This window comes from Streptomyces albospinus, from assembly GCF_014648695.1.
In the GTDB taxonomy this organism is placed as follows: domain Bacteria; phylum Actinomycetota; class Actinomycetes; order Streptomycetales; family Streptomycetaceae; genus Streptomyces; species Streptomyces albospinus.
On the sequence record NZ_BMRP01000002.1, the window covers coordinates 43,297 to 100,764 of the forward strand.

Annotated in this window: 47 protein-coding genes and 2 pseudogenes (1 of these 49 only partly in view); 17 read left to right on the forward strand and 32 right to left on the reverse strand. The window is 73.5% G+C overall.

All coding sequences use genetic code 11. The features are described from left to right. Window positions 1–797: pseudogene (locus IEZ17_RS41960) on the reverse strand (hypothetical protein); the annotation flags it as partial. A 563-nt stretch (window positions 798–1,360) separates the two neighbouring features. On the opposite strand from IEZ17_RS41960, the gene IEZ17_RS03590 reads away from it, so the two are divergent. Beyond that, entirely contained in the window at window positions 1,361–1,843 is a 483-nt protein-coding gene (locus IEZ17_RS03590) for a DUF456 domain-containing protein (RefSeq protein WP_189296315.1), read from the forward strand. Window positions 1,844–1,877: 34 nt separating this feature from the next. Here IEZ17_RS03590 and IEZ17_RS03595 read toward each other — a convergent pair whose 3' ends face one another. The 4 genes from IEZ17_RS03595 to IEZ17_RS03610 form a co-directional block, all read right to left on the reverse strand. Beyond that, complete coding sequence (locus tag IEZ17_RS03595; RefSeq protein WP_189296317.1) at window positions 1,878–3,554, reverse strand: AlkA N-terminal domain-containing protein; 1,677 nt, start codon at window positions 3,552–3,554, stop codon at window positions 1,878–1,880. A gap of 108 nt (window positions 3,555–3,662) precedes the next feature. Next, window positions 3,663–4,850 carry a ribosome small subunit-dependent GTPase A gene (gene rsgA, locus IEZ17_RS03600; protein WP_189296319.1) on the reverse strand — a complete coding sequence of 396 codons (1,188 nt, stop codon included), beginning with the start codon at window positions 4,848–4,850 and terminating at the stop codon, window positions 3,663–3,665. Between the two features lie 1,053 nt (window positions 4,851–5,903). Continuing rightward, the gene (locus IEZ17_RS03605; protein ID WP_189296938.1) at window positions 5,904–6,296 is read right to left on the reverse strand and encodes a MerR family transcriptional regulator; all 393 of its coding nucleotides are present in this window, start codon (window positions 6,294–6,296) and stop codon (window positions 5,904–5,906) included. Window positions 6,297–6,603: 307 nt separating this feature from the next. Further along, entirely contained in the window at window positions 6,604–7,032 is a 429-nt protein-coding gene (locus tag IEZ17_RS03610; RefSeq protein WP_373299719.1) for an ArsR/SmtB family transcription factor, read from the reverse strand. A 73-nt stretch (window positions 7,033–7,105) separates the two neighbouring features. Between IEZ17_RS03610 and IEZ17_RS03615 the strand changes: the two genes are divergently transcribed. Then, window positions 7,106–8,353 (forward strand): cation diffusion facilitator family transporter, encoded by a 1,248-nt coding sequence (locus IEZ17_RS03615; RefSeq protein ID WP_229851791.1) that lies wholly within the window; start codon window positions 7,106–7,108, stop codon window positions 8,351–8,353. Window positions 8,354–8,421: 68 nt separating this feature from the next. Here IEZ17_RS03615 and IEZ17_RS03620 read toward each other — a convergent pair whose 3' ends face one another. Together IEZ17_RS03620 and IEZ17_RS03625 are read right to left on the reverse strand one after the other, a co-directional pair. Next, on the reverse strand, window positions 8,422–9,726 hold the full coding sequence (locus IEZ17_RS03620) for a cysteine desulfurase (RefSeq protein ID WP_189296321.1): 1,305 nt from the start codon (window positions 9,724–9,726) through the stop codon (window positions 8,422–8,424). Continuing rightward, window positions 9,713–11,095 (reverse strand): family 2B encapsulin nanocompartment shell protein, encoded by a 1,383-nt coding sequence (locus tag IEZ17_RS03625; RefSeq protein ID WP_189296323.1) that lies wholly within the window; start codon window positions 11,093–11,095, stop codon window positions 9,713–9,715. The genes IEZ17_RS03620 and IEZ17_RS03625 overlap by 14 nt, the downstream gene beginning before the upstream one ends. 428 nt (window positions 11,096–11,523) lie before the next feature. Between IEZ17_RS03625 and IEZ17_RS03630 the strand changes: the two genes are divergently transcribed. Continuing rightward, window positions 11,524–14,343, forward strand: coding sequence for a SpoIIE family protein phosphatase (locus IEZ17_RS03630; protein WP_189296324.1), 2,820 nt, complete (start codon window positions 11,524–11,526; stop codon window positions 14,341–14,343). Window positions 14,344–14,371: 28 nt separating this feature from the next. Here the strand turns inward: IEZ17_RS03630 and IEZ17_RS03635 are convergent, their stop codons facing one another. Next, window positions 14,372–14,920 (reverse strand): PadR family transcriptional regulator, encoded by a 549-nt coding sequence (locus tag IEZ17_RS03635; protein WP_189296326.1) that lies wholly within the window; start codon window positions 14,918–14,920, stop codon window positions 14,372–14,374. A 53-nt stretch (window positions 14,921–14,973) separates the two neighbouring features. Here IEZ17_RS03635 and IEZ17_RS03640 point away from each other — a divergent pair, with 53 nt between their 5' ends. Further along, entirely contained in the window at window positions 14,974–15,714 is a 741-nt protein-coding gene (locus IEZ17_RS03640) for an alpha/beta fold hydrolase (protein WP_308427581.1), read from the forward strand. 188 nt (window positions 15,715–15,902) lie between these two features. Beyond that, the gene (locus IEZ17_RS03645) at window positions 15,903–16,409 is read left to right on the forward strand and encodes a hypothetical protein (protein WP_229851899.1); all 507 of its coding nucleotides are present in this window, start codon (window positions 15,903–15,905) and stop codon (window positions 16,407–16,409) included. Window positions 16,410–16,443: 34 nt separating this feature from the next. On the opposite strand, the gene IEZ17_RS03650 is transcribed toward IEZ17_RS03645, so the two are convergent. Beyond that, window positions 16,444–16,935, reverse strand: a complete 492-nt coding sequence (locus IEZ17_RS03650) for a hypothetical protein (RefSeq protein WP_229851793.1) — start codon at window positions 16,933–16,935, stop codon at window positions 16,444–16,446. 274 nt (window positions 16,936–17,209) lie between these two features. Between IEZ17_RS03650 and IEZ17_RS03655 the strand changes: the two genes are divergently transcribed. Then, window positions 17,210–19,204 carry an APC family permease gene (locus tag IEZ17_RS03655; RefSeq protein ID WP_229851795.1) on the forward strand — a complete coding sequence of 665 codons (1,995 nt, stop codon included), beginning with the start codon at window positions 17,210–17,212 and terminating at the stop codon, window positions 19,202–19,204. A gap of 79 nt (window positions 19,205–19,283) precedes the next feature. Here IEZ17_RS03655 and IEZ17_RS03660 read toward each other — a convergent pair whose 3' ends face one another. Beyond that, complete coding sequence (locus IEZ17_RS03660) at window positions 19,284–19,505, reverse strand: hypothetical protein (RefSeq protein WP_189296328.1); 222 nt, start codon at window positions 19,503–19,505, stop codon at window positions 19,284–19,286. Window positions 19,506–19,750: 245 nt separating this feature from the next. On the opposite strand from IEZ17_RS03660, the gene IEZ17_RS03665 reads away from it, so the two are divergent. Next, the gene (locus tag IEZ17_RS03665; RefSeq protein ID WP_229851798.1) at window positions 19,751–20,632 is read left to right on the forward strand and encodes a TetR/AcrR family transcriptional regulator; all 882 of its coding nucleotides are present in this window, start codon (window positions 19,751–19,753) and stop codon (window positions 20,630–20,632) included. A gap of 24 nt (window positions 20,633–20,656) precedes the next feature. On the opposite strand, the gene IEZ17_RS03670 is transcribed toward IEZ17_RS03665, so the two are convergent. Further along, entirely contained in the window at window positions 20,657–21,874 is a 1,218-nt protein-coding gene (locus tag IEZ17_RS03670; RefSeq protein ID WP_229851801.1) for an acyltransferase family protein, read from the reverse strand. After that, the gene (locus IEZ17_RS03675) at window positions 21,871–24,240 is read right to left on the reverse strand and encodes a glycosyltransferase (RefSeq protein ID WP_189296333.1); all 2,370 of its coding nucleotides are present in this window, start codon (window positions 24,238–24,240) and stop codon (window positions 21,871–21,873) included. Before IEZ17_RS03675 ends, IEZ17_RS03670 begins: the two co-directional genes overlap by 4 nt. Window positions 24,241–25,046: 806 nt before the next feature. Here IEZ17_RS03675 and IEZ17_RS03680 point away from each other — a divergent pair. After that, window positions 25,047–25,682, forward strand: a complete 636-nt coding sequence (locus IEZ17_RS03680; protein WP_189296950.1) for a transcriptional regulator — start codon at window positions 25,047–25,049, stop codon at window positions 25,680–25,682. Window positions 25,683–25,755: 73 nt separating this feature from the next. Here IEZ17_RS03680 and IEZ17_RS03685 read toward each other — a convergent pair whose 3' ends face one another. Continuing rightward, window positions 25,756–27,198, reverse strand: coding sequence for a nucleobase:cation symporter-2 family protein (locus tag IEZ17_RS03685; protein WP_189296335.1), 1,443 nt, complete (start codon window positions 27,196–27,198; stop codon window positions 25,756–25,758). Window positions 27,199–27,439: 241 nt separating this feature from the next. Here IEZ17_RS03685 and IEZ17_RS03690 point away from each other — a divergent pair, with 241 nt between their 5' ends. From IEZ17_RS03690 to IEZ17_RS03700, 3 genes are read left to right on the forward strand one after another with little or no spacing between them, the layout of a single operon-like run. Beyond that, window positions 27,440–29,800, forward strand: a complete 2,361-nt coding sequence (locus IEZ17_RS03690; protein WP_189296337.1) for an FHA domain-containing protein — start codon at window positions 27,440–27,442, stop codon at window positions 29,798–29,800. A 39-nt stretch (window positions 29,801–29,839) separates the two neighbouring features. After that, the gene (locus IEZ17_RS03695) at window positions 29,840–30,571 is read left to right on the forward strand and encodes a hypothetical protein (RefSeq protein ID WP_229851803.1); all 732 of its coding nucleotides are present in this window, start codon (window positions 29,840–29,842) and stop codon (window positions 30,569–30,571) included. After that, entirely contained in the window at window positions 30,568–31,593 is a 1,026-nt protein-coding gene (locus tag IEZ17_RS03700) for a serine/threonine-protein kinase (protein WP_189296339.1), read from the forward strand. The genes IEZ17_RS03695 and IEZ17_RS03700 overlap by 4 nt, the downstream gene beginning before the upstream one ends. Before the next feature lie 37 nt (window positions 31,594–31,630). On the opposite strand, the gene IEZ17_RS03705 is transcribed toward IEZ17_RS03700, so the two are convergent. Continuing rightward, complete coding sequence (locus IEZ17_RS03705) at window positions 31,631–32,977, reverse strand: streptophobe family protein (protein ID WP_189296341.1); 1,347 nt, start codon at window positions 32,975–32,977, stop codon at window positions 31,631–31,633. Between the two features lie 211 nt (window positions 32,978–33,188). Here IEZ17_RS03705 and IEZ17_RS03710 point away from each other — a divergent pair, with 211 nt between their 5' ends. Further along, the gene (locus IEZ17_RS03710) at window positions 33,189–34,415 is read left to right on the forward strand and encodes a DUF6777 domain-containing protein (protein WP_189296343.1); all 1,227 of its coding nucleotides are present in this window, start codon (window positions 33,189–33,191) and stop codon (window positions 34,413–34,415) included. Window positions 34,416–34,596: 181 nt separating this feature from the next. Beyond that, window positions 34,597–35,772, forward strand: coding sequence for a L,D-transpeptidase family protein (locus tag IEZ17_RS03715; RefSeq protein ID WP_229851806.1), 1,176 nt, complete (start codon window positions 34,597–34,599; stop codon window positions 35,770–35,772). A 7-nt stretch (window positions 35,773–35,779) separates the two neighbouring features. On the opposite strand, the gene IEZ17_RS03720 is transcribed toward IEZ17_RS03715, so the two are convergent. The 13 genes from IEZ17_RS03720 to IEZ17_RS03780 all read right to left on the reverse strand — a co-directional run bounded on the left by IEZ17_RS03720 (window position 35,780) and on the right by IEZ17_RS03780 (window position 48,938). After that, window positions 35,780–36,169, reverse strand: coding sequence for a cupredoxin domain-containing protein (locus IEZ17_RS03720; RefSeq protein WP_189296345.1), 390 nt, complete (start codon window positions 36,167–36,169; stop codon window positions 35,780–35,782). A gap of 2 nt (window positions 36,170–36,171) precedes the next feature. Further along, window positions 36,172–36,756 (reverse strand): COG4315 family predicted lipoprotein, encoded by a 585-nt coding sequence (locus IEZ17_RS03725; protein ID WP_189296347.1) that lies wholly within the window; start codon window positions 36,754–36,756, stop codon window positions 36,172–36,174. 119 nt (window positions 36,757–36,875) lie between these two features. Further along, window positions 36,876–37,943, reverse strand: a complete 1,068-nt coding sequence (locus tag IEZ17_RS03730; protein ID WP_189296349.1) for an aldo/keto reductase — start codon at window positions 37,941–37,943, stop codon at window positions 36,876–36,878. 160 nt (window positions 37,944–38,103) lie between these two features. Then, on the reverse strand, window positions 38,104–40,161 hold the full coding sequence (locus IEZ17_RS03735) for a phosphocholine-specific phospholipase C (protein ID WP_189296350.1): 2,058 nt from the start codon (window positions 40,159–40,161) through the stop codon (window positions 38,104–38,106). A gap of 243 nt (window positions 40,162–40,404) precedes the next feature. Further along, window positions 40,405–41,700 (reverse strand): MFS transporter, encoded by a 1,296-nt coding sequence (locus IEZ17_RS03740; protein WP_189296352.1) that lies wholly within the window; start codon window positions 41,698–41,700, stop codon window positions 40,405–40,407. Beyond that, on the reverse strand, window positions 41,697–42,848 hold the full coding sequence (locus tag IEZ17_RS03745) for a PLP-dependent cysteine synthase family protein (RefSeq protein WP_189296354.1): 1,152 nt from the start codon (window positions 42,846–42,848) through the stop codon (window positions 41,697–41,699). The genes IEZ17_RS03740 and IEZ17_RS03745 overlap by 4 nt, the downstream gene beginning before the upstream one ends. Window positions 42,849–42,935: 87 nt before the next feature. After that, on the reverse strand, window positions 42,936–43,370 hold the full coding sequence (locus IEZ17_RS03750) for a hypothetical protein (protein WP_189296356.1): 435 nt from the start codon (window positions 43,368–43,370) through the stop codon (window positions 42,936–42,938). Window positions 43,371–43,448: 78 nt separating this feature from the next. Continuing rightward, entirely contained in the window at window positions 43,449–43,946 is a 498-nt protein-coding gene (locus IEZ17_RS03755) for a hypothetical protein (protein WP_189296357.1), read from the reverse strand. Between the two features lie 106 nt (window positions 43,947–44,052). Then, complete coding sequence (locus tag IEZ17_RS03760; RefSeq protein WP_189296359.1) at window positions 44,053–44,598, reverse strand: ATP-binding protein; 546 nt, start codon at window positions 44,596–44,598, stop codon at window positions 44,053–44,055. Between the two features lie 160 nt (window positions 44,599–44,758). Then, window positions 44,759–46,861, reverse strand: a complete 2,103-nt coding sequence (locus tag IEZ17_RS03765; protein WP_189296954.1) for a xanthine dehydrogenase family protein molybdopterin-binding subunit — start codon at window positions 46,859–46,861, stop codon at window positions 44,759–44,761. A gap of 87 nt (window positions 46,862–46,948) precedes the next feature. Continuing rightward, on the reverse strand, window positions 46,949–47,935 hold the full coding sequence (locus IEZ17_RS03770; protein ID WP_189296361.1) for an FAD binding domain-containing protein: 987 nt from the start codon (window positions 47,933–47,935) through the stop codon (window positions 46,949–46,951). After that, a complete protein-coding gene (locus IEZ17_RS03775) occupies window positions 47,932–48,480 on the reverse strand; it encodes a 2Fe-2S iron-sulfur cluster-binding protein (RefSeq protein WP_229851807.1) in 549 nt (182 codons plus the stop codon). Before IEZ17_RS03775 ends, IEZ17_RS03770 begins: the two co-directional genes overlap by 4 nt. 44 nt (window positions 48,481–48,524) lie before the next feature. After that, complete coding sequence (locus IEZ17_RS03780) at window positions 48,525–48,938, reverse strand: hypothetical protein (RefSeq protein WP_189296365.1); 414 nt, start codon at window positions 48,936–48,938, stop codon at window positions 48,525–48,527. Window positions 48,939–49,135: 197 nt separating this feature from the next. Between IEZ17_RS03780 and IEZ17_RS03785 the strand changes: the two genes are divergently transcribed. Beyond that, window positions 49,136–49,954, forward strand: coding sequence for a lipase family protein (locus IEZ17_RS03785; protein ID WP_229851810.1), 819 nt, complete (start codon window positions 49,136–49,138; stop codon window positions 49,952–49,954). A gap of 177 nt (window positions 49,955–50,131) precedes the next feature. On the opposite strand, the gene IEZ17_RS03790 is transcribed toward IEZ17_RS03785, so the two are convergent. After that, on the reverse strand, window positions 50,132–50,818 hold the full coding sequence (locus IEZ17_RS03790) for an isochorismatase family protein (RefSeq protein WP_189296368.1): 687 nt from the start codon (window positions 50,816–50,818) through the stop codon (window positions 50,132–50,134). A 256-nt stretch (window positions 50,819–51,074) separates the two neighbouring features. On the opposite strand from IEZ17_RS03790, the gene IEZ17_RS03795 reads away from it, so the two are divergent. Then, window positions 51,075–52,271 (forward strand): serine hydrolase domain-containing protein, encoded by a 1,197-nt coding sequence (locus IEZ17_RS03795; protein WP_189296370.1) that lies wholly within the window; start codon window positions 51,075–51,077, stop codon window positions 52,269–52,271. 125 nt (window positions 52,272–52,396) lie between these two features. Continuing rightward, window positions 52,397–52,648, forward strand: a complete 252-nt coding sequence (locus IEZ17_RS03800) for a hypothetical protein (protein ID WP_229851902.1) — start codon at window positions 52,397–52,399, stop codon at window positions 52,646–52,648. 36 nt (window positions 52,649–52,684) lie between these two features. On the opposite strand, the gene IEZ17_RS03805 is transcribed toward IEZ17_RS03800, so the two are convergent. After that, on the reverse strand, window positions 52,685–54,121 hold the full coding sequence (locus tag IEZ17_RS03805; protein ID WP_373299720.1) for a hypothetical protein: 1,437 nt from the start codon (window positions 54,119–54,121) through the stop codon (window positions 52,685–52,687). A 161-nt stretch (window positions 54,122–54,282) separates the two neighbouring features. Between IEZ17_RS03805 and IEZ17_RS03810 the strand changes: the two are divergent. Continuing rightward, window positions 54,283–55,568 (forward strand): annotated as a pseudogene (locus IEZ17_RS03810) (molybdopterin-dependent oxidoreductase). Window positions 55,569–56,081: 513 nt separating this feature from the next. Here IEZ17_RS03810 and IEZ17_RS03815 read toward each other — a convergent pair. The 3 genes in view from IEZ17_RS03815 to IEZ17_RS03825 are tightly spaced (each overlapping or abutting the next) and all read right to left on the reverse strand, a layout consistent with a single transcriptional unit that may run on beyond the window. Beyond that, window positions 56,082–56,810: a class I SAM-dependent methyltransferase gene (locus IEZ17_RS03815; protein WP_189296374.1), complete on the reverse strand. Its 729-nt coding sequence runs from the start codon at window positions 56,808–56,810 to the stop codon at window positions 56,082–56,084. Then, window positions 56,807–57,463, reverse strand: a complete 657-nt coding sequence (locus IEZ17_RS03820; RefSeq protein WP_189296376.1) for a TIGR04282 family arsenosugar biosynthesis glycosyltransferase — start codon at window positions 57,461–57,463, stop codon at window positions 56,807–56,809. The genes IEZ17_RS03815 and IEZ17_RS03820 overlap by 4 nt, the downstream gene beginning before the upstream one ends. After that, window positions 57,460–57,468, reverse strand: partial view of a glycosyltransferase family 2 protein gene (locus tag IEZ17_RS03825; protein ID WP_189296378.1) — the final stretch only. The gene runs 696 nt beyond the window's last position; the window shows 9 of its 705 coding nt (coding positions 697–705); the start codon falls outside the window, past its right edge; the stop codon is at window positions 57,460–57,462. Before IEZ17_RS03825 ends, IEZ17_RS03820 begins: the two co-directional genes overlap by 4 nt.

Consider the following 57,468-nt stretch of genomic DNA (forward strand, 5'->3'; position numbering starts at 1 on the left):
GCGGGAATGTCGTCAGGGGCAGGGGCGCCGGGGCGGCCGATGGGTGCGTACGGGGAGGGGCGCGGACCCGGGCCGGTGGCCCGGAGCGGGAGGGGCGGCGACGGCGGTGGTAGGGGCGCCACCCGTCGCGTGGGCAGCTCCCACGGCTTCGGCTCCCAGGGCGTCGGCTCCCACTGCCGCGGTTCGAAGGGCTTGGGATCGAACCGCCGGGCGTCAAAGCGCCGCGCATCAGGCGGCTTTGGCGGTATGTGGGGCGATGAGGGAGCCGCCCCGGCCGGAGGCGGCGACACCACGCGCGGGTCCGGCACACCCGGCGAGCCCTGCGCGTCCGGGGCGTTCGGCACGTCGGGCGGTGCGCCGGGCGGTACGTCGGGCGGTACGTCGGGCGGGTTCGGTACGCCGGGCGCGTGGGGCGGGTCCGGCGTGCTCGGTACGTCCGGAGCGCTCGACAGGTGGGGGGTGGTGGGTACGCCGGACGCGGTGGGTGTGCCGGGCGCCTGCGGCATGTCCGGCGCCTGCGGCACGCGGGGCGCTTTCGGTACGCGGGGAGCTTTCGGTACGTCAGGTGCGGTGGGTACGTCCGGGGCAGCCGGAGGCCGCGCCCGTTCCCGCCCCGCGAGTGCACGCAGCGCCGAGGCGACCCGTTCGTCCAGCGTGTCCGGGGCGTCGGACGGGCCCGCGTCCCGCGCGGCACCGCCGTCCTTGCCGCCGTCGGCCCCCTCCGCGGCGCCGGCGCCGTACAACTCGCGCCACCACCAGTCGTCCTCCCTGCCGCGTCCTGCCCCCTGCCGGTTCATGGACCGCATTGTCCATGGATGTACGCGCTTGAGACAGGGCGCGAAATGGGCATCCTGCGGCGCGTTCCCACCACGTCGCCGACCGCCCGGCGGCGCCGTCGGACCCACCGCGTCGGCACCGGCAGACCACCCGTGTCGCGGCATCTCGGGGCGTGTCCGCGGGTGCCCCTTGAGCATCCGGGGCAGGCGGCCGACAGACGCTCACCGACCGTGGAGGTGGCAGCCAAGTAGCCCGGAAATACGGCCGGTTGGGACTGGCCGGATGTTCCCTGACCGTACCGGTGGCGCCCCCCGTACCGTCGCCCGCCCGGCGTACCGTCCCCCGTCCCCCTGTGCCAGGGAGCGCGTCCCGCCGGTGTCCGGCAGGCTTGGGCCATGTGGGCCGTCAGGAAGGCCGTGACAGGGCGCAGCGTACGAGCGGTCGCTGGGCGTGCACCGCTCCGGGCGCGGCCGGCCACCGACGGCGACGGCAACGGCAACGGCAACGGCAACGGCCCTACGTATGCGCAGCCCCCCGCCCACCACCGGCACCCCCCGGCCCGCCCCGCCCCCAGGGCCGTCGTATGAGTGTGTGGCAGTTGGTCGCCGTCGGTCTCGTCATGCTGCTCGGGGTGTTCGGGGTGCTGGTTCCCGGCATTCCGGGGCCGCTCATCGTGTGGGCCGGTCTGCTGTGGTGGGCGACGACCGAGCGGGCCTCGTCGGCGTGGGCGGTGCTGATGGCCGCCACCGCCGTCCTGCTCCTCAATCAGGTGCTCAAACGGCTGCTCCCGGCCCGCAGTCTGCGCGACGCGGGATCGCCCTACCGCACGCTGTTCCTCGCGGGAGTGGCCGGAATCGCGGGTTTCTTCCTGATCCCGGTCGTCGGCGTCCTGCTGGGCTCGGTCGGCGGGCTGTACGTCCTCCAACGCGTCCGCCTCGGCAGCCACGGCGACGCCCGCGCCGCCACCCGTACGGCGATGCGCGCCATCGGGTTGAGCGTGCTGGTCGAACTGTCCGCCTGCCTGGTGGTCATGGGTGCGTGGGTGGGAGCGCTGATCGCCGGCTGAGCGGTCCTCTCTCTTTCGGCGCCTCCCGCATCCCTCAGGCCGCCTCCCCCGCCTCGTTCGCCACCGCGCCGCCGTCCATGTCCCCCTCCGGCAGCACCCCCGCCCGCCACAGATGGTGCAGGGCATACGCGCCCCACGGCCGCCACGCCCCCGGCGCCCGTACCGCCCCCTCGGCCCCCGCTCCGGCCGCCACGTCCGGATCGCCCATCCCCCGCATCCGGATGTACGCCGCGGCGCCCGGGCCCACGCCGGGCAGTTCGGCCAGCGCCCGCTCAGCGGCACGGCGGTCCGCCCCCGCGTCCAGCCGGAGCGCGCCGCCGGCGAGCGCGGCACACAGTGCGCGCACCGGCCCCGGCACCTCCGGCCCGGTCGGATCCGGCCCGGCCAGATCCGCGGGCGTGGGGAAGAGATGGGTCAGCCCACCGCCCACCCCGTCCGGCCCCTCCCCCGGCAGCCCCGCACGGGCGTACGGCACGCCGTCCGGCCCGCGCAACGGCGTGCCGTACGCCCGCACGAGTTCCGCGGCGCGCTCCGGCGGGCCGGCCAGCACCGTCCGTACGGCCAGTTCCTCCGGGTCGACGGTGCCCGGCGAACGCAGCCCGGGGCGCTCGGCGACCAGCGGGCCGAGCAGCGGATCCGCGCCCAGCCGCTCGGCGACGGCGTACGGATCGGCGTCCAGGTCGAAGAGCCGGCGCAGCCGCTGCACGGCCGTCGACAGGTCCCGCAGATCGGTCAGCCGCAGCCGGCACTCCAGCCAGCCGCCGCCGGTACCCCGCGCCGCCGGGCACACCAGCCCCGCCGGCGGCCGGCTCCGCCCGCCCGGCCCGGCCGGCTCGTCGACCTCCGCGATGCCGATGCCGTACGCGAGCCGCAGCGTGCGGCGGTAGGTGCGGCGGCGACGGGGTGCCTGCCGCGCCCCCCGGGGGCCGCCGGCCGCCCCGGTCTCCCGTACCTCCTCGACGCCAGGTACCGCCCGCGCCCGAAGGAAGTCGAAGATCTCGGTCGCGGCATACGGCCCCCGATAGGCCAGCCGCAGCGGAATCCCACCGGCTGCGGCACCACCCGTACCCACGACGGCACCACCGGCACCTGCCACCGCTCTGCCGGCACCCTCACCCTGGTCGGCGGTGCCGCCCGGCCGTCCCGGCCCCGGGCCGCCGCGCGCGGCCCGCAGTTCGCTCGGCGTCCCGGCGTAGATCTCGCGCATGGTGTCGTTGAACTGCCGGATGCTGGCGAACCCGGCGGCGAAGGCCAGCTCGGTGACCGGCAGCGTGGTGGTCTGGAGCAGCACCCGGGCGGTGTGCGCCCTCCGGGCGCGGGCCAGCGCCACCGGGCCCGCGCCCAGTTCCGCGGTGAGCTGACGCTGGACCTGGCGGGCGCTGTAGCCGAGCCGTCGGGCGAGCCCGCCGACGCCCTCGCGGTCGACCACCCCGTCCCCGATGAACCGCATGGCCCGGCCGACCAGGTCCGCCCGTACGTTCCACTCCGCGGAACCGGGCACGGCGTCCGGCCGGCACCGTCGGCAGGCCCGGAACCCGGCCGTCTGCGCGGCGGCGGCCGACGGGAAGAACCGCACGTTCACCCGCTTGGGGGTGACGGCGGGGCAACTCGGCCGGCAGTAGATCCCCGTCGTCGTCACCGCGAAGAAGAACTCCCCGTCGAACCGCGCGTCCCGGCTCGACACCGCCTCGTACCTGGTCTCGTCGTCCATCACCCGGCCAGTGTGCGCCGCCCGCCCGGCCCGTCACCGGCGGAAATCGGACATGGCGTTCACGCCCGCACGGCACCCACAACGGACCGGGCTCGGCAGCACTCCGGGCTACATCCCCCGCCCCCTCTTCCGCTCCATCATGTGCCGCCCCAGCGCCTGCTTCTGCTTCCATTCGCGTCGGCGCTCCGCGCGCAGCCGGGCGTCCGTCTTCGCGACGATCCACTGGTTCTCGCGCTGGAGCTTGCGGTAGCTCTCCACCCGACGCTCCGTCAATTCGCCGTTCTGGAGGGCCTCCTGGACCGCGCAGCCGGGCTCCGCGCCGTGCGCGCAGTCGGGGAAACGGCACTGCTCCGCCAGTTCCTCCACCTCCGCGAACGTCCGGGCCAGTCCGCCCTCCGCGTCCCACATCCCGACGCCGCGCAGCCCCGGCGTATCGATCAGCACCCCGCCGCCGGGCAGTACCAGCAGATCCCGGGTCGTCGTGGTGTGCCGGCCCTTGCCGTCCCGGTCGCGGATCGCCTGCACATCCTGTACGTACGCGCCGACCAGCGCATTGGCCAGCGTGGACTTCCCGGCTCCGGAACGCCCCAGCAGCACGGACGCGCCGCCGGCGAGCACGGCGGACAGCACGTCGATCCCGTCGCCGGTGGCCGCGCTGACCGCCAGCACCTGCACACCGGGCGCGGCGCCCTCCGTGTCCGCGACGAGATGGGCGACCCCGGCCGGGTCCCCCGCCAGGTCCGCCTTGGTCAGCACGACCAGCGGCTGCGCCCCGCTCTCCCATGGGAGCGCGGACCTGTGCACCGCTCCCTCCCCCGTCGAGCCGGACATCGCAAGCGCGAGGAACCGCTCGATCCGCCCGAGGTCCAACTGCTCCGCGAGCGACACACAGATGACGATGGTGTCGATGTTGGTGGCCAGCACCTGGCCCTCGGAACGCTTCGACGACGTGGACCGAACGAATGCCGTACGGCGGGGCAGCAACGCTCTGACGACGCCATCGACATGGTCACCGCCACGCCCGTTCGCCAGGTCGATCACGGCCCAGTCACCGGTGCACGGCACCCTCATCGGGTCACTGGTCGCCACGAGCGCGGTGTCCGCCAGGACGGTCCGGATGCCGTCGCCATCCGGCACGACGACATCCACTCGTCCGCGATCCACGCGAACGATCCGGCCGGGCACATACCCCTGCCCGACATAGGGGACAAAGCTCTCCGCGAACCCTTCGTCCCAGCCGTACGACGACAGCGGGCTCGATGAGGACGCAGCGGATGAACCAGAAGAGAGATTCAAGGGAAACCCTTCACAAGGGCGGCCCCGGCACCGCGCAGAGGGCGCGGAAAAGAAAGGAATCGAATGTGTCAGCCGGAGACCGCGGAGGCGAAACTGATGATCGTCTGAGTGCGGGCAGCGCCCATCGCAACGACAGCCATCGGTCACACCTCCTTCGTCATCCACAGCCGAGACACACGCCGACAAACAGCAACCGAACAGTCGCCGTGCCGTGTGATCCCACCCTAGCCATGCAACCGACCGGCACGCCAAGCCATTTCCTCGACCGGGCATCGGAGCTCGCCTGTCGAGCGGAGTCGGCAGGTGCCCTTCCCCTGGCCCTGTCCCGTCCCCCTGTCGTGACCGGCAGCCGTAGCCCATCGGCCGCCGGGTGAAGCGAACGGCCACGCGCGAAAGCCCTGGAGCGCGTCGACCGTGTGCTCGTCTTCATCGCGATGCCCGTACATCGTGCGGTCGAAGCCTGTGGACCGGCCGCCCGCGCCGCTCCCCTCTCCCACCCACCATCCGCCGTCCTGGAGCCTGTCCGACGGATCACGTGTGATCCTGCGCCGGCCCTCGCCTCCCCGATCCCGCGCCACCGAGGCCGCAGATGCTCTCGGCCCCGACGCGGTAGACACACTTCGAGCCGCCGCCCACGCCGCTGCCCCGGCGCTTCGCCCGGTGGCCGAGCGGAGCCTGGCGCACCTGCGCAGCCTCTTCGAGGCACGCGCCAACTGCTGAGGCCGTACCGGCAGAACCTCGGCGGAGCCGGAGCCGAATCGCGAGTTCTCGCGGACCTGTTGAGGGAGCCCGCCGGGGCATGGGTCACCGCGGGGTGAGCCTCGGTGCGATGCCGTCACCGTCGATTGTGTGCTGCGGGCGAGGCGGGCGAGCAGGTCGCAGGCGATACCTACGGCGGTGTCGGCGCGGCCACGGCCGCCACGGCATCCCCCATACGGCCTGGCACGACCCCCTGCCCGGCAAAGGGGGTGAACTCCCCGCGATACCCGTGGCCTTGGAGCAGTCCAGACCAGACCTCACTGGCCGGGCCGTCCAGTCTCTCTCCCGGAATCCCTAGACGTCCTCGTGCCGGTCGCGGCTGCCGTCGCCGTACTCCAGTACCGCGTCGAGGTAGTCGGCGATGGCGTCCCTGTTGCGGGTCAGGCAGGAGATGCGGCCGGTCATCCGGTCGCGCTCGTGTTGCAGGGTGGCGATCATCTCGGGGGTCGCGTCGGGGAAGTAGATGTTCCGGGGTTTGTCGAGGCAGGGGAGGATCTGCTTGATGATGCGGGTGGGCAGTCCGGCGTCGAGCAGTCCTCTGATCTGGAGGACGCGGTCCACGTAGCGCTCGTCGTAGTCGCGGTAGCCGTTCGGGGTGCGCGCGGCGAGGAGCAGCCCCTGCTCTTCGTAGTAACGCAGCAGCCGGCGAGGGGTGTTGGTGCGTTCCGACAGCTCTCCGATGCGCATCCCGCGATGACCGCCCTCGCCGTTCGTGGCGCCGCCCCGTGCGTGGGCTTCGCGCTTGTCCTTCACACGCGCGCCTTGCCCTTCACATACGTGTGAGGGTTCGAGCATACGGGGAACGTGGCCCCGGGCGCATGACGGCGCCGGGGCGCGCCGGGGTGCAGGGTGACGCCCCGACGCCGCGGGGACGGAGGGGACGGAGGTGAGTTACGGACGGGGTGGAGGTGAGCCGGCGTCGGTGCACGGTCACCGTGACGGCGGGCGACATGTGGAGCGCGGCGCCCAGGACGGCACCGGGCGCACCGTCGGGTCAGTCGTGCGGCGGGAGGTGGCGGACCCGGTGGTCGGCCGCGCTGAGGGCCTCGTCCACCAGGCGCCGCAGATGCCCGTGCCGCAGGGCGTACACGGCTCGGCGGCCGTCCTTGCGGGTGGTGACGAGCCCGGCCAGCCGGAGCCGGGCCAGGTGCTGGCTGACGGAGGTACGCGAGGCGCCGCAGGCCTCCGTCAGGGTGGTCACATCGGCCTCGCCCGCGCCGAGCCGCCGCAGCAGGGCCAGCCGGGTGCGGTCGGCGAGCAGCCCCAGGATCTCCACGGCGACGGCGATGCGCTCGCCCTCCTCCGACACCGTCCCCGGCCCCGGCCCGTCGGGTCCGTGCCCGGCCGCGTCGTGCCCGGCCGCGCCGCCTCCGTCCGGCTGCTGCGAACCATGCGCATCTGATAGATGCATGCGTGCGCTCATACGCACATAATGAGGGGGCGAGCGCGCGGGACACAAGCCGCGCCCTGGACGTGGCGGGAAGGTGCGACGGCCTGTGAGTGAGCAAACTGTCCCCGGTACACCGCATGGCGAGAGCATGAACGAGGACAACGAGAACAACGAGAACAAGAAGAGGAACAAGAACGAGAACGTGCATGGGCGCGCCGACGGACGTCGGGGGGAGAACGCGTACGCGCCCGGGACTCACACCCACCCTCACCACGGGCACGACCACGGGCACGGGCACGGGCACGGGCATGACCACGGGCACGGGCACGAACACGGCCGCCGTCCGCACCACCCCGACCCCGCCACCCGGTGGTCCCGCCTCCGGCACCAGCTCGCGCACGCCGTCACCCCGCACACCCACGAGGCCCGCGACAAGGTCGACCAGGCCATGGAGACCTCCCGCGAGGGGATGCGGACGCTCTGGCTCTCGCTGGCCGTCCTCGGGGTGACCGCCGTGGTCCAGGCGGCGGTGGTCGCCGTGTCCGGTTCGGTGGCGCTGCTCGGCGACACCCTCCACAACGCCGCCGACGCGCTGACCGCGGTACCCCTCGGGGTCGCGTTCCTCCTCGGCCGGCGGGCAGCCAACCGCCGCTACACCTACGGTTACGGCCGCGCCGAGGACCTGGCCGGGATCGTCATCGTGCTCACGATCGCCGCCTCCTCCGTACCCGCGCTCTACGAGGCCGTCGACCGGCTGCTGCACCCACGCGACATCCACCACCTGTGGGCGGTCGCCGCCGCCGCGCTGGCCGGGTTCGTCGGCAATGAGTGGGTGGCCCGCTACCGCATCCGCACCGGGCGCCGGATCGGCTCCGCCGCGCTGGTCGCGGACGGTCTGCACGCCCGTACCGACGGCTTCACGTCCCTGGCGGTCCTGCTCGGCGCGGGCGGCGCCGCGATGGGCTGGCGGGCCGCCGACCCCGTCATCGGGCTGCTGATCACCGCCGCGATCCTGCTCGTCCTCAAGGACGCCGCCCGCGAGGTGGTCCGGCGGCTGATGGACTCGGTCGACCCGGCCCTGGTCGAGGCCGCGGAGACCGCACTGCGGAACGTGCCCGGTGTGCGGGACGTCGGCCAGCTGCGGATGCGCTGGATCGGGCATGCGCTGCGCGCCGAGGCCGATATCGTCATCGACCCGCAGCTGACCGTGGTCCGGGCCCACCGGCTCGCCGTGGCGGCCGAGCATGCGCTGATCCACGGCGTACCGCGGCTGACCGCGGCCACCGTCCACACCGACCACACGCGGGCGGACGGCGGTGCGGATCCGCACGCCGCCCTCGCGCACCATTACTGACACCGCATCAATGATGAGCTGCGGACGGGCAGTTGGCGCCCGCCCGCAGAGCCGTACAGCTGGGCATGTCAGGCGGTCTGCACCAGCTGCCCCAGTGACGCGGTCAGTTGGTCCACCTCCTCGGATGTGTTGTAGAGGGCGAGTGAGGCGCGGGCCGCGCTGTCCAGGCCGTAGTGGGCCAGGGCCGGCTGGGCGCAGTGGTGGCCGGCGCGGATGGCGATGCCGTCGCGGTCGAGCCAGTCGGCGATGCCGGCCGGGTCGTGGCCGGCCAGGGTGAAGGTGAGGACGGCGATCCGGTCGGGGGCGGAGCCCAGCAGCTCCAGTCCGGGGACCGTCGCCAGGGCCTGCCGGGCGTACGCCAGCAGGCCGTTCTCGTACGCGGCGATGGCGCCCCGGTCGAAGGAGGTCAGCCAGTTCAGCGCGGCGAGCAGGCCGACCACGCCGGCGATGTGCCCGGTGCCGGCCTCCAGGCGGTGCGGCACCGGCGCGTAGGTGGTGCGGTCGAAGCCGACGGACTCGATCATGTTGCCGCCGCCCTGCCAGGGCGCCATGCCCTCCAGGACCTCCGGCTTGGCGTACAGCGCGCCGATGCCCGTGGGGGCGAACAGCTTGTGGCCGGAGAACGCGTAGAAGTCGGCGTCGAGGTCCTGCACGTCGACGGGGAAGTGGGCCACCGCCTGGGCTCCGTCGACCAGGACCTTGGCCCCGTAGCGGTGGGCGAGCGCGGTCATCTCCTTGACCGGCGGGACGCTGCCCAGGACGTTCGACGCCTGGCTGATGACGACGAGCCGGGTGCGCATGGAGAGCAGGTCGGCGTACGCGCCGAAGTCGATCTGCCCGTCCGGGCGGAGCGGTACGGGGACCACCCGGGCCCGGGTCTCCTTGGCGACCAGCTGCCAGGGCACGATGTTGGAGTGGTGCTCCAGCACCGGCACCAGGATGTCGTCGCCGGGGCCGAGATGGGACCGGCCCCAGCTCTGGGCCACGAGGTTGATCGCCTCGGTGGTGCCGCGGACGAAGACGATCTCGTCCGGGGACGCCGCGCCCAGGAACCGGGCGACCGCCGCCCGGCCCGCCTCGTACGCCTCGGTGGCCTCGCGGGCCATGGTGTGCGCACCGCGGTGGATGTTGGAGTTGCCCGCCCCGTAGAAGCCGGCGACCGCCTCGATGACCTGGCGGGGCTTCTGGGTGGTGGCCCCGTTGTCGAGCCAGACCAGCGGCTTGCCGTTGACGGTCCGGTGCAGGATCGGGAAGTCCCGGCGGGCCACCTCCGGCGAGAACGCGGGCGGCGGGGTGAGCTGCGGGAACTGATAGTCCGTCGGAGACCGGTCGGCGGACGGCCGGCCGATCCGCTCCAGGTCAGGCGTAGTCATGGTAGTTGTTCACCTCGACGTTCTGGAGGACGGCGAGGGCGTCCTCCACCAGCACCGCGGCGTTGAAGTAGGCGGTCATCAGGTACGAGGTGATGCCCTTCTGGTCCACGCCCATGTTCCGCATGGCCAGGCCGGGTTCGACCTCGTCCGCGACGCCCGACGGGCGCAGTCCGACCACGCCCTGTTCGGCCTCACCGACCCGCATCAGCAGGATCTCGGTGGTGCCGAAGCCGGAGCCGCCGGAGAACCGCACCTTGTCGGAGGGCAGCAGCGGCACCCCGCGCCAGGTCAGCAGCGGGCTGCCGAAGCTGGTGTCGATCACCGGGGGCACGCCCCGGCGGGTACATTCCCGGCCGAACGCGGCGATGGCGCGCGGGTGCGCGAGGAAGTAGGCGGGCTGCTTCCAGACCCGGGTCAGCAGCTCGTCCAGGTCGTCGGGGGTGGGGGAACCGTGGCGTGCCTGCACCCGCTGGCCCGGGGCGACGTTGTGGAAGAGGCCGAACTCCGGGTGGTTGAGGATCGACGCCTCCTGCCGTTCGCGGAGCGCGTGCGCGGTGAGGTTGGCCTGGGCGCGGGTCTGGTCGATGGGCCCGTTGTAGAGGTCGGAGACCCGGGTGTGCACGCGCAGCACGGTCTGCGCGAGGGTCATGTGGTACTCGCGCGGCGCGTCCTCGTAGTCGACGTAGGTCGCCGGCAGGTCGGGTTCGCCGCTGTGCCCGGCGGCGAGGTCCACCGGCACCTCGGCGCCGGGCCGTACGCCGTTCGTCGCGAGGTAGGCGGCCATCGCCTCGCGGATGCCCGCGTCGCGGTCGTGCAGCCGGGAGAGCGCGGCACGGTCGAGGCAGAGCGCCACACCCGGGGTGAGCGCCTTGACCCGGTACGGCATGGGGGCGGAGCGGGTCCAGGCGTCGAGGTCGAAGAACTGGCCGTCGCCGATGACTTCGAGGAGCGCGTCCTCGCCGTACCGGCCGTTCGCCCGCTTCTCGGCGCGACCCTGCGCGATCACGACCAGACGGTCCGTCATATCGGCGCTCTCGGTGAGCATTTGGCCCGCCTCGAAGGGCACGGTGGTGAATTCGGCGGCGAGTTCGGCGAGCAGGGAGTCGTCGGCACCCCGCAGGTACGGGAGTTCGCGCAGGTCACCGGGGATGACGCGGGTGTCGTCGCCGTCGGTGAAGGTACTGATGCGGTCGTCGCCGAGGACGTAGCTGCGGCGGCGGTTGACGCGGAAGACGCCGGATTCGACGTCCACCCAGGGCAGTGCGCGCAGCAGGTAGCGCGGGGTGATACCGCGCATCTGCGGAGTGGTCTTGGTCGTGGTGGCGAGCTGCCGTGCCGCATCTGTGCCGAGACTCATCCGGTCGTTCACAGGGACCTCCTCGCAGAGCAATCGGGCATGCCGGCCGGCCGCGTACGGCCGTGGCACACGGAACGTCCGGATCGTCGTGCCGGGAATCGGCCGCCCGCAACGGGCCGTTGGCGGGCCTGCGGCCGGAAACGCTCGATGCCGTGAATCCGCGATTCCGCATATGCGTGCGACTACCTTGCGTGGCAAGCCCGCTACCACGTGTGGAGTTACCCGTGGAAGACGGTCCGAAGGCGTCACACCCCGCCCCCCGGCGGCACTTCAGCCCCCGCAACCGACCAAATTTGCCCTCATAAAGGCACTTTGTCATTCCAAAAGCATTGCTTATGACGTCGGCGCAGCTGATCGCTACACAAGGCACAGAATGCTAAATATGGCGCGTGATGGAAAATTTCGGGCGAAAAGGTGAGGTAAGGCGCCGGCTTCGCTCATTGCTGAGCGTGCACAGCGTCGCGGGCCAAGTGCTCGCGCTACAGCTCGCCCTCGTCGTGCTGCTGGTCCTGGCGGCCGGCGTCGCGCTCGCGCTGCAAGCGCAGGGGGCGAGCCTGGCGGAGGCCGAACAGCGGTCGGTCGTCGCCGCCCAGGCCTTCGCGCACGCCCCCGGCACGCGCGCCGCGATGCAGTCCGCCGACCCCAGCGCCGCGCTCCAGCCGAAGGCCGAGGAGGCCCGCAGGGAAGCCGGGCTCGACTACCTCGTCGCGTTCAGCCCGTCCGGCATCCGCTGGACCCACCCCGACCCGAAGCTGATCGGCACCCATGTCCCCGGCGGCTACGGCAAGGCGCTGGCCGGCAAGGCGTACACCTCCACCTCGCAGTCCGCCCTCGGCCGCGCCGTGGACACCACCGTCCCCGTCACCGACTCCCGCGGCGCGGTCGTCGGCCTGGTCGCCGCCGGCATCAAGGTGCAGCGCACCAACGAATGGGCGCTCCAGCGGCTGCCGCTGCTGATCGGTTCCGCGGCCGGCGCGCTGGTCGTCGGAACGGCCGGGGCGGCCCTGGTGAGCCGCCGGCTGCGCCGCCAGACCCGCGGCCTCGACCCGGCCGAGATGACGCGGATGTACGACCACCACGACGCCGTGCTGCACGCCGTACGCGAAGGCGTCCTCATCATCGGTGGCAACGGCCGGCTGCTGCTCGCCAACGACGAGGCGCGGCGGCTGCTCGACCTGCCCGGCGACGCCGAGCACCGCCCGGTCACGGAACTCGGCCTGGAACCCGGGATGGCCGGCCTGCTCGCCTCCGGGCGGCCGGCGACCGATGAGGTGCACCCCGCGGGCGGCCGGCTGCTGGCGGTGAACGCCCGCCCCACCGCCCCGTACGGCGGCCCCGCCGGCAGCGCCGTCACCCTCCGGGACACCACCGAACTCCAGGCGCTGACCGGCAAGGCGGAGGTCGCCCAGGGGCGCCTCAAGCTGCTGTACGACGCGGGGATGCGGATCGGCAGCACACTGGACATGGCCCGGACCGCGGAGGAGCTCGCCGACGTCGCGATCCCGCGGTTCGCCGACCTGGTCTCGGTCGAGCTGCTGGAGCCGGTGCTGCGCGGCGACGAACCGGCCGGGGAGCACGGCCCGATGCGCCGGCTGGCGGTCCGCGGCGTCCCCGAGGACTCGGCGATCTACCGGGTCGGCGAACAGATCCGGTTCGCCCCCGGCGCCCTCCTGACCGCGAGCCTCGCCGACAGCCGCCCGGTACTCGTCCGCGACCTGCGCACCTCGCCGGACTGGCGCGCCCAGGACCCGGTCGGCACCCAGCGCGTCCTGGACAACGGCATCCGCTCGCTGATCGCCGTACCGCTGCGCGCCCGGGGCGTGGTCCTGGGCCTCGTCAACTTCTGGCGCGCCGAGACCTCCGACGTCTTCGAGGCGGAGGACCTGTCCTTCGCCGAAGAACTGGCCGCCCGCGCCGCGGTCTCCATCGACAACGCCCGCCGCTTCACCCGCGAGCACGCCACCACCATCACCCTCCAGCGCAGCCTGCTCCCCCAGACCCTCCCCGCACAGACGGCACTCCAGGTCGCCCACCGGTATCTGCCCGCCCGGGCCGGCGTCGGCGGCGACTGGTTCGACCTCATCCCCCTCCCCGGCGCCCGGGTCGCCCTCGTCGTCGGCGATGTCGTCGGCCACGGCCTGCACGCCGCCGCCACCATGGGCCGCCTGCGCACCGCCGTCCACAACTTCTCCGCCCTGGACCTCCCGCCCGACGAACTCCTGGGCCACCTGGACGAATTGGTCAGCCACATCGACACCGCCGAGGCCCGGACGGGCGGCGGCCGGGACGATGACGCACCCGCCGCGGGTGAGGAGTCCCGCGAGCAGCCCGCCGCGCCTGACGAGGCGTACGGCGCCGACGCGGGTGCCGGGACGGACGAGGTACTACTGGTCGGCGACAGCAGCGCCGGAATCACCGGCGCCACCTGCCTCTACGCCATCTACGACCCGGTCGACGGCCGCGCCACCCTGGCCAGGGCGGGCCATCCCGGCCCCGCCCTGGTCCTCCCCGACGGCACCGTCTCCTTCCCCGACGTACCGGTCTCCCCGCCCCTCGGCCTGGGCGGCAGCATGCCCGTCGAAACCGCCGAACTGACACTGCCCGAGGGCTCCCGGCTGGTCCTGTACACCGACGGACTCATCGAGGACCGCGACCGCGATATCGACACCGGCCTGGCACTGCTGCGCACCACGCTGGCCGACGCCCCGGACCGCACACCGGAACAGACCTGTACCGCCGTCCTGGACGCGATGCTCCCCGAGCGCCCCGGCGACGACATCGCCCTGCTGGTGGCCCGTACCCGACTGCTGGCCCCGGACCGGATCGCCGAATGGGACGTCCCCTCCGACCCCGCCGCCGTGGGCCCCGTCCGCTCCGCCTGCATGAGCACCCTGGAGTCCTGGGGACTGGACGGGATCGGCTTCACCACCGAACTGATCCTCAGCGAACTGATCACCAACGCCATCCGCTACGGCGCCCAGCCCATCCGCGTCCGCCTGCTCCACGACCGCGCCCTGATCTGCGAGGTCTCCGACGGCACCAGCGCCTCCCCGCATCTGCGCCGCGCCGCCACCACCGACGAGGGCGGCCGGGGCCTGTTCCTGGTGGCCCAGTTCGCGCAGCGCTGGGGTACGCGCTACACCCCCGGCGGCAAGGTCATCTGGACCGAGCAGTCCCTGGACGAGGCGCCCGGCCCGGCCGCCCCCGAGAGCGACCGGATGGACGCCCTCCTGGACCGGTGGGACGAGTCCGCGCGGTGACGGCGGGCTCCCGGGCTGCGCCTGCCGCTCACCCCTTGCCGCGGTCGGACGGTGCGGCGTCGAGTGCGCTCAGCGTCTCCGCCAGCCAGCGGAGTTCCGTCTCGCTCGTGGCCCGCGCGATCATGAGCAGTCCCCTGCGGAACGGGTCGTCGAACTCCTCGGCCCTCAGCGGCCGTTCGCCCTCGTAGAAGAAGCTGGTCGGCTCCTGGAGGAACGTCAGCCGGCGGCGCAGGACGGCCGCTTGCTCGGCCGGGCTGTCGAGATGGCGCAGAAACGCCAGCACCGTGAACCAGCGGTTCTCGTCACTGATCGCGACATCGTCGGCCTCGCGCAGCCGGCGCCGCAGCTCGGCGCGCCCCTCGTCGGTCAGCGACAGGACGCGCCGGGGCGCCGCCCTGCTCCCCGGTTCGGTCCGCCGGTCGATCCACCCGGCCTGATCCAGGCGCTTGATCGCCGGATAGAGCGTCCCGTCGGCGATCGGCCGCACATGGCCGGCCAGCCGCGCGACGCGCCGCTTCAACTCGTAGCCGTGCAGCGGCCCTTCATACAGAAACCCGAGGATCGCCAGCTCCAGCATCCGACCGCCTCCCTCGCTCCACTCCTCTAGCGGACGGCGCACGTATCCGCTGGGTGGAGATTCCCGGAACCGGCAACCGGACCCGGGTCTGCCTGCACGGCCTCGGCGCCTCGTCCGGCCCGTACTTCACCGGCGCCGCCGTGCACCCGGCCCTCGCCGGACACCGGACCCTGCTCCTCGACCTGCTCGGCTTCGGCATCAGCGACCGGCCGACCGGTTTCGGCTACACCCTCGAAGACCACGCGGACGCCGTCGCCGCCGCGCTCCGGGCGGCGGACGCGTACCGCACCGACCTCATCGGCCACAGCATGGGCGGCGCCGTCGCCATCGTGCTCGCCGCCCGGCATCCGGAGCTGGTCGCCCGGCTCGTCCTGGTCGACGCCAATCTGGACCCGGCCCCGCCGGTGCCGCAGCCGGGCAGCAGCGGTATCGCCGCGTACACCGAGGAGGAGTTCCTCGCCGGCGGTTGGCGCCGGGTCCGGGACCGGGTCGGGCCCCACTGGTGGTCCACGATGCGACTCGCGGGGCGGGAGGCGCTGTACCGGAGCGCGGTCCACCTCGCCCGCGGCACCTCCCCCACCATGCGCGAAACGCTGCTGGACCTGCCGATTCCGCGTACGTGTCTGCACCCCGCGCAGGACGGCCCCCCGGCACACGCCGACGCGCTGCGCCGCGCCGGGGTCGCCGTCGTCCCCGTCCCCGACTGCGGCCACAACATCATGCTGGACACCCCGGACGCCTTCGCGACGGAAACCGCCCGCGCCCTCGCGAACGGGACCACCGGCACGCCGTAGGCGGCGGGCGCACCGGATGCAGCCGGGATACCTCCTGGCTAATCTCGTCCAGGGGGGCGAGGCCCCCTCCGCACCAAGGGGACCCGATCCAGACCGAGGAATCCGCACCACGGAGTCCGTACCGAGGAGTCCGTACCGCGGAATCCGCAGCGAGGAACCGATCCCTGGAGGCTCCGATGACAGCGGCATTGCGCACGGCCCCCGAACTGCGTGACATCGCCCCCCGCCTGGCCACCGGCGCGTTCATCCTGAACACCGGCCTGACGAAACGGCGCGCCGACCAGGCGACCGCCGAGGCCCTACACGGCATGGCCTGCACCGCGTACCCGTTCCTGGCGAAGCTGCCCCCCGAACGGTTCACCCGGCTCCTGGCCGCCGCCGAGATCACCGTCGGCAGCGCACTGCTCGCCCCGTTCGTCCCGACCCGGCTGGCCGGAGTGGCCCTGACCGGGTTCGCCGGCGGCCTCGTCGGCCTCTACCTCCGCACCCCCGGAATGCGCGAGCCCGGCAGTCTCCGCCCGACCCGGAACGGCATCCCCCTGGCCAAGGACACCTGGATGCTGGGCATCGGCCTGAGCTTCCTCGCCGCCCCGTGCCGCGGCCTCCGCGGATCGGGTCGCCCTCGGGGCGCCATGCGGTGCCCGCGCCGGAAGCGCCGTCCCCACCGCCTCGGCCACCACCACCGCCCCCGCTAGAAGCCGGGCCCCATTCCCCTTGGGCCCGCCCCCGCTACGCTCCTCGCCTCGCCGTACGCCGCCGGAGCGCGCGGGCGACCGCCGCGCAGCCCGCACCCGCGAGACCCGCACCCGCCAGGACGCAGAAGCTGGTCCGGTCCGCCTGCTGCCAGCCCAGCTCCGCGTGCTGGTGCACCACGAAGCCGTCGAAGAACATCCAGGAGACGAGGATGACGGCGGGGACCAGGAGCGGCCGTGCGGGGGCGGCGACCGCGACGGTCAGCAGGGCGAAGGCGGCCAGCGAGAAGGAGAGGTGGGCGGCCTGCCCGGTCACCAGCAGGGCGGTCACCACCATCGCCGTCACGGCCGCGCCGACCGGCAGCGCGAGGTCGCGGCCGAGGTCGTCGACGGGCGGCGGGCGGTGCGCCATCGCGCGCCGCACCAACGGTCGGTGCACCACCGCGCGATGCGCCACCGCTCGCCGCGCCACGGAGGCCGGGCGACCCGCAGCCGAACGGTCGCTGAGGGCGTGAGGGGTGGTGGCCATGGGGCACCTCCTGCGCGGACCCGGTCGACCCCGCCGCGCCGAGGCCGGCAGGTCGAGTCCTCGGGAGCGCGAGGGTTCCCCTGGGACGGGGACCTGGTGCAAGGTTGCGCCCGTGAGTGCGATGCGGAGCGGTTGCGTGGGGACTTTAACGGGGTGGGTACGCGAAGCGGATGCTTCCTGATGCGCCCCTGACGCTAGGGGCCGGGGGGAGTGTGTTGCATACTCGCTCCTCGTTGCCAAATCCGACGAACGACGATCGGCAGGACGTGCCCGCATGACCGGTATACAGGTGGACCCCACTCCGCCCCCGGTGGACCAGACTCCGCCCCCCGCCCGCACCACGCCGAAGTGGCGGTCCTGGCTGCTGGACGGACTCAGCGAGCAGAGTGCCCGCCACCCCGGGCCGCACGGCACGCCGCCGGACGAGCACAAGGGGCACTCGTGGTGGCGCGTGATGTGCCTGACGGGTGTGGACTACTTCTCGACGCTGGGCTATCAGCCGGGCATCGCGGCGCTGGCGGCGGGACTGCTGTCGCCGTTCGCGACGCTGGTGCTGATCGCGCTGACGCTGCTGGGTGCGCTGCCGGTCTACCGGCGGGTGGCCAAGGAGAGCCCGAACGGCGAGGGTTCGATCGCGATGCTGGAGCGGCTGCTGCCCTGGTGGGCCGGGAAGCTGCTGGTGCTGGTGCTGCTCGGGTTCGCGGCGACCGACTTCCTCATCACGATGACGCTGTCGGCGGCGGATGCCTCCGCCCACGTCGTGGAGAACCCCTTCGCCCCGGCGATGCTGCACGGCGCGAACCTCTGGATCACGCTGCTGCTGCTCGCCGCCCTGGGCGCGGTGTTCCTCAAGGGGTTCCGCGAGGCCATCGGGATCGCCGTGGCGCTGGTCGGCGTCTACCTGGTGCTCAATGTGGTCGTGCTGGGCACGTCGGCGTGGCAGGTACTGTCCAAGCCGGTGGCGATCGGCAGCTGGTGGGACGCGATGACCGCCCAGCACTCCTCACCGCTGGCGATCGTCGGAGTGGCGCTGCTGGTCTTCCCCAAGCTCGCGCTGGGCATGTCCGGATTCGAGACGGGTGTGGCGGTGATGCCGCAGATCGACGGCGACGCCGGTGACGACCCCGTGAAGCCGGCCGGGCGGATCCGGGGCACCCGGCGGCTGCTGACCACCGCGGCGCTGATCATGAGTGGGTTCCTGCTGCTGTCGAGCCTGGCGACCACCATCCTGATCCCGCAGAAGGAGTTCGAGGACGGCGGTTCGGCCAACGGGCGCGCGCTGGCGTACCTGGCGCACCAGCACCTCGGCGAGGCGTTCGGCACCGTCTACGACATCTCGACCATCGCCATCCTGTGGTTCGCCGGAGCGTCGGCGATGGCCGGGCTGCTCAACCTCGTACCGCGCTATCTGCCGCGGTACGGCATGGCTCCCGAGTGGACGCGTGCGGTGCGCCCGCTGGTGCTGATCTTCATGGTGATCGCCTTCGCCATCACGCTGTTCTTCAACGCCAACGTCGACGACCAGAGCGGCGCCTATGCGACCGGTGTGCTGGTGCTGATGCTGTCCGCGTCGTTCGCGTCCACCGTTGCCGCGCGGCACCGGCGGAACCGGAAGGCGACCATCGGGTTCGGTGCGATCACCCTGGTCTTCGGCTACACCACGGTCGCCAACGTCATCGAGCGGCCGGACGGTCTGAAGATCGCGCTGCTGTTCATCCTCGGCATCCTGCTGACGTCGTTCGCGTCCCGGGTCCACCGCGCCTTCGAACTGCGTGCCGTGGAGGTCGTCTTCGACGAGACCGCCGGGCGGCTGATCGACGAGGCGCTGGCGGCCGGGCCGCTGCGGGTGATCGCCAACGAGCCCGACGAGCGGGACGCGGCGGAGGACTACCGGGCGAAGGAGTACAGCCAGCGCGAGGAGACGCACATCCCCGACGGCGGTCCGGTGCTGTTCCTGGAGGTCGTCGTCAAGGACTCCTCCGACTTCACCACCGTGCTGGACGTGCACGGCGAGGAGCGGTCCGGCGCGCGGATCCTGCGGGTGGAGGGCGCGGTGGTGGCGAACGTCATGGCCGCGGTGCTGATGCAGCTGCGGGAGCGCACCGGGCAGGTCCCGCACGCGTACTTCCACTGGACCGAGGGCCATCCGTTCAGCCATCTGCTGCGGTTCCTGGTCTTCGGTGACGGTGAGGTCGCCCCGGTCACCCGCGAGGTGCTGCGCCGCGCCGAGCCGGATCTGAGCCGGCGCCCGCGCGTGCACGTGGGCTGACCCACCGCCCGGCGGACGGCACGGGCGGCCTCGACTGCCCGTCCTTCCGCTTCCGTTCCCCTCTTTCTCGGCCGCCGGATCAGTTCCGGCGGCCGAGTGCTTTTGCGCGGGCGTGGGACCAGCCGCCAAGCAGCACGCCGGCGGTGGTGAGCGCCGCGTAGGCGGTGAGCAGCACCGGGAATCCGACACCGAGGCCGCCCAGCAGCCCGGTGCTGCCGTGGTCGATGAGCAGGTGGACCGCGCTCTGTGCGGCGACGGCCGTCAGGACCGCGCCGACGATCTGTAGGACGTCGTACTTCATGGCACTCCTCCGGGAGTCCGCAAAGGGGGTGGGTGGGGTCGCAGCGGAGGCCGTCCGCGGGTGTGTCCGGCGGACGCCTCGGTGGTGTGCGGGTGGGTGCTCCGCCGCAGCGACGTTACGAACGTACCATTGGTGTGTGTGCCGAATTATCCTATGGACACTGATTAGTTGGGCTTACGTCACGGAATTTAAGGGGGTGCCGGGCAGGTATGGATCGTGACGAAAAAGGAGCGCGAGGCGGTCCCGTGTGCCGGGTGTGCGGGGTGCGGCTGGCGCCCGCGGGGCGGGGGCGGCCGGCGGTGTACTGCTCGCGCATCTGCCAGGCCAGGGCGTACCGGCGGCGGAAGCAGCCGCCCGTTCCGGTGCGTACGGAGCCGGCCGCGGTCCCTGCGGACGGCGCGGCGGACGGCGGCGGATCGGCGAAGCGCCGGGGCATCATCGAGGCGCTGTGGCGGATCGCCGCGGAGCGCGGGCTGCATGCGGCGAGCATGCGGGAGGTCGCGGCGGAGGCGGGGGTGTCGCTGCGGGCGGTCCAGTACCACTTCGCGAGCAAGCACCGGCTGCTGGTGGCGGCGCTGCACGTGCTGCACGAGGAGAACGAGCGGATCGCCCGGACGCGGATCCGGTTCGATCCGGCCGATCCGCGCGGCCTGTTGCGGGCGGTGCTGGACGAGTTCCTGCCGGTGGACGGCCAGCGCGCCACCGCGCTGCGGGTGCTCGCCGCGTACTACGCGCGAAGTCTGACCGATCCGGCGCTCGCCCGGGTGTTTCTGCACGACGCGCATCCGCTGGAGGAGCTGGTCGCCGGCATCATCGGGACGGCGCAGGACGGCGGGCGGACCGCGCCGGGGCTGGACGCGCGGTCGGAGGCCGATCTCCTGGTGTCGGCCGCGGTGGGGCTGGGCGGTGACGTGCTGCACGGGCAGCGGACGCTGGAGGAGGTGCGGCGGACGCTGGACTACCGGCTGGGGACGATCTTCGCCGACTGCCCCGCCGCGCCCGGGGGTTCCGCCGCGCCCGGGGATCCCGGGCCGCCCGGGGTCTCCGGACCGTCCCGGGATTCCGCGCCGTCCGGGGATGCAGACGCCTCTCGGAATGCGGGCGCTTCCGGGGGCCGGCGTCCGTAGCGGCCGGCCCCCGGTGCGGAGGGGTCAGCGGAGGGCGGGTTCGGGATAGAACTCGCGGGGGCGTCCGCCCGCGTCCTTGAGGCGGCCGAGGAGGCCGGCCGGGTATTCGATGATCCAGTAGCTGACCGCGGCGGTCGGGACGGCCGCGAGGAAGACGATCAGCATGGCCGGGGCGAAGCCGGACTGGCCGGCGGGCAGCAGACCGGCGTTGTGGAGCAGCAGCATCACCGGCTCGTGCCAGATGAAGAGGCTGTAGCTGATCAGCCCCGTGAGGGTGAGCCAACGTGCCGTCAGGAAGCGGTTCCAGAAGGTGCGTTGGCGGATGTGGAGGGTGCTGAAGAGGAGCAGCACCCACAGGGCGGAGGCGATGGGGTGGTAGTAGGTGAAGGTGTTTCCCTCCTCATCGGAGTACAGGGACAGGCAGAAGAGGCCGGCCAGGGCGAGGGCGGTGAGGGGGAGCGCGGTGCGCGGGGTGAGGCGGGCGCGGTCGCCGAGGGCGGCCAGTGCCACCGCCAGTGCCATGCCGGCCGCGAAGCCGCCGAAGCGGGCCTGCGGGCCGAAGTAGGCGACCCAGTCGGTGTGCGGGATGCCGAGGGCGTAGTGCGCGACGGTGATCCAGACGAGCGGGACGGTGTAGAGGAACAGGCAGCCGGCCGCGCAGACCGCGATCCGGCTGCCGCGCCGGCGCAGTGGCCGGCAGGCGCGTACCGCGAGCGGGCCGAGGCCCACCAGGACGAAGTAGAAGAGGACTTCCAGCGAGAGGGACCAGGTGGGTCCCAGGGTGTAGAAGATCCGTTCCTGGTCGAAGACGTGGGTGAACGTGAGGTGTTCGAGCAGGTCCTGCCAGTTGCCGGGCAGGGTGGGGTTGCGGGTGGCCCAGACCACGAGGACGGCGAGGACGTACAGCGGCAGGATGCGGATCGCGCGCCGGAAGAGGAAGGCGCGGGCGGGCCGCGTGGAGCCGCCGTCGATGGCGGCGCGCGCGTACGACACGGTCAGCAGGAATGCGGAGAGCGCGAAGAACAGGTCGATGACTTCGAGGGAGAGCACCGCTTCGAGGGCCGCGTTCTTCACGGGCGGGTGGCCGCCTCGGGCGTCGTAGACGAAGTACTCCTGCCAGACGTGGAAGGCGACGGTGCTGAGCGCGGCCAGTCCGCGGAAGCCGTCGATGTCGCGGGTCCGGCGGCGGGGCGGGGCGGCCTCCCGGGCGGGCCGGGGGGCGGGGGCGGTCGCGGTGGTCATCGGCGGGCCACCGCCTTGGCCGCCGCGGCGCGCGGGGTGACCCGCCACTGCCGGTCGCCCAGGGCCTCCTTGAGGTGTGCCTGGCGGGCCACCATGTTCTTGAAGTGGCTGTAGAAGACCGTGGAGATGACGAAGTACGCCCAGAACCACGGTGTGCGGGCCCGGAGTTCGGGGACCGCGAGCCGCCAGGCGAAGAGCGCCTGCACGGGGCCGGCGGCGAGGGTGAAGAGCATGGCGAGGACGCAGACCGGTACCGCCCAGTCGAGCTGGAGGAACCCGCCGGCCTTCCAGGCGGAGTAGAGCAGGATCGGCAGGATCTGGAGGGTCAGCCAGGGCTGGACCTCGCGCCAGCCCAGCAGGACGAAGAGGCCCAGTTTCTGACGGAGCGTGAAGGCGGGCGAACGCAGGCCGCGCCGCAGGTGTTTGAGGGATACCTGGAGCCAGCCCTGGGCCCAGCGCGAGCGCTGGTTCCACAGCGCCTTGAGGGTGGTGGGCGCCAGTTCGCGGGAGATGAGGGTGCGGTCGACGGCGATGCGGGCGCCTTCGTCGAGGGCCCGCATCGTGGAGTCGATGTCCTCGGTGAGCATCGAGCCGTGCATGCGGGTGCGGGCGAGCAGGTCGGTGCGCCAGAAGCCGTTGGAGCCGCCGAAGACGCCGAAGCCGTAGAGGCGGGTGCGGCCGGGGTGGCTGACGGCGTAGATGGCCTCGAACTCGACGGCGACGGTGCGGGCGACCCGGGAGCTCTCACCGTTGCGGATGACGCAGTGGCCCTGGACGACGTCGTAGCCGTGGGACAGCCAGTGCCAGGCGTCGCGGAAGGAGTGCCGGGCGGGGTGGTGGTCGGCGTCGAAGATGCCGACGAACTCGCCGCGGACGCGGGTGACCGCGGCGTTGATGTTCTGTGCCTTGGAGGTGCTGCCGGCGACCGGCAGCAGGACCAGGCGCGGATCGCGGGCGGCGATCTCGCGGAGGGTGTCCTCGACGGGCAGGGGATGCGGGGTGTTGTAGGCGAGGACGATTTCCAGGTCGTTGGGGTAGTCCAGGCGCAGGAACGATTCGACGGTGTCGACGATGGTGGCGGCCTCATTGGGCAGGTACGCGGCGATCACCGCGCTGGCCGGCGGATAGGGCGCGCCGGGCCGCTCGGGCCGGGACGGGGCGTCGAGCGAGAAGAGGCACTCCAGGACGATCAGCAGCGCGGACAGCACCAGTCCGGCGACCACCACCCAGTACATGGCCGAGCCGAGGTCCCAGCCGGCCCGGTACGCCTGCTGGTAGAGGACGAAGGGCACACCGATACCGAGCAGCAGCGCGAGGACCGGGGAGAGGGCGGAGAGCGCGGGGCGGATGAGGGTGCTGAGCGGGGGGCGCCGGTGCCGGTTGGGGGTGCCGCGCATCCAGGGCGCGTACCGGACGGGCTGGAGGTCGCGGTGCCGGAGGGCCTCGCCGACCGCGTCCCGGGCCTGTTCGACGGAGGGGCCGCCGTCGGTGCATTCGCCGAGCGGGAGCCAGCCGATGGCGGGGGTGAGCCGGACGTTCTCGTCGGCGACGATGAAGCGGGTGCCGGCGACGGTGGCGGCGAACTTCCGCAGGCCGCGCAGTGCGGTCTCCTCGTCGACACCGGGCAGCAGCATCAGCAGCCGGCCGTCGTCGTCCCGGCCGAGCCGGTCGCAGAAGCTGCCGAGTTGCTGGGCGACGCCGGCCAGCCGTTCGGCGATCTCGCGGCGGACCCGGGGGCCGAGCCGGGCTTCGAGGGTGTCGGTCTCGGCGACACCGATGACGGCGAGCACGCCGCCGTGCCGGGCGGCGCCCGGGCGCCTCAGTTCGCGGTCGAGTTCGTCGAGGAAGTGCGGCTGGGAGTAGAGGCCGGTGCGAGGGTCGCGCAGCAGGTTCTCGACGGGGACCGGGACGCGGCGGAGCTTGGCCTCGATGCGGGCGGAGAGTTCGACGGGGTCGGAGGCTTCGGGTATGCAGTCGTCGGCGCCCCGGCGGAGCATGTCGACGACTCCGGCGGGTTCCGGGGTGTCGGTGACCATGAGCAGCGGGAGCGCCCGTCCGGCGGGGACGGTGCGGACCTCGCGGATGACGTCGACGCCGGTGCGCCGGTCGCCGGGTTCGTCGAGGGCGACGATGGCGTCCGGGGGTGTCTGGCGGACGCGGGGGTCCACCTCGCCGGGCGGGGCGTGGCTGACGTCGTGGCCGGTGGCGCGCAGGGTCCGGGTGAGGCGCTCCAGGCGCGGTCCTGGAGTGCCGACGACGAGAACGTGCCCACCGGGTGGGGGTGTTCCGGGGGCGGGCCGGTCGTCCGTTTCGCGGAGCAGGGCCGTGGGTGAGCCCTGGGGGGTGGCTCGGTGCGAAGTGAGCACCTGGGGTTGTCCTTTCAGGCTGAAGTCCGGCGGTGTTCCGGCTGATGGCATGCGGAAGCCGGCGGTGGCCGTGGGGGTGCCCGGTGGCCGTACGCGGGCAGGGCGGCTCAACCGCCCGTCGGCGTGGGCGAGTTCCGGGGTCACGGGCGGCCGTATGTGGGGGGGCCGGCGTGTCCGGGGTGCGCGTGGGGCGCGCCCGGCGGCAATCAGGCGGCGTACGCGGGCACGATTGTCAGATGCATGTCATGGCGAACTGCGGCGGTCGCTCGGGGATCCGTCTTCTCTCCGCGGAACGGACGGTGGCGTACCGGCGCACGGCCGTTAAGGCAGGCTCCAAGCCTCGGACCGCGCGGTCGCGGTCGAGTTCGTATCGCATATGAAGGGTCCCATCCTGATCGGATTGTGGGGGGAGGACCGGATGTCAGGTGTACACCGACCAACCCTGCTCGGCAAGGCCCGTCGGCAAACGCCAGCCTCGATGATCACTGTGACACCACACCTTCATCCACGTAACACCTTGATTACGTCCGGCGGTCGCGGCGGCCCCGGGGTGCACTACCAACCGGTAGGGGAGGGGAAATCGGCTATACCCAGTACGGGAGTTTTGAGCTGGAGATTCGTACCTCTCTCCCATCTGTTAATCTGCCCGCCCCTGGAGGTTCCTCCATCTCCCCTCCCCCGAAGCGCCCTCTGCTCGCCGGGTGCAGCGAGGTGTCCCGTACGTGTACAGCGTTTCGTTCTCTCCCGCACAGGCCCGATCCGCGCGGGCCCGCGTGGGCCTGACCACGGCTCAGGTCGCCCAGGCCATGACGGCGTGCGGTGCGCCGGTGCGCCCCGAGCTGATCGAGGCATGGGAGTACGGGGCCCAGCTCCCCACCGAGCCGCAGCTGTTCGCGCTGGCCGATGTGCTCTGGTGCCCGCCGGCCGTGCTGATGGGCGTGGAGCCGCGGACGCTGGCCGAGCACCGGATGGCGCGGCAGTTGAGCGCGGAACGGCTGGCGCAGCTCATCGGGATGGATCCCGACGCGTACCGGTCGGCGGAGGCGGCCAACCAGTGGCACGGCGACTACCGGCAGACCAAGGCGCTGGTGGAGGCGCTGGGGCTGTCGCTGCGCAAGCTGATCGGAGTGATGGGCCGGGTCGACGAGTTGGCCGGGCACCTGCGGGCGGCCGTCGAGGGGCGTTGGAAGTCCCATGTCGGGCCGGTCTGCGAGATCACGTCGCTGAACAGGACGCGGGTGAGCGATGCGCTGCGGGTGATGCACGGGGAGTTCGCGGAGTTCGCCGAGCGGTACATGGGGCATGTGGTGGCCCGTAACGCCGACGCCCGGCTCAAGGAGGTCGCGGCCGAGCGGTCGGCGTATCTGCGCCGGCTGGTGGACCACTTCTGGGAGCTGATCGGGGAGGCGGGCGAGGCGCCGCCGTTCAACTCGGTGCACTGAGCGCAGGGCCGGCGACGGGGAGGGGCGGGGAGGAGCCGGGGCCGCCCTGCCCCTCCCCGCGGAACACCGGGCGTCAGTACGCGCTCTGAGGGCGCGGCGGCTGCTCGGTCGCCGCCGGCTCGTCGTCGTCCGCGAACTCGTCCCAGTCGATCTCCATCGACTTGCGGCGGGTGAAGACGTTGAAGAAGAGGTTCAGCACGATCGCGGTCAGCCCGCCGAGTGTGATGCCGCTGTCGAGGACCGCCTTGACGTCCTGCGGCATCCGGTCGAAGAACGGCCCGACGGCGCTGGGCAGGAAGGACGCGCCCAGACTGACGGCCAGGATCAGGGCGTTGCGCTCCTCGCGGAGGTCCACCTTGCCCAGGATCTGGATGCCGACCGCGGCGACCATGCCGAACATGGAGAGCGCGGCGCCGCCGAGCACCGGGTGCGGGATCGCGGCGACCAGCGAGCCGGCCTTCGGCAGCAGTCCCAGCACGATCATGATGCCGCCGGCGGCGACCACCACGAACCGGCTCATCACCTTGGACATCCGGACCAGGCCGATGTTCTCGGCAAAGGCCACGTAGGGAAAGGAGTTGAAGATTCCGCCGAGGACGGTGGCGACGCCGTCGGCGCGCAGGGCCCTGGCGACCGTGTCGTTGCTGACCGGCTTGCGGGTGATCTCGCCGATGGCGTAGACGTCGCCGGTGGTCTCCACCATCGTGATCAGCATGACGACGATCATCGCGAGGATCGGGAACGGCTCGAACTTGGGCATCCCGTAGTGGAACGGGGTGCTGACGCCGAACCAGTCGGCGTGCCCCACCGCGCTGAAATCCGCATCGCCGAGCAGCCAGGCGGCGGCGGTGCCGGCGACGAGTCCGAGAAGTACCGCGACGCTGCTGAGAATCGGCTTCCCGAGCCGGACGACGGCGAGAATGAACAGCAGGGTGCCGAGGGCGTATCCGAGGTTCTTGAGGTCGCCGTATTCGGGCCTGCCCGTCAACTGGGCGCCGCCGGCCGCGTCCTGGAGGGCCTGCGGTATGAGGGTGAAGCCGATGATGGTGAGGATGGTGCCGATGACGACCGGCGGGAAATACTTCACCAACTTGCTGAAGAACGGGGCGAAAAGGAACGTCGCGATACCGGCCGTGATGACCGCGCCGTAGACGACCAGCAGTCCGGCGGTGCCGCCGCCCGCGCCCAGTCCGATGGCGATCATCGGGGAGACCGCGGTGAAGGTGGCGCCCTGGACGAGCGGCAGCCGCGCGCCGATCTTCCAGATGCCGAACGCCTGGATGATCGAGGCGATTCCGCAGGTCAGCAGGTCCGCGTTGATCAGGTAGACGAGTTCGTCGTGGGACAGGCCGATGGCGTTGCCGAGCAGGATCGGAACGATGACCGCCGCCGCGTAGAAGGCGAGGACGTGCTGGAAACCGTAGAGCGTGAGCTTGCCGAGCGGGAGCACCTCGTCGACGGGATGGGCTTCCCGGCCGGGGAATTGCTGGGGGGATTGTCGCGCGCGTCGTGCCATCTCTGCCTTGCCTTCACGAGGTAGGTGAATAAGAAGGAACGCCTGGCCCTGCATTGCAGTGCCCTGCATTGTGTATTGCGTCCCGGTTCGCCTGGACATCCTTCGATCGGCGGAGCAAAGTCCAGCATTTCCATGGAATTTGCAGGTGCGGGCTCATCGGGGCGATCACCTTAGTTGACCCCCGCCGTTCCGCGCGAGTAACCGCGGGCGGGCGCGGGGAAGCCGCCGTAAAATCTGAGATATGGCTGAGCGGCCGGATGCGCCCACTGCGCCCGAACTCGTCGTCGAGTCCGACGGCGGCACTCAGGTGATCAGCCCGAGCCACGCGTATCACGTGGGCCGGGACCCGGCCAGCGACCTCGTGCTCAGTGACTCCCGGGTCTCCTGGCACCACGCCGTGCTGCGCGCCACCGAAGGCCACTGGCTGGTGGAGGACGAGGGCAGCACGAACGGCACGTACACCGACGGGCGGCGGGTGCAGCAGTCCGGAGTCGGGCCGGGCAGCGTGATCCGCTTCGGCAACCCCGCCGACGGCCCGTGCGCGGTGCTCACCGGCATCCCCCGGCCCAAGCAGCCGGGGCGGCCGTCGTCCGTGTCGTATCCGGCGGCCACCCACACCTTCCGGCAGCCCAGCTCGGTCCGGCCGCTGCCGTCGGCGCGCACCACCCGTATCGGCCGGGCGGCCGACAACGACCTGGTGGTCGACGACCTGGCGGTCTCGCGGCACCACGCCGAACTGCGCGCCGGGCCCGGCGGCTACGAACCCGGAGGCTACGACATCGTGGACCTGGGAAGCCACAACGGCACTTACCTCAACGGCCGTCCCGTCGAGCGCGCCCCGGTGCTGCCCGGCGACATCGTCGGCATCGGCAACTCCGCGTTCGTCCTCGTCGGCGACGAGCTACAGGAGTTCGTGGACACCGGCGAGATCTCGCTGGACGTGCAGGAGCTCTCCGTGCGAGTCGGCCCGAACCGGGACCGCAGGACCCTGCTCGACCAGGTGTCCTTCCCGGTGGGCGAGAAGTCGCTGCTGGCCGTGGTCGGGCCGAGCGGGGCGGGCAAGTCGACGCTGCTGAACGCGCTGACCGGGCTGCGGCCGGCCGACGCGGGCACCGTGCTCTACGACGGCCGCGACCTCTACCGCGACTACGCCGAGCTGCGCCGGCGCATCGGACTCGTACCGCAGGACGACATCCTGCACACCCAGCTCACCGTCCGCCGGGCCCTCGGTTACGCGGCGGAGCTGCGGTTCCCCGAGGACACCGCCCCGGCCGAACGGGAGGCCCGGGTCGACGAGGTGATCCGGGAACTGGGCCTCGTCGAGCGGGCCGACCTGCCGATCCACCGCCTCTCGGGCGGCCAGCGCAAGCGCGTCAGCGTGGCGCTGGAGCTGCTGACGAAGCCGTCGCTGCTGTTCCTCGACGAGCCGACCTCCGGCCTCGACCCGGGGATGGACCGGTCGGTGATGCACATGCTGCGCGGGCTGGCGGACGACGGCCGCACGGTCATCGTGGTCACCCACAGCGTGCTGAGCCTGGACGTCTGCGACCGGCTGCTGGTGATGGCGCCGGGCGGCAGCATCGCGTACTACGGGCCGCCGGAGGAGGCGCTGCCGTTCTTCGGGTTCGTGGAGTGGCCGGAGGCGTTCGAGGCCTTTGAGAACGATCAAGGCCGGGACTGGGCGGGCGAGTTCCGGGCCTCGCCGCTGTACCGGCGGTATGTGGCCGCGGAGACCCGGCAGCCGCGGCGGGCCCCCGAGCCGCGCGAACCGGTGGCCGCGCCCACGAGCCGGCACCGGGGCAGGCAGCTGTGGACGCTGATGCGGCGGTACGCGGCGGCGCTGTCGTCGGACCGGACGTTCCTGATCATCATGGTGGCGCTGCCGTTCGTGATGGGCGGGATGGCCCACGGCCTGAGCACCGGGAAACTGACCACGGACTCGGCGTCGAACGTGCTGCTGATCCTGTGCGTCGGCGCGGTGCTGACCGGTGCCGCCAACGCGGTCCGCGAGCTGGTCAAGGAGCGGGTGATCTACCAGCGGGAGCGGGCGGTGGGGCTGTCCCGGTCGGCGTATCTGCTGTCGAAGGTGCTGGTGTTGGGGACCGTCACGGTGGTCCAGGCGGTGGTGCTGACGCTGGTCGCGCTGGTCGGGGTGGACCTCAACGCACCGGGCGGCAAAGGGGTGCTGATGCCGCCGCTGCTCGAAATCACGCTGGCCGTGGCGCTGTTGGCGTTCACCGCGATGATGTCGGGCCTGCTGGTGTCCGCGCTGGTACGCAAGGAGGAGGTCACCATGCCGCTGCTGGTCCTCCTCGCGATCATCCAGGTGGTGTTCTGCGGGGCGCTGCACTCGCTGCGCAACACGCCGGTGCTGGAGCAGTTGTCGTGGCTGGTGCCGTCCCACTGGGCGCTCGGGGCCATGGCGGGCACCATCGACCTGCACCGGCTCCAGCCGGGACCGATCACCTCGGATCCGCTGTTCCGGCACGCGGTCGGCCCGTGGCTGCTGGACATGGGGATGCTGGTGGTGCTGTCGGTGGTGCTCGGCTTCCTCGTCTACCGGCTGCTGCGGCGGCACGAGCCCGAGATCATGCGTCGGTAGCCGAGAGGGCGCGCGGCTGCGCGCGCCGAGGAGGCGCTTGTGACCTCGCCGGACTTCCTTCCCAGCCATGTCGTCCCGCCGGGCGGGCTGGCGACCTGGGCGGCGCCGGACGCCACCCGGCCGCTGGTGCCGCTCGATCCGCTGCTGCCGGTGCAGGTCGTCGAGCGGCGCGGCGACTGGGCGCTGGCGCTCTGCTCCAACGGCTGGTCGGCATGGGTGGACGGGCGGCTGCTGCTGTCCGTACCGCACGGCCCGCCGGCCGCCGGTCAGCCCGCCGCCCGGACCGCGGACCCCCGGCCGCTGCTGGGCACCGCGGAGGACGCGCTCGGCCGCTACCGGCAGCTGGTGGACGAGCTGCTGGCCGGGCAGCTGGACGGGGAGTCGTTCGGTGCACGGACCCGGGGGACGCGGGTGGGGGTGGTGGTCGACGGCGACGCGGTGTGGCTCTACGACGCGCGGCACGAGCGGTGGTGCTACTGCGACGGGGCGGCGCTCCAGACGTTCGCGGTGGCACGGGAGCCCTCGGCGGATGCGGGCGAGGCCGGCGAGGCGGGGAACGCGGGGAGCTCAGTGGGGGCCGACGCGGGACGGGGTACGGGTGCGGCTTCGGGGCCGGGGTACGCCTCGGGGCCGGCGCCGTCGCGTGTCCACGCCTGGCCGGAGCGACCGCCCGCACCCCCGCCGCAGCGGCCGGACGCCGGCTCCGGCGGCTCCGCCGAGCCGGGCGGCCCGCCGCCCGCCCCGCCCCGGCAGCCGGGTGACTTCCGGTGAACGGGGAGCCCGCGCAGCGGAACCACTCCACGGTCCCCGACTCCTCCGGTCTGCCGGGCCGCCGGATCGCCGGGTATCTGCTCCAGGAGGAGATCGGGCGGGGCGGCATGGCGGTGGTCTACCGGGCCGAGGACCTGAAGCTGGGCCGCACGGTGGCGCTGAAGCTGCTGGCACCCGAACTGGCCCGCAACGACACCTTCCGCAAGCGGTTCGCGCACGAGTCGCGGGTGGCCGCGGCGATCGACCATCCGCACATCGTGCCGGTCTTCGAGGCCGGGGAGACCGAGGGGCTGCTCTACATCGCGATGCGCTACGTCCAGGGCTGCGATCTGCGGGCGTTGCTGGACCGCGACGGCCGGCTGTCGCTGGAGACCGCCTGCCGGATCGCGCTCCAGGTGGCCTCCGCGCTGGACGCCGCCCATGCGCACGACCTGGTCCACCGCGACGTCAAACCGGGCAACATCCTGGTCGCCGAGGGCACGGACAGCGACCGGCCGGAGCACGTCTATCTGACCGACTTCGGGCTGACGAAGAAGTCCCTGTCGCTGACCGGCTTCACCAGCGTCGGCCAGTTCGTCGGCACGCTCGACTACGTGGCGCCCGAGCAGATCTCCGGTCGCCCGGTGGACGGCCGGTGCGATGTGTACGGGCTGGCCTGCGTCGCCTACGAGATGCTGACCGGGTCGCCGCCGTTCCGGCGCGAGGACGACATGGCGCTGCTCTGGGCGCATCAGTACGACCCCCCGCCGGCCCCCAGCGAGCTGCGGCCCGACCTGCCGCCGGGCGTCGACGCGGTGTTCGCCCGGGGGCTGGCCAAGACGCCCGAGGACCGTTACGAGACCTGCCGGGGCTTCGCGGGGGCGCTCCGGGCGGCGGGGCGGACCGCGCCGCCGGGTGCCGCGCCCCCGGCGCCCGCGCCGACGCGGGTGGACACCCGGGCGGCCCGGGACGCCCTGCGGGGCACCGCTCCGCCGCCGCCACCGCGCTGGGCGATCCCGATGTTCCCGGGCCGCGGCGCCTGAGGCCCGTGCAGGAGGCGACCCGGGGCGCGGGGCTCGATCAGCGGTCCGGCGGGCCGGCGTCCCCCGCGTCCCGGACCTCTCCGCGGTGGCGTACCCGCCGGGCGAGCAGGCTGCCGAGGAATCCGGTGACCAGGCCCCAGGCGGCGCCCACCCCGACCAGCCGCCACAGCTGCGGCTCAAGGGTGACCCCGCCGCCGAGGTTGCCGGCAAGGTCGCCGACGCCGATCAGGGAGAGCCCGTAGTGGGCGTCGATCCGGGTGGCCAGTCCGACGACGAGCAGGGTGAGCGCCAGGGCCACCGCCATCTCCAGGGCGCAGCGCCAGGCCGGCAGCCGGGCCGGGGAGCGGACCGCGGCGGTGAACGCGGCACCGAGCAGCACCACGGCCGCCAGCACCACCAGCAGCCAGACCCGCCCGTCGTACTCCCCGATCGAGCCGAGATCGAGGGTGTGCGCTCCGCGCCGCGTGTGCAGCACCTCGTCCAGGACGTGCGGCAGCGGCAGCCCGAGGGCCTTGTCGGCGTGGCCGACCCAGCCGCCGCCGGTGCCGATGCCCAGCGCCAGCCAGGCCAGGTTGGGCAGTCCGAGCAGGATGACCGCGAGCGTCTGCGCCGGCCGGTCCCCGGCGACCAGTTCGATCACGCCGACGACCAGCCCGATCGCCACGTAGACCAGCAGCGTCAGCAGCATCGCGTACGCGGGCGGCCGTACGGAGTCCTGGAAGTGCAGCAGCCGGGAGGAGAGCGGCGCCTTGCGGGAGACGAGGAAGGTCAGCACGAGCACCGCCAGCACCCACAGCAGCCCGAAGCCGAGGGTGGCCGGGATGTCGGCGCGGAAGCCGACGGTGGGGGTGGTGCCGAGCACGGCGCCGAGCTCGTCGGCGATGTCGTTGCCGACGGTGAGGGTGAAGTCGTGGTGGGCGGCGAGCGCGAGCAACAGCAGAAGGACCAGCCAGCACACGACCGTACGGGCGATCCGGCCGAGCAGTTCGCCCGCGGAGGCCACCGCGCGGTGGCGCAGCGGCAGCAGGAAGACGGCTGCGGTCACCAGGGCGCCGGCGAGGGTCACCGACAGCGGTACGACGTCGAGGGCGGCGTTCGCCTGGACGATGATCCCGGCGTCGCCGGCGGCGCCGACCGAACCGCCGGCCGCGGTGACGACGGCCGCCGCCACGACTGCGGGGAACGCCCCGCCGGGCAGGCCGGCCGCGCCGGCGGCCCACAGGCCGAGGGCGGCGACCACCAGCATCGTCACCATGCCGGCCAGGGCGGTGCCGAGGGCTTCCGCCCAGCCCCGGAGGAACGGCGGGGCACCGCCGGCCGGCGCGCCTCCGGGAGGTGCCGGGCTTCCGGAGCCGGCCGCCGCCGGGCCGCGCATCTGGCTCACGCTGCCTCCTGCGGGGCGCGGTACGGGGACGAGGGGCGGGCCCCGGATGCTGTTCCCGGGGCGGGGGTTGGCGTCCCGGCCACCGTAAGCACGGGGCCGCCGCCCCGCTTGCGGAGCGCGGCGGTCCGCGGCACACAATGGTCTGAAACCTGAACAGATACGGGCAAAATCCGCGGAGACGGATCGCCCGGCAGCGTCGGAAGAGGGACCCGTGACATCTCCACCGCCGCCGGAAGGCCGGCCGACGGGGCAGCCGACCGGCCCCCCGTCGGGGCCGCTGTCCGAGCCCCCGCACGAACCGACCCGCCCCTGGCAGCAGCCGGAGCAGCCCACCGCCCTGGGCGGGCCGACTCCCCCGCGCGGCCCCGGTGACGGAGGGGGCGACGGAGGCGGAGGCGGCGGCGGGGACGGCGGCGGGCAGCCCTGGTGGCGGTCCGCGCCGCGGGTGGCGATCATCGTGGGCGCGGTGGTGGTGGCCGTGGTGCTGGCCGTGGTGTTCACCCACATGGGAGGCGGCTCCGGCAAGGGCGAGCTGTTCCTGGAACCGGCCGGCGCCGCCGGCCGCGACCCGTTCACCGAGTCGACCGTGACGCAATCCGGCGCGTCCACCTCGCCGTCCTCGATGCCCAGCCCGCCCGCCAGGGGGGACGGCAAGATCGCCACCATCGAAGGGTCGGCGCCCGGTCTGTACGGCGGGAGCCGCGACGCCGCGAGCTGCGACGTCGAGAAGCAGATCCGCTACCTGAACGCCAACCCGGAGAAGGCGCGGGCGTTCGCCACCGTCGAGGGCAAGGACCCGGGCGCGCTGCCGGCGTATCTGCGGTCGCTGACCTCCGTACAGCTGCTGGCGGACACCCGGGTGACCAACTACGGCTACAAGGACGGCCGGGCGACCGGCTACCAGGCGGTGCTCCAGGCGGGCACCGCGGTGCTGGTCGATGCGTACGGGATGCCGCGGGTGCGCTGCGCGTGCGGGAACCCGCTGACGCCGCCGGCCGCCATCCAGGGCACACCGAAGCCGGCGGGCAAGCCCTGGCCGGGCTACCAGGCGTCGAAGACGGTGGCGGTCCGGCCGGCGCCGGCGCCGGTCGGCAGCTTCGTGCTGCTCGACCCGGAGACGGGGCAGTACTTCAAGCGCCCCAAGAGCGACGACGGCAGTACGGACACCCCGACGCCACCGCCGTCGGAATCCCCGTTCGGCACCGGGTCGCCCTCGTCGTCGGGATCCACGTCGGCGTCGCCGGGGTCCCCTTCCGGGTCCGGGGGCTCGTCGTCCGGCCCGACGTCGCCCAGTGGGACATCACCCCGTTCGACCTCGCCGGGGTCACCCGGATCGCCGGGATCGCCGGGATCGGCGCCCCCGCCGGTCACCACCGGGCCCGGCACGACACAGGGATCCACCGCCCCGCCGCAGCCCGGCACCCCCGGCACGTCGTGACCAGGGCGGCCCGGCAGCGGCACCACCCAGGACACTCGGCCCGTTCCGGCGCCTTGGATATCGAACTGTGTCCTAATTAATCGATGCATCGCACAACCTCCGAAGCAGACAAAACGTCTGGATATACGGCGGATGCCACGGGCTCCGCCGCTCCCAGTCGTTCTGCTTTGGAGGGACCTTCGTGCACGCCGGAACACGCCGCCACACCGCCCGGTTGATACCCGCCCTGCTGGCAGCGGGGCTCCTGATGACCGCGTGCGGCACCGGCGCCGGTTCGTCCGCGGCGCAGGAGCCGGCGGCCAAGGTGACCGTCACTCCGGCCGCCGGCAACACGTCGGCGAAGCTCGGCTCGCCGATATCCGTGAAGGCCGACGGCGGGAAGCTGACCGCGGTCGACGTCAAGGACGACAAGGGGGCCACGGTTCCCGGCCGGCTGGCGGCTGACGGTACGTCATGGACGTCGGAGGGCAAGGTCCGCCCGAAGACCACGTACACCGTGCACACCAAGGCCGCGTCGGCGAAGGGCAAGGAGTCCTCCGCCACCGCCACCTTCACCACCGAGCAGGCCGACAAGGTCAACAAGCTCACCAACACCCCCGGCAACGGGCAGACGGTGGGCACCGGCATGCCGATCTCGATCCTCTTCGACCACCCCATAGCCAAGAGCCGGCGCGCCGAGGTCGAGAAGGCGCTGAAGGTCACCACCCAGCCGCACGTCGAGGGCGCCTGGGGCTGGGTCAAGGACTGGTCGGGCAAGGACCGGATCGACTGGCGGCCCAAGGACTACTGGCCGGCCGACACCAAGGTCTCCGTCAAGGGCGCGCTGTCCGGGATCGACTCCGGCGACGGCGGCTGGTTCGCCCGGGACTACGACTTCGGCTTCACGACAGGCGCCGACCACAAGGCCGTCATCGACGTGCCCTCGCACACCCTGACGATGTACGAGAACGGCAAGCCGGTCGGCAGCGTCAAGGGCTCCGCGGGCTCCCCGCAGGACCCCACCCGCGGCGGGGTGCACACCGTACGCAGCAAGAACGCCGCGGAGACCATGGACTCCGCCACCATCGGACACGGCGACGAGTGGATGCTGGACTCCCAGTGGGTCACCCACCTCACCGCGTCCGGGACGTTCCTGCACTCCGCGCCGTGGAACAAGTCCATCGGCGTGGTCAACAACAGCCACGGCTGCTTCGGGATGACCACCTCGGACGCCAAGAGGGTCTACGACTTCCTGCCGGTGGGCTCCACGGTCGAGGTGAAGGGCACCGCCAGCACCAAGAAGACCGACGTCGGCAACGGCCTGGAGGTCTGGCAGGAGACCTGGCAGCAGTGGCAGCAGCGCAGCGCCCTCAAGTAAGGCCGGGTCAGCGGACCGTCAGGGTGCCTTTCATGTAGGGGTGGACGGAGCAGATGTAGGGGTAGCTGCCGGGCTTGGTGGGCGCGGTGATCACGGCGCTCTGCCCCTGCGCGAGGTTGCCGGTGTCGAAGGGCTTGCCGGCGCCGGTGGCCGTCACGGTGTGCGGCGCGCTGTCCTCGTTCACGACGGTGATCTTGGTCCCCGGCCGCACGGTCAGCGTGGCGGGCCGGTAGACGAAGTCCTTGATGACGATCCGCGTCCGGGCGTTCCCCGGGGCGGAGGCCGAGGGGGCGGACGCCGACGGGGACGGGGACGGGCCGCCGCCGGTGTGCGTGCAGCCGGTGAGGGCGGCCAGGCAGAGCGCCGAGGCCGCCACCGCGATCCGTACCGGGCGCATGGTCAGGAACCGGGGGTGGCGCTGCCGGTACCGGCGCCCGGACTGCCGGTCGGCGCAGGCTTGGTGATCTCCTTGCCCGAGGGATCGAGCACCCACCACTTCGCCCCGCTGTCGTTCGACCCCTGGCCGTGGATGTCCCCGGGGTGCCGGTCCCCGATGAAGTAGTAGAGCGGATGCCCGTTGTAGGTGACTTCCTTGGTGCCGTCGCGGCGGGTCGTGGTCCCCAGCAGCTCGCGCCGGACGCCGTCGCCGGCCTGCGGCGTACCGGTCACCAGCAGCGGCGGCCAGGCCTTGGCGCAGTCGCCGTAGCAGGTCGATGTGCGGCCCTTGTCCGCCACGAAGAGATAGAGCGTCCGGCCCTGCCCGTCGACCAGGATCGTGCCGAGCCGCCCGGAGCGCACCTGGACGGACACCGCGCCCGCCGCCGGCGACCCGGACGGCGAGGCACCGGCTTTCGGGCCCGTGGCGGACGGAGTGGGCGACGGCGACGCGGTGGTCTTGCCACCGCCGTTCGAGCAGCCGCCGACGGCCGCGGCGAGCAGGGCGACGGCCGCCGCGGTGGCGGCCGTCCTGGCGGTGTGGCGCATCGGACGTCTCCTTCGGTACGCGCTGAGGTGGGCGGTGGACCGCCCACCTCAGTGGACCGCAATGTCCGGGGCCCGGCCATCGGAGCGGTGGCGTTCGGCGTACCGGGCCGGGCCGCCGGTCAGCGGATCCCGCCGATGGTGCGCCGGTAGGTGGAGCGCCGGTCGTCGATGTCGGCCCAGCGGTCGCCGTAGACATTCTCGATGACGCCGGGCTCGCGCAGGAAGGCGTGCGGGAAGCCGAGCGGCACCGCGCTGGTGGCGTCGAGGCGGTCCAGCGCGTCCGCGTCGAGCGTGACGCCGATGCTCGCCAGGTTGTCGGCCAGCTGCGCCTCCTTGGTGGCGCCGATGATCGGGACGATGTTGCCGGGGCGGCTGCGCAGCCAGGCCAGGGCCACCTGTGCCGGGGTCCAGCCGCCCTGATCGGCGATCTCCAGGACGGCGGTGAGGGTCTCGTCCTCATTGTGGTCGGCGCGGTTGTCCCGGCTGTCCCCGTCACGGCCGTCCAGCCGGCCGGTCTCGCCGCGCCGGTACTTGCCGGTGAGCTTGCCGGCCGCGAGCGGGGCCCAGGCGAGGACGGCGAGGTCGAAGGCGCGGGCCTGCGGGAGCAGTTCGCGCTCCACGGTCCGCTCCAGCAGGTTGTAGCGCAGCTGCGAGCCGGCGAAGGCGGTCCAGCCGCGGAGTTCGGCAAGGGTGTTGGCCTGCGCGATCTCCCACGCGGGCCAGTCGGACACGCCCAGGTACAGCACCTTGCCGGACCGTACGAGGTCGTCGAGGGCCCGCATCACCTCGTCCACGGGGGTGAAGTTGTCCCGGGCGTGCACCCACAGCACGTCGAGGCGGTCGGTACGCAGCCGGCGCAGGCTGGCCTCCACGGACCGGACCAGGTTCTTGCGGTGGTTGCCGGCCGAGTTCACATCGCCCGGGACGGTCGCGCAGGTGTACTTGCTGGCGAGCACGAACCGGTCCCGGCGGCCGTCGAGCAGTTCGCCGAGGAGGGTCTCCGAGGTGCCGCCGGTGTAGTTGTTGGCGGTGTCGATGAAGTTGCCGCCGGCGTCGGCATAGGCGTCGAGGATCCGTCCGCTGGTGTCCTTGGCCGCGCCCCGGCCCCCGTCGTCGCCGAAGGTCATGGCGCCCAGGGCCAGTTCGCTGACGCGCAGGCCGGTCTTGCCGAACAGTGTGTACCGCACGTGGTCCCCTAAGTTCTTCTCGCGCGTGGGTCCTTGCGGATCACACGCTAGGAGGTGGAGTGCGCTCCAGGGCAAGGCGCCGGGTGCGCGTCCCCGGTCCGCAACGCGACGGGCCCCCGCCGGTCTCGGCGGGGGCCCGTCCACGGAGCGGCCTCGGCGGTCAGCCGGTGATGAGGGCCGGGTCGCTGACGCCCGGCTTGCCGGTCTCGACATGGCCGGCGAACCGGCGCAGGAAGCCGGCGTCGGTGTCGGCGGTGACCGTGAGGTCGTACCAGCGCTTGCCGGCGCTCAGGTCGACGGACCGGGTGACGGTGCCGCCCGGGTCGACCCGGACGGTCTCCTTCCGGCCGCCGTACGCGTCGGCGATGGTCAGGTGGCAGGGGGCGGTGCCCGGGTTCGTCAGGGACAGCTCGACGCGGCCGGAGGCCGCGTTGTGGCGGGCGGTCACCTCGGGGGTCTTCTTCTTGCCGGGGCCCTTGAAGACGCGCAGGAAGCCGTTCGGGCCGTACACCGTCAGGTCGTAACTGCCCTTGGAGTAGGACGTGTTCCAGGTGTCGGAGATCTTCTTGCCGGCCTCGGTGGTGTAGGTCCAGGGGCCGTCGGTGCGGTTGCCGGCGGCGACCAGGAAGCAGGCGCCGGCCGTGCTGCCGCTGCTGAAGGTGAGCGTGAAGCGCCCGTTGGCGGTGTCCGCGGTGCCGTCCGCCAGCGGGGCGTACGGCAGCGGGCGGCTGGGCCGGGAGCCGTGCTCCTGCTTGGGCAGGACGGGGTTGGCGGGCGGCTTGGGGACGTAGCTGTCGTGCCGCTTGTTGTCCGGCGGCTGGTAGCCCTTGGTGTCGGGGAGCGACGCCGGCTTGGTGTTCTCCAGGGAGAAGTCGAACGCCGAGGTGAGGTCGCCGCAGATGGCGCGCCGCCAGGGCGAGATGTTGGGCTCGTGGACACCGAAGCGGCGCTCCATGAACCGGATGACGGAGGTGTGGTCGAAGACTTCGGAGCAGACGTAGCCGCCGGTGCTCCAGGGGGAGACGACGAGCATCGGGACGCGCTGGCCGAGGCCGTAGGGGCCGGCGGCGTAGGTGGCGTTGCCGGGGAAGTTGTCGAGCTTGACGTCGGCGGTGGACAGGCCCTGGGCGCTGGAGCCGGGGGAGAACGGCGGGACGACGTGGTCGAAGTAGCCGTCGTTCTCGTCGTAGGTGATGAACAGCGCGGTCTTGCTCCACACCTCGGGGTTGGAGGTGAGGGCGTCCAGCACCTGGGAGACGTACCAGGCGCCGTAGTTCGCGGGCCAGTTGGGGTGCTCGGAGAAGGCTTCGGGGGCGGCTATCCAGGAGATCTGGGGCAGCTTGCCGGCCTTGACGTCGGCCTTGAGCCGGTCGAAGTAGCCCTCGCCCTTCTTGGCGTCGGTTCCGGTGCGGGCCTTGTCGTAGAGCGGGTCGCCGGGCTTGGCGTTGCGGTACTGGTTGAAGAAGAGCAGCGAGTTGTCGCCGTAGTTGCCGCGGTAGGCGTCGTTGATCCAGCCCCACCCGCCGGCCGCGTCCAGGCCGTCGCCGATGTCCTGGTAGATCTTCCAGGAGATGCCGGCCTTCTCCAGGCGCTCGGGGTACGTGGTCCAGCCGTACCCGGCCTCCTCGTTGCCGACGACGGGGCCGCCGCCGGAGCCGTCGTTGCCGACGTAGCCGGTCCACATGTAGTAGCGGTTGGGGTCGGTGGCGCCCATCAGCGAGCAGTGGTACGCGTCGCAGATGGTGAAGGCGTCGGCGAGCGCGTAGTGGAACGGGATGTCCTTACGCGTGAGGTGCGCCATGGTCCCGGTGCCCTTGGCGGGGATCCACTGGTCGTACTTGCCGTTGTTCCATGCCTGGTGGCCGCCGTGCCAGTCGTGGTTGAGGCCCTCGATGAACTGCATGCCGAGGTTCTCGGCGTCGGGGTGGTACGGGAGGATGTCCTTGGTGCCGTCGGACTGGTGCCAGACGGACTTGCCGTTCTCCAGGGTGACCGGGCGCGGGTCGCCGAAGCCGCGGACCCCGCGCAGCGAACCGAAGTAGTGATCGAAGGAACGGTTCTCCTGCATCAGGACGACGATGTGCTCGACGTCCTTGATGGAGCCGGAGGTGCGCTTGGCGGGGATCGACGCGGCGCGGGCGATGCTGCTCGACAGCGCCGAGGCGCCCGCGGTGGCGCCCGCGATCTGGAGGAAACGTCGGCGGTTGATATCAGGCATGTGTCTGGGGACCTCGCGGTGGGGGATGACGGGTGATCAGGTCGTACGGGTGGTGCGGATACGGCCCTGGGGGAAACCGCGGTCAGCAGTGTTCCAAGAGGAACGAGTGCTCGGGAAGGGGGGGTGTCGTTGAGGTGTCCCGGCGCGGTACGCACCGCGAACTCCGCGGCGGGCCGCGGTGCCGGGCGGCACGGTGCGGAAGGCGGCCACCCCCGGGCGTGCGGGGGTGGCCGCGCGGCTCCGTCAGCGCACCGCCACCTCCGGTCCGCCGGCCGGTGCGAGCCGGCCGGTGCGGTGCAGCGCCCGGAGCGCGGCGCCGCAGGCCAGGCCCAGCAGCAGGAGGGCCGTCCAGGGCAGGGCGGGCACTCCGGCGGTGCGGGCGGCGTCCAGCGCGGCGCCGGTGAGCAGGTTGCCGAGGGTGATGCCGATGCCGCAGACGGTGTTGTAGAGCCCGTAGTGGGTGGCGACCAGGCGGTCGCCGCAGAGCCGGACGATGGTGTCCATCTCGAAGGGGTAGGCGATCATCGTGCCGACGGCGAGCAGCAGCGCGGAGACCGCCGGCGGCAGCGCGGCGAACAGCCAGCGGGCCGGGCCCCCGGCCGGCACCGGCAGCGCGGTGGCCGCCAGCAGCGGGAGGAAGGCCAGGCCCATGATCAGCAGCCCCCGGGCGAGCGCGTGCCCGGGCGCCATCCGTGCCCGGCACCAGGCGGTCACCCGGGTCTGGCCCAGGATCGTGCTCAGCCCCGAGACGGCGAACAGCAGCGCCACCGCCGCCGTTCCGGAGCTCCCCTCGCCGCCCAGGCGCTTCACCTCCAGCGGCAGTGCCAGGTAGACCTGGAAGGACAGCACGTACGACCCGATCATGGCGCCGGAGAACAGCAGGAACGGCCGGTTGGCGAGCACCCCGCGCCACTGGGCGAGCAGCCCGGCCCGGTCCCCCGGGGCGGCGGCACCGGCGGCGGTGCCGCCGCGGGCCGGCAGGGCGCGCAGCTGGACGAGGCTGAGCAGCGCGAAGATCCCGGCCGCCACGAGGCAGGTGAGCCGGAAGCCGACGCCGGTCAGCACCATCCCGACCACCGGGCCGAGCAGGATGCCCGCCTGGTAGAAGACGTTGAAGAGCGCGAACGCCTCCAGCCGGCGCTCCCCCGCCTCAGCCGCCAGGTAGGCCCGGACCGCCGGGTTGAACAGCGCCCCGGCCAGGCCGGTGGCCGCGGACGCGGCGAGCAGCGCGGGCAGCGAGTCCACCAGCCCGAGCGCGGCGAAGCCCGCCGTGCGCAGCACGCAGCCGGCCACGATCAGCGGTTTGTAGCCGAGCCGGTCGGCGAGTGCGCCGCCGACCAGGAACATCCCCTGCTGGCTGAAGTTGCGGACGCCGAGGACCAGCCCGACCAGCCAGCCGGCCAGGCCCAGCGTCCCGGACAGATGCGCGGCCAGGTACGGCATCAGCATGTAGAAGCCGAGGTTGATGGTGAACTGATTGACCATCAGCAACTGCACGCTGCGTTCGTAGGAGCGGACCTGTGCGAGGGTGCCTTTCATCGGGAGTGCACCTCCGCCGGACCGAGCGGGTCGGCGACCCGCTCGCAGCGGCTCCAGCGGATGACCTCCCGCTCTCCCGTGTGGCGCAGGGTTTCCGGTGCGTCGGGCGGCGGGGCGCCGAGCAGTCCGTGGGCCGCGCAGTACGCGTCGTCGTACACGGTGCTCAGATAGCGCTGCGGCCCGTCCGGGAAGACCGCCGCGATACGGGTGCCGGACGGCAGGGTGCGGCTGAGCCAGCCGGCGACCAGCGCGACCGCGCCGACGCTCCAGCCGCCGGTGGCGTAGTGCGAGGCCGCCAACTTCCGGCAGGTCCACACCGCTTCGGCGGGGGCGACCCAGTGCACCTCGCTGAACTGCTCGTAGGCGACATTGCGCGGGTGGATGCTCGATCCCAGTCCGCGCATCAGGCGGGGGCGGGCGGGCTGGCCGAAGATGGTCGAGCCGATGGTGTCGACGCCGACCAGCCGCAGCTCCGGGTAGAGCTGCCGCAGCACCCGGGACACCCCGGCGGAGTGGCCGCCGGTGCCGACGCTGCACACCAGGACGTCGATGTGCACCAGTTGGGCGGCGAGTTCGAGGGCCAGCGGGAGATATGCGGTGGTGTTGTCGGGGTTGTGGTACTGGTCCGGGCACCACGAGCCGGGGTGCCGGCCGAGCAGGTCGGCGACCCGGTCGCGGCGGGCCTGCTGCCAGCCGCCGTCCGGATGGGGCTCGGCGACCGCGTCGACGTCGGCGCCGTAGGCGGTCAGCAGCCGGGTCATGGCCGGTTCCAGCCCGGGGTCGGTGACCAGGGTGACGGGATGCCCGTACACCATCCCGGCGAGCGCCAGGCCCAGGCCCAGGGTGCCGCTGGTGGACTCGATGATCCGGGCGCCGGGCCGCATGTCGCCCCGGGCGCGGGCGCGTTCGACCATGTGGAGCGCGGGGCGGTCCTTGATGCCGCCCGGATTGCTGCCTTCCAGTTTCGCCCAGAAGCCGCGGCCGGGCGGGGTGAGCGGCGCGGAGATGTGCAGTACGGGCGTGTTGCCGACGAGCCCGGACACCGTGGACGCGGGGGCCGGGGCGAGGGGAGCGGCGGGGCCGGGGGTGCCGGGGCCGGCCGCCGGGACGGGGAGGGGACGGGCGGGAAGTGCGGGTGGAGACTGCATGATTCGCTCTCGTTCGGTGTTCCGGGTACGGACGGTGGGGCGCGTCGGGCGGCCGGCCGGCTGTGGCACGGCGCGCCGCGGCGGCTCCTATATCCGGCACCGGCAGAGGGCGGCGAGGGTCGGCCGTCCGCCGCGGGGCGGTCCGTGGCGGACGGTGCGGCCGGGCGCTGCGGGGCGGCGCACGGCGGCGGAGCGCACGGCGGCCCCGAGGACGGCGGGCACGGCGCCCGGTGCGTCGGCGGCGGCGGTGCGCCGGGCCGCGGCGGAGCGGGCCGGGGGGATGCGTCCGGCCGTGTCGGGCGGGCAGTCGGTGTCGTCGGAGTGCCCGCCGTGCGCCGCGGTGCCGGCGACGGCCACGGCGGTCACCGGGCCGCCGGTGCGGTGGTGGTGCGGGGCGTCGGCGGCGCAGGGCGCGGCGGCCAGCAGCAGCCCGCCGAGCAGCAGGGGCAGGGCCAGCCGCCGGAGGAGGGTGCGGGCGGCGGTGGCACGGAACGGGAAGCGGAGGGGGGTGCGTCGCGGCACAGGGTCTCCGTACACAGGGCATGCGGAAGCAGCAGGAGGTCGTGCGGGACCGGAAGTTGGCCGGAACCGGCCGGGAATCTAGACCTGCTGGACGACGGAGCCCGTGGTGCCGGACGGCGGTGGCAGCGCGAACGTGCCGGCGGATGTGCCGTACCGGGCGGGGACGGGGGCGGCGGCGCGGCAGGGCGGGGCGGCGAACCACGCGGCGCGCGGCGGTGCGAGCTCGGCGCCCTGCTGGACCTGGCCCGCCAGGCACACCGGGTGCGCGGAATGCCCGGCGGGAGCCGGGTGGTCCGTGCGGTGGTCGGGATCCGCAGGCGCGGCGTGCGCGGAGTGCACCGCGTGTGCGGCGCGCTGAGCAGGCGCGCCGTCCCGGGCCTCAACGGGATGCTGTGCGGCGGCGGTTGTACGGGCGGCGGCCGGTACGGCGCTGTCGAGGTGCCCCTCGGCGCTCTCCGCCCGCGCGCCGTGCGCGAGCAGCACCGCGAGCAGCAGCACGGCCGCCCACAGCGCCCGGAACGGCACCGCACGATCGCGGTGCCGTACGGCGCTCGGGGGCGGCGGGGCCGTTGCCATGCCGCGATCGTAGCGGCGGCGCACCCGCAGCCGGCGGGACACGGCGGGAACACGCCGCGATCCCACCGGCCGCGGGTCGGACCAGCTCACACCAGATCAGACCGACTCAGACCAACGATGCCTCGGACGCGGCGGGGTCCGACGCCGGCAGGACGGGGTGCAGGGGGGCGGGGTCCGCGGCCGGGCCGGGTGCCGCGACGGGCGCGGGGGCGGGTTCCACCACGTCCGGGACGCTGCGCAGCGGCACCGAGGGTGTCACCGGCGCGGTGCGGGCCGCCTCGACCCGCCGGGTGAACCAGATGACCTTGCCGGTCGGCGTGCCGCAGGTGCCCCAGCTGTCGCTCACCGCGGCCACTTTGGCGAGTCCGCCGCCGGCCGCGCTGCTCAGCCGCGGGAGCCGGGGGCCGTCGTCGGCGACCGAGGCGGTCAGATGGCGGCCGGTCCAGCGGAGTTCGACCACGCACCGGGCGTCCGGGCCGATATGGCGGTGGACGTTGGTGAGGAGTTCCGCCACTCCCCTGCACACGGGCGGGATATGCAGCTCAAGATTCCAGTAGCGCAGATGCGCGGCGATGATGCGTCGGATCTGCGGTACGCGCTCCGCCGAAGCGTGCAGTTCGACCGTGTAGTGCCGGCCGCCGGGAAGTGTCATGTCGTGGCTCCTCACCGCGAGGCTCACCACCTTCACCTCGTTGGACCAAACGAACCCCGAACAAGAAGAGTGAGCATTAGTCACGTATGGGTCATACGCCATCGTGGCCCCGGGGTTTGGGGCCCGCAACAGGTGGTGGGCCGTTCGGGTCCCGGCCTGTTCAGGCCAGGTGGGGCAGGAGCCGGTCGGGGGTCAGCGGGAGGTCGCGCAGCCGGGCGCCGGTGGCGTGCCACACGGCGTTGCCGATGGCCGCCGCCGTGCCGACGATGCCGATCTCGCCGATGCCCTTGCTGCCCATGGGGTTGAGGTGCGGGTCCTCCTCGTCGAGCCAGTACGCCTCGACGGACGGGACGTCGGCGTGCGCCGGGACGTGGTACGAGGCCAGGTCGCAGGCGGTGAAGTCGCCGAAGGCCGGGTCCAGGGAGCTGCCCTCCGTCAGGGCCATGCCCAGGCCCATGGTCAAGCCACCGATGAACTGGGAGCGCGCCGTACGGGGGTTGAGGATCCGGCCGGCCGCGTACTGGCCGAGCAGCCGGCGCACCCGGATCTCGCCGGTGCGGGAGTCCGCCTGGACCTCGGCGAAGACGGCGCCGAAGGCGTGCCGGGAGTACGGGGACCGCTCGGCGGTCTCCAGACGGGTGTCCTCGGTGGCCGTGATCCCCTCGGCGGGTAGCGGCCCCTCGCGGTCGCGCAGCCGGGCCAGCAGCGCCGTGCACGCCTTGTGGACGGCCCAGCCCCAGGAGGCGGTGCCCGCGGAGCCGCCGGCGAGCATGGCGGGCGGCAGGTCGCTGCTGCCGATGTCGACCCGGACGCGGTCCTCGGGGACGCCGAGCGCGGCGGCGGCGATCTGGGCGAGGACGGTGCGGGCGCCGGTGCCGATGTCGGTGGCGTTGACCCGGATGCGGTAGCCGCCGTCGGCGGCGGCGTGCGCCTCGGCCTGGGTGGCGCCGATGTAGACGGGGTAGGTGGCCGCGGCGACGCCGGTGCCCAGCAGGAGGTCGCCGTGGCGGCGCACGGCGGGGCGCGGGTCGCGGGGCTGCCAGCCGAACCGTTCCGCGCCCTCGCGGAGGCAGTCGGCGAGATGGCGGCTGCTGAAGGGGCGACCGCTGTCCGGCTCGGTGGCGGGGTCGTTGCGGATGCGCAGTTCGACGGGGTCGATGTCCAGGAGGGCGGCGAGTTCGTCGACGGCGGACTCCAGGGCGTACATCCCCGGGGCTTCGCCGGGGGCGCGCATCCAGGAGGGGGTGGGGACGTCGAGGGCGACGACGCGGTGCGCGGTGCGGCTGTTCGGCGAGGTGTACATGACGCGCGCCGGGACGGCGGCCTGTTCGACGAACTCGGTGACCGTGGAGGTGTGGGTGACGCTCTCGTGGGCGAGGGCGGTGATCACGCCGTCGCGGCCGGCGCCGATGCGCACCCGCTGGACGGTGGGCGCGCGGTGGCCGACGACGGCGGGCAACTGGCGGCGCGGCAGGGCCAGTTTGACGGGGCGGCCGGTGTGCCGGGCGGCCATCGCGGCGAGCACGACCTGGGGGCGGGGCGTCCCTTTGGAGCCGAAGCCGCCGCCGACGTGCTCGGAGATCACGGTGATCTCGTCCGTACCGAGCTTGAACAGGGCCGCCAGGTCCTCGCGCACCTTGGTGGCGCCCTGGCTGGAGTCGTGGACCGTGAGGTGGCCGTTGCTCCATCGGGCGGTGGCGGCGTGCGGTTCCATCGGGTGGTTGTGCAACGGGGGCACGGTGTAGGTCGCGTCGACGGTCGCCGGCGCGGCGGCGAACGCCGCGTCGAAGTCGCCGCGTTCGCGGACCGCCGGGAAGTCTCCGTTGACCCGCTCCGGGACGTACAGCCCCGGGTGGTCCGCGGTCAGCTGCACGTCGTGCCCGTCCGTGGCGTACGTGACGTGGACGGCGTCGGCGGCGTCCCGGGCGACTTCCAGGGTCTCGGCGACGGCGAGCGCGATGTACCAGCCGCGGTGCGGGACCCGGTCCTCCTGGAGGAGGGCCAGGGTGGGGTCGTCGGTGGACGCCAGGCGGGGCGCGTTCTCGTGGGTCAGCACGGCGATCACCCCGGGCAGCGCCAGCGCCCCGCCGATGTCCAGCTCGGTGATCCGGCCGCGGGCGACGGTGGCCGGGACGGGCCAGGCGTAGGCGCAGCCGGGCGGGGTGTGCTCGGCTGCGTACCGGGCGCTGCCGGTGGCCTTGTCGCGGGCGTCGCGGCGGACGAGCGGGGCGCCCAGCGGGTGCGCGAGCGGGCCCGGCGGCATGAGGCGCGGCGTCTGCTGCTCCGGTGGGGGGTCGTGGCTCATGGCGCGCGTCCTTGCGGTCGAGGGGGGGTGCGGGGGACGGCGGGGTCAGTCGCGGGCCGCGAGGTCGGCCAGCACCCCGACGGCCAGGGCGCGGGCGAGGGGGACCTTGAAGCCGTTGTCGCGGAGCGGTTCGGCGGCGGCGAGTTCGGCGTCCGCGGCCCGGGCGAAGGTCCGCTCGGTGGCGGGCGCGCCGCGCAGCACCTCTTCGGCGGCGCGGGCGCGCCAGGGCCGGTGGGCCAGCCCGCCGAAGGCGAGCGCGGCGTGCTCGACGACGCCGTCGCGGACGGCGAGTACGGCGCCGACGGAGGCCAGCGCGAAGGCGAACGAGGCGCGGTCGCGGGCCTTGCGGTAGCGCGAGTGGGCGCCGGGGCGGCGCGGCGGCAGCTCGACGGCGGTGATCAGTTCGCCGAGCCGGATCACGGTGTCGCGTTCGGGGCTGTCGCCGGGCAGCCGGTGGAAGTCGGTTGCCGGGACGGTGCGTTCGCCCTCGGGGCCGTGCAGCCGGACGGTGGCGTCCAGGGCGGCCAGCGCGACGGCCATGTCGGACGGCTGGGTGGCGACGCAGTGCGCGGAGTGGCCGAGCACGGCGAGATCGCGGTGGGCGCCGTCGCGGGCCGGGCAGCCGGTCCCGGGCTCCCGCTTGTTGCAGGGCTTGGAGGTGTCCTGGAAGTACGGGCAGCGGGTGCGCTGGAGCAGGTTGCCGCCGGTGGTCGCGGTGTTCCGCAGCTGCCCGGAGGCACCGGCCGACAGGGCCTGCGACAGCACCGGATAGCGCTCGCGTACGGGGCGGGAGGCGGCGAGGTCGGCGTTGCGGACCGTCGCGCCGATCCGCAGTCCGCCGTCCGGCAGTTCCTCGATGCGGTCCAGCGGCAGCCGGCTGACGTCGATGAGCACCCGCGGGGTCTCCACCCCGAGCTTCATCAGGTCGACGAGATTGGTGCCGCCCCCGAGGAACTGGGCGCCGGGCTGCCCGGCGGCGGCCCGTACCGCCTCGTCGACGCTGTCCACGCGCAGGTATCCGAACGGCTTCATGCCCCGGCCACCCCCGCTGCGGCCGTCCCGGCCACCGCCTCGACGGCGTCGACGATGCGGGGATAGGCGCCGCACCGGCACAGGTTGCCGCTCATCCGCTCGCGGATCTCGTCGGCGGTGAGCGCGACCGGCGCCCCGGACCCGGCGGTATCCGGGGTGACATGGGAGGGGTGCCCGTCCGCGGCCTCGGTGAGCACGCCGACGGCCGAGCAGATCTGGCCGGGTGTGCAGTAGCCGCACTGGAGGGCGTCGTGCTCGACGAAGGCTTCCTGGAGGGGGTGCAGCCGCTCGCCGTCCGCCAGGCCCTCGATGGTGGTCAGCTGCCGGCCGTCGTGCGCCACGGCCAGCAGCAGGCAGCTGTTGGCGCGCCGTCCGTCGACCAGCACCGTGCAGGCGCCGCACTGCCCGTGGTCGCAGCCCTTCTTGGCGCCGGTGAGCCCGAGGTGCTCGCGGAGCACGTCCAGGACCGTGGTGCGGTGGTCCAGGGTCAGGGTGTGCGGGGTTCCGTTGACGGTGAGGGTGAGTGCGGAGCGCCGGCCGTTCACGGGGTGCGGTGCGCCGGCGTCCCGCGGGCGACCGCCGCCCGCCACTAGTCCGCCCCTCGTCCGACGGTCTGCGGCAGGGTCTCCAGCCGCAGCTCGACTTCCTTCTCCTGGTCGCCGGCGGCCATGCCGAGAACGCGCACCGCGAACGCGGTCTTCAGGGCGGCGGACAGCTGGTCGACGGCCCAGTAGCCGCCCTGGAGGCTGACGATGACGGGGCCCTTCAGCCGCCGGGGCCCGGCCTCTGCCCGGCGTTCGCCCACGTCGAAGGTCGAGGTCCACACCGTCGCGCCCGGCCCGGCCATCTCCTCGGGGACGTCGTCCGCGGCCCGGTCGGAGTGGAAGGAGGTGCGCAGCGCGCTGAAGACGGCGTGCGCGTCCTCCGTAGTGCAGCCTTCGACCTCCACCACGACCTCGGCCGATACATGTTCCGCGTGTGACGCCTGTTCCGCGCTGTTCACTGTGGGGCCTTCCTGTGGGTGCCGGACGCTTCCAGGCTCGCCCCGCATCACGGTGTGTGCGACCCGAGGCTCGAACGAGTGGTTTAAACGGGCGCACCCGCTCGGCGCGACACGACAGGTTACGGTGTGTAGTCAGAGCGAGCTGTCTGTAGTCGCCCTGTCGTTACTGCCGTCGCCGCATCCACTGGGAGCCTCCGTTGACCAGCACCCTCGTCGACCAGCACGCCACCGGCTACAGCATCCGCCAGGCTCTCTGCATGGCGCGCGCCGCCGACCTCGCGTACCAGGACGAGACGACCGTCGCAGCCACCGCCGCACAGTGGGGCCTCGACCGGGTGCGCCACCACCACACCGCGTTCCGCCCGCCGTTCCCGCTGCCGGACGTCCAGGCGTACACCCTCACCGGGCGGCACATGATCATCACGACCTTCCGGGGCGCCGAACCCGCCGCGCTGCGGGACTGGCTGGCCGGTCCGGGCACCCCGCCGTGGCCCGGCCCCGCCGGCCGCGGCACCGCCCACGCCGGCTTCGCCGAGGCCCTGGACGCGGTCTGGCCGCAGATCCTCACCACGCTCAAGGAGTTCCGCGACAACGACCAGACGCTCTGGTTCACCGGCCACGGCCTGGGCGGCGCACTGGCGATGCTGGCCGCCGCCCGGCTGCACTTCGAGGACCCCCGGCTGCCGGCCGACGGCGTCTACACCTTCGGCCAGCCCCGGGTCTGCGATCCGGTGCTGGCCGGGGAGGTCAACTCCGCCTTCGCGCACCGGATGTACCGTTTCGTCAACCACAACGACATCGTTCCCCAGCTGCCGCCGGAGCCGGTGTTCCGCCATGTCTCCGCGCTGCGTTACATCGACGCCCGGGGCGGCGTCCACAACACCATGCCGCTGACCGGCGGCCTGCTCGGCCACGCCCAGCGCCTCACCGCCGAGCTGCTCGCCCCGGCGTCGCCCGGCATCCGGGACCACGCCATGGCGGCGTACCTCGACGCCCTGGAGAAAAACCTGACGTGAGAGAGGAGCGGGGGCACGGGGGCGGGGGTGGGGCGGGAGGGGGGAGGGGGGAGCCCCCCGGAGGCAGGCGGGACGCCGGGCGGAGGCAGCACCGGGCAGAGGCCGAAGCCGCTCCCCCGCCCGCCCCGCCCCTCGCGGCCCCGGCCCTCGCGGCCCCGGCCCGCCTCGGCCGCGCCGCTACGGGGTCTTCGCCCCGCAGCCCTCGGAGGCCCGCGCCGGCCGTTCCGCCGCCGGGGCAGCCGCGGCGGACACCGCAGCCGCACCGCTCGCAGCCGCCCGCTCAGCAGCCAACTCCCCCGCCGCAAAGGGCACATCGGCCGCGCGGGCCACGATCTCGATCTCGTCGCCCAGGGCCCATTCGGCGGCCCGGGAGGACATCGCCGCCGGGACCGCCTCGCTGATGCCGGGGGCGGCGGGGATGTCGTAGGTGGCGTGCGCGTCGTGCGGCAGGACCACGCGGTAGCCGCGCCACAGCGCCGTCCGCGCGGTGGCGCTGACGCACATCTCGGAGAGCACACCGCACAGCGCCAACTCCCGGACACCGGCGCCGGTGAGGAGTTCGCCGAGCCGGGTGTCCTCGAAGCCGTCGTCGTCCGTCTTGCGGACCACCGCCTCGCGGGGTCCGGGCTCGACGGGCAGATGGAGTTCCCAGCCGGGAGTGTGCGGCTCGTCGGCGGTGCCGGGCGCCCCGTCGTTCTGGAGGTGCACCACGAGCGCGCCGGCCGCACGGGCCCGGGCCAGCAGATCGCGGGTGCGGTCGAGCACCCGGGCCGCGTCCGGCACCGCCTCGCCCCCGGAGACGAAGGCGGACTGGACGTCGACGACGAGAAGGGCCTGGACGGGGCGGATCGGAGCAGCGGTCATGGGGACCATCCTGCCGGGCACCCGCGTGCCGGACATGCCGATTTCGCCGGTCCGCGGCGCTGCGCCGGCCGGGCGGGCCTGCCGCCCTCCGGGTGGCCACGGTTGCCAGAGGCATCGATCCGGGCGGATCATCCGTAGAGGCGCGCGGACCGCCGCGGCGCACGCACGGACCCCGCGGGACGCGCCACCGGCCGGCGCCCGCACGACCCCCACCGCACGACCCCCACCGCACCGCGACGACGTGAGGAGAGCCACCGTGGAAGCAGCAACCGTCACCGGTCACTGCGCGGCAGACTTCGAGGGCGTACGCACCGCGTTCGAGCGGAACTTCCGCGAGCACGGCGAGATCGGCGCGGCGGTCGCGGTGACGCTGGACGGCGAGGCGGTGGTGGACCTCTGGGGCGGCCACGCCACCGAGGACCGGAGCCGGGCCTGGGAGCGGGACACCCTCGTCAACGTCTACTCGACGTCGAAGGGGATGACCGCACTCTGCGCCCATCTCCTCGCCGACCGGGGCGAGTTGGACGTGGACGCGCCGGTCGCCCGCTACTGGCCGGAGTTCGGGCAGGCCGGGAAGCGGGACATACCCGTGCGCTGGCTGCTCAGCCACCGCGCCGGGATGATCGCGCCCCGGCATCCGCTGTCCCCGGGGCGCGCCTACGACTGGGACTACGTGTGCGACGCGCTGGCCGCGACGCCGCCCTGGTGGGAGCCGGGGACCGCGCAGGGCTATCACGCGGTGACGTTCGGGTATCTCGTGGGCGAGGTCGTGCGGCGGATCACCGGGCAGTCGCTGGGCACGTTCCTGCGCGGCGAGATCACCGGGCCGCTCGGTGCACGGGTGTTCATCGGCACCCCCGCGGAGGAGCACCCGCACTGCGCGGACATGGTCGGGCAGCTGGATGCGGCGCTGCTCACCGAGCAGTTCCCGGAGCTGCCGAGGCCGCCGCTGCGCGGGCTGGACGACCATCCGCTGGCGGCGCTGGCGCTGGCGCTGATGTCCATCCCCACCGGCGACATCAACAGCGCCGCCTACCGCGCCGCCGAGATCCCGTCCGGCAACGGCCATGCCACGGCCCATGGCCTGGCCGCCGTCTACGGTGCGCTGGCGGGCGGTGGGCTGGTCTCCGCCGCCACCCTGGAGGAGTTGCGCCGGCCGCAGAGCCGGCCGGGCGAGCCGGATCTGACGCTGGGCGCGCTGGTCCCGGAGGGCGCCCCGGGCATCAGCTGGGGACTGGGCTACATGGTCAACAGCGAGGGCCGGGTGGGGCCCAGCCCGCGGGCGTTCGGGCACGGCGGCGCGGGCGGGTCGTACGCCTTCGCGGACCCGGAGAACGGGCTGTCGTACGCGTACGCCATGAACCGGTACGGGGGCGGTACGGCGGGCAGCGATCCGCGCAACCGGGTGCTGGTCGCGGCGGTGTACGAGGCGCTGGGGCGGGTACGCGGCTGAGCGGTCGCGGGCCGGGGACGGCCGGCCGCGATCGGGGTGGTACGGCGCCATAATGGAAGGTGCGGCACGGATCCGGTCCGGCCCCGCCGCGGGTGCGGCGGGCCCGGAGAGAGGGCGTGGTGACCATGGAGAGGGACACCGAGACCGTTCACGAGGCGTACGCGTTCGTCTGTCTGCACTGCGGGCACGGCTGGGAAGAGGAGTACGAGATCCGGCACACCACCGATCTCGCCGGCCGGCGGCGTGCCGAGTACTTCACGCACGGCAGGCGGGTGCCCTCCCCGCTGACCCGCGCCGACTGCCCGGACTGCAATCGCGGCCCGATCCGGATCCTGCGCCCCGGCCGGGTGAACTCCGCCCGGACGAACCTCGCCTAGCGCCGCGGAGTCGCCGCCCGCGCTGCTGACGCCCCGTCACCACCCGGTGAAGAGAAGGTGGTTGATCAGGAGGGCGAGGACGGCCTGGGCGGCCAGCCAGGCTCGCCGGCGGGACGCCGGCAGCAGCGCGCCGGCCGCGAGCAGCCAGGGGGCGAAGGGCAGCCAGATGCGTTCGGTCTCCGCCTTGCTCATGCCGGAGAGGTCGGCGGCGAGCAGGGCGAGCAGCACCGCCGCGACGAGGAGGACGAGCCGGTCGGCGGGGCCCGTGGCGCGGTCCGGTGCCCGGAGGCGGCGGAGGGCCGCGGGCGCGGCGGCGAGGGTGCGGCGCAGCGCGGCCACCGTCGCCAGGCCGGTCATCAGCACGGTGCAGGCGAGGTTGCCCCAGACCCAGTAGGCGTACGGGCGGACCGCCGCGGCGCCTTGGTAGTAGCGCTCGACCAGCAGCCGGTAGCCCTCCCACCAGTTGAATCCGGCGAGGGTGAAGCCGGCCGCGACGACGGCCGCCCCGGCCAGGGCGTAGGGCAGCGGGCGGGCGGTGGGGCGGGGGGTGGTGAGCAGCAGGACCGCGGCGGCGGGCAGCGCGATGAGGGTGAGGCCGTAGGAGAGGTAGCAGGTGAGGCCGAAGAGGAGGCCGGCGCCCAGGGCCGCCGCGCGGGGGGCGCGGGTGCGGCGGGTGGCGGCGAGTGCGAGCAGGGCGAGGGACCAGGCGGCGACGGCGGCGAAATAGCCGTCCGCGGAGACGCCGACCCAGACGGCGGCGGGCGCCAGGACGAGGAACGGGGCGGCGCGGCGGGCGGTGGCCTCTTCGGCCAGGGCGCGCAGCGCGACCAGGACGGCGGCGGCGGCGGAGGTGCCGACGGTGATGCACCAGGCGCCGGCCCAGGCGCCGCCGCCCAGGCCGATGCGGTCCAGGCCGACGAAGGTGAGGATGGCGGCGGGCGGGTGGCCGGCGATGTGCGCGGGCCAGGAGTCCGGTCCGTGGTGGAGGAGGAGGTGGCTGGTGAAGCCGCGCAGCGCCGGGCCGAGGTCGTCGAAGCGGTGAATCACCGTCAGGTACTCGTACTCGGTGGTGAGGCGGCCCGCGACGCCGGCCTGCCAGCCGTCGATCAGGGCCAGTGACCAGGTCCAGGCCATCGACGCGGCCCAGGCGGCGGGCAGCAGCAGCCGCCAGCGGAGCCGGGCCGCCAGGGGCGGCCCGTAGGCGATCACGGCGGCGGCGACGGCGAGGGCGGCCGGGGTGCCGGGGCCGAGGTGCGGGGACCAGTCGGCGTACAGCGGGGGCCAGTTGACGCGCAGATCGCCGGTGGCGTGCTGGATGGCGGCGCCGAGGGCGACGGCGGCGCCGACGAGGAGGGCGCCGGCCGCGGCGGCGAGCAGGTCGGCGCGGCGGCCGGCGCGTTCGCCGGCGGCCGGGCCGTGGGTGCTCGCGGGCGGCAGGCCGGGGACCGGTTCGGGGGTGGCGTCGGAGGTCACACCGGCACGCTAGGGCGTGGGCGGGCGCCAGGGCCGTTCGGCGGGGGCGGTGTCACCGATCCGTCAGATTTCGCCGGACGTCAGGGTTTCGTCATGCGTCGCGGCGGCTTCGGGGGGCGTGGACCGGCTTACCGTCGGACCGACTCACCTGGAGGACGCACATGGGTGCCGACCGTTTCCGCCCCTTCTCTCGCTTCTCTCGCTCCACTCCCCCGCCGCTGCCGACGTCCCCGTCGTTCTGGCGCAGTCCGCTGCGCGGTCCGCGGCTGACGGCGCTGCTCGGTGTGGTGCTGCTGGCCGGGATCACGCTGCTGTTCGTGACCGGGCTGCTGTCGTACGCCGCCTACAACCCGGATCTGGCCGGCGGCGTCAACGACAAGACGCCGACAAGGGGCTGCTGGGCTTCTATCTCTTCAGCTGGCCGACAGGTCCGCACTGGCTGTACCGGCTCACCCAGGGTGTGCACGTCACGCTCGGCGTGGTGCTGGTGCCGGTGCTGCTGGCGAAGCTGTGGTCGGTGATCCCGAAGCTGTTCACGATGCCGCCGGCCCGGTCGGTGGGCCATGCGCTGGAGCGGGTGTCGCTGCTGCTCCTGGTGGGCGGGGCGCTCTTCGAGTTCGTGACCGGGCTCCTCAACGTTCAGCTGGACTATGTGTTTCCGGGGTCGTTCTATCCGCTGCACTTCTACGGGGCGTGGGTGTTCATCGGGGCGTTCGCGGTCCATGTGGCGCTGCGGATGCCGCGGACCGTGCGGGCGCTGCGGGAGCGTACGGATCCTCAGGCGGCGGACGACGAGACCGGGCTGGTGGCACTCCGCCCGGCGGCGCCGACGGTGTCGCGGCGCGGTGCGCTGGGCCTGGTGGGCGCCGGGTCGCTGCTGCTGTTCCTGACGACGGCCGGGCAGAGCCTGGGCGGCCGGTGGCGCCGTACCGCGCTGCTGGCGCCGCACGGGGGCGCGGATCCGGGCGGCGGTCCGAACGGCTTCCAGATCAACAAGTCGGCCGCGGGGGTGGGCATCCGGGCCCGGGACATCGGCGACGGCTGGCGGCTGACGGTCGAGGGCGGCGGGCGGAGGGTGCGGCTGAGCCGGGCCGAGTTGCTGCGGCTGCCGCAGTACGAGGCGGCGCTGCCGATCGCCTGTGTGGAGGGCTGGTCGACGGAGGACCTGCGGTGGAGCGGGGTGCGGCTGCGGGATCTGGCGGCGCTGGTGGGATCGGGCGGGGCGCCGCCGGGGGTGCTGGTGGAGTCGCTTCAGCTGTCGGGCGCGTTCCGGCGGGCCGCGCTGCGGGACAACCAGGTGCGCGATCCGCGGTCGCTGCTGGCGCTGCGGGTGGGCGGGGCGGATCTGTCGCCGGACCACGGGTATCCGGCGCGGATCATCGTGCCGGCGGCGCCAGGGGTGCTGAACACCAAATGGGTGGCGCGGCTGACGTTCGGGGAGGTGTGACGGTGCGGCGGATCGATGGTGCGGTGGATCGGGTGCGGGCGGTTGCTGCGGTGTGGCGGCGCCGGGCGGGCCGCTGGTACGGCGAGGGGGCGCTGCATCTGCTGTTGCTGCTCGCCTCGTTCGCGCTGACCGGATATGCGGGGGTGCGGCTGCTGTCCGGGGAGCGGTGGCCGCTGGTGGTGGTGTGGTTCGCGGGGGCGGCGCTGCTGCACGACCTCGTGCTGGTGCCGCTGTATTCGGTGGCCGACCGGGCGGTGGCCCGGCTCACCGCCGGCAGCGCGCGGGACCGGGCGTGGACCGGGTTCGTCCGGGTCCCGGCGGCGCTGTCCGGGCTGCTTCTCCTGGTGTGGTGGCCGCTCATCTCCACCGCGCCCGGCAGCCCCGCCGCGGTGCACTACACGCTGACGACGGGGCTGCCGGCCGAGGTGTTCCCGGCCCGCTGGCTGCTGGTCAGTGCGGCGCTGTTCGCGCGCTGGCCGCGCTGTGGCTGCTGGTCCGTACGCTGCGGACGGCTCAGCCGCGGCTGCGGGGGACGGCCGTACGGCTGTGGCGCAGGGCGACGAAGCAGCGGTCGGCGCCGGGGAGTTGAGCCCCGCCGGGCACGGTCCACTGCGCGGCGGGGGTCCACAGCTCCGGTGCCGCGTGCCGCAGCAGGGCGCGGGTGCCGACCCGGGCCCAGAGGAACGACTCGTCGGTGTGCGCGGGGTGGCCGGTGTGGCCGCCGGCGACCTGGACCCGGACGCGTTCGTCGATGTCCGCGGGGCTGGTCTCGACGATCAGCAGGCCGTGCGGGGCGAGCAGTTCGGCGGTGCGGGCGAGCAGGGCGCGCACATCGCCGCCGATGCCGATGTTGCCGTCGAGGAGCAGCGCGGTGCCCCATCTCCCCTCGTCGGGAAGGGGGTCGAAGACGGAGCGGCACAGGGCGGTGCCGCCGGCCGCGGTGGTGCGGGCGACGGCCGCGGCGCTCACGTCGATGCCGAGGACCCGGTGGCCCCGGTCGGCGAGCGCGGCGACCAGGCGTCCGGGGCCGCAGCCGATGTCCAGGACGGGGCCTTCGCAGCGACGCAGCGCGGAGAGGTCGGCGGTGTCCGCGCCGGCGCACCAGCGTTCCACCTCCAGCGGCAGCAGCCAGCCGTCGGTGCGGCGGAGGAAGAGCGGGCCGCGGCCGGTGCGCAGGGCATCGGCGTAGGGGCCGGCGCCCCACTCGGGGCCGGTGTCGCGGGAGACGGTGGGGGTGCTCATCGGCCGGCCTCCGGGGTCAGCCGGGCCAGGGTGGCGGCGAACCGGCCGCCGGGCGCGGCGGCGGCGACCGCTGCCGCGTCGGCCGGGGTGTCGACGTCGCGCAGCACGGGGAGTTCGCGGACCCGGAGTCCGGCGGCGGTGAGCCGGGCGCGCTGGACGGCGCCGGTGGTGGCGGTGGACATCGGGACGCCGCGCAGCAGCCGGGGGTCGGGGGCGGCCAGGCCGAGCGCCCAGAACCCGCCGTCCGCGGCGGCGCCGAACCAGGCGTCGCACTGCCGCCAGGCGTCGGGCGCGAGGGCGGGGGCGAGCAGCGCGGCGGTGACCTGGGGGGTGTCCATGCCGATGAGCAGGGCCGGTCCGGTGGTGGCGGCGAAGGCCGCGGCCAGGCGTTCGTCGAGGCCGCCGGTGCACTGGGGGCGGACGTCGAAGCCGGCCGGCAGCCAGCTGCCGGGGCGGCCGTCGAGGACGAGGACGCGGCGGCGGGCGGGCATGGCGCGGACGGCCCGGAGGGTGTCGTGGAGCGACGCTTCGGCCAGTTCGGCGGCCTGGGCGGGGGTGTAGGGCGGGGTGAGGCGGGTCTTGACGCGGCCGGGAAGGGGTTCCTTGGCGATGACGAGGATCGTCGTCGGAGCGGGCGCGGGGGCGGCGGTCATCGGGG

Bases quoted from the DNA above. Each gene is read 5' to 3' on its own strand.
- IEZ17_RS03735 (WP_189296350.1), bottom strand. From the start codon at position 40,161: ATGCCTGATATCAACCGCCGACGTTTCCTCCAGATCGCGGGCGCCACC.
- IEZ17_RS03685 (WP_189296335.1), bottom strand. From the start codon at position 27,198: ATGGCACGACGCGCGCGACAATCCCCCCAGCAATTCCCCGGCCGGGAA.
- IEZ17_RS03820 (WP_189296376.1), bottom strand. From the start codon at position 57,463: ATGACCGCCGCCCCCGCGCCCGCTCCGACGACGATCCTCGTCATCGCC.
- IEZ17_RS03595 (WP_189296317.1), bottom strand. From the start codon at position 3,554: ATGGACGACGAGACCAGGTACGAGGCGGTGTCGAGCCGGGACGCGCGG.
- IEZ17_RS03680 (WP_189296950.1), top strand. From the start codon at position 25,047: ATGACGGCGTGCGGTGCGCCGGTGCGCCCCGAGCTGATCGAGGCATGG.
- IEZ17_RS03800 (WP_229851902.1), top strand. From the start codon at position 52,397: ATGGAGAGGGACACCGAGACCGTTCACGAGGCGTACGCGTTCGTCTGT.
- IEZ17_RS03745 (WP_189296354.1), bottom strand. From the start codon at position 42,848: ATGCAGTCTCCACCCGCACTTCCCGCCCGTCCCCTCCCCGTCCCGGCG.
- IEZ17_RS03670 (WP_229851801.1), bottom strand. From the start codon at position 21,874: ATGACCACCGCGACCGCCCCCGCCCCCCGGCCCGCCCGGGAGGCCGCC.
- IEZ17_RS03655 (WP_229851795.1), top strand. From the start codon at position 17,210: ATGACCGGTATACAGGTGGACCCCACTCCGCCCCCGGTGGACCAGACT.
- IEZ17_RS03815 (WP_189296374.1), bottom strand. From the start codon at position 56,810: ATGAGCACCCCCACCGTCTCCCGCGACACCGGCCCCGAGTGGGGCGCC.
- IEZ17_RS03790 (WP_189296368.1), bottom strand. From the start codon at position 50,818: ATGACCGCTGCTCCGATCCGCCCCGTCCAGGCCCTTCTCGTCGTCGAC.
- IEZ17_RS03760 (WP_189296359.1), bottom strand. From the start codon at position 44,598: ATGACACTTCCCGGCGGCCGGCACTACACGGTCGAACTGCACGCTTCG.
- IEZ17_RS03635 (WP_189296326.1), bottom strand. From the start codon at position 14,920: ATGCTGGAGCTGGCGATCCTCGGGTTTCTGTATGAAGGGCCGCTGCAC.
- IEZ17_RS03725 (WP_189296347.1), bottom strand. From the start codon at position 36,756: ATGCGCCACACCGCCAGGACGGCCGCCACCGCGGCGGCCGTCGCCCTG.
- IEZ17_RS03610 (WP_373299719.1), bottom strand. From the start codon at position 7,032: ATGAGCGCACGCATGCATCTATCAGATGCGCATGGTTCGCAGCAGCCG.
- IEZ17_RS03720 (WP_189296345.1), bottom strand. From the start codon at position 36,169: ATGCGCCCGGTACGGATCGCGGTGGCGGCCTCGGCGCTCTGCCTGGCC.
- IEZ17_RS03650 (WP_229851793.1), bottom strand. From the start codon at position 16,935: ATGGCCACCACCCCTCACGCCCTCAGCGACCGTTCGGCTGCGGGTCGC.
- IEZ17_RS03765 (WP_189296954.1), bottom strand. From the start codon at position 46,861: ATGCCGCCGGGCCCGCTCGCGCACCCGCTGGGCGCCCCGCTCGTCCGC.
- IEZ17_RS03605 (WP_189296938.1), bottom strand. From the start codon at position 6,296: ATGCGCATCGGAGAGCTGTCGGAACGCACCAACACCCCTCGCCGGCTG.
- IEZ17_RS03590 (WP_189296315.1), top strand. From the start codon at position 1,361: ATGAGTGTGTGGCAGTTGGTCGCCGTCGGTCTCGTCATGCTGCTCGGG.
- IEZ17_RS03660 (WP_189296328.1), bottom strand. From the start codon at position 19,505: ATGAAGTACGACGTCCTACAGATCGTCGGCGCGGTCCTGACGGCCGTC.
- IEZ17_RS03690 (WP_189296337.1), top strand. From the start codon at position 27,440: ATGGCTGAGCGGCCGGATGCGCCCACTGCGCCCGAACTCGTCGTCGAG.
- IEZ17_RS03620 (WP_189296321.1), bottom strand. From the start codon at position 9,726: ATGACTACGCCTGACCTGGAGCGGATCGGCCGGCCGTCCGCCGACCGG.
- IEZ17_RS03770 (WP_189296361.1), bottom strand. From the start codon at position 47,935: ATGAAGCCGTTCGGATACCTGCGCGTGGACAGCGTCGACGAGGCGGTA.
- IEZ17_RS03740 (WP_189296352.1), bottom strand. From the start codon at position 41,700: ATGAAAGGCACCCTCGCACAGGTCCGCTCCTACGAACGCAGCGTGCAG.
- IEZ17_RS03755 (WP_189296357.1), bottom strand. From the start codon at position 43,946: ATGGCAACGGCCCCGCCGCCCCCGAGCGCCGTACGGCACCGCGATCGT.